This is a genomic window from Streptomyces millisiae (genome assembly GCF_031845425.1).
Lineage (GTDB): Bacteria > Actinomycetota > Actinomycetes > Streptomycetales > Streptomycetaceae > Streptomyces > Streptomyces millisiae.
This window is the reverse complement of the sequence record NZ_JAVREM010000016.1, coordinates 1-57,671: the sequence shown is the minus strand read 5'-3', so window position 1 is coordinate 57,671 and position 57,671 is coordinate 1. Positions and strand designations below refer to the sequence as shown.

Genomic DNA, 57,671 nt, shown 5'->3' with positions numbered 1-57,671 from the left:
GTTAGCCGCTCGGGCCGTCGCGCAGCGACCCCGCGCTAGCGACCCCGCTCCTGGTGCAGGTGTTCGGCCACCGGGCCGAGCGCCCGCAGCAGTGCGGCCAGGTCGTCGCCGGAGAGCAGGTCGAGGAAGTGCCGGCGGACTGACTCCACGTGGTGCGGGGCCACGTCGCGCATCGTCTCCCAGCCCTCCTCGGTGAGGACGGCGAAGAGGCCGCGCTTGTCCTCGTCGCAGTGCTCGCGCCGGACCAGGCCGGCCCGCTCCATCCGTGTGATCTGGTGCGAGAGGCGGCTCTTGGACTGGAGCGTGGCGGCCGCCAGGTCGCTCATCCGCATCCGGCGCTCGTCCGACTCCGAGAGGTTCACCAGGATCTCGTAGTCGTTCATGGTCAGCCCGAACGGCTGGAGATCGCGCTCCAGCCGGTGCGTCAGCAGCTTGGTCACGTCCAGGTGGGTGCGCCAGGCGCGCTGTTCCGCCTCGCTCAGCCAGCGGGTCTCGGCGGAAGCGGGGGCGGTCTCGGTGTCCATGTAACCGACTCTAACCAACGCCCCACCCCACCCCCGAGGGGTCGCGGTCGCCCCTGAGACAATGGCCGGTATGGACCTCAAGACCGCTAGCTCCCTGCGTCGGCTCCGGCTGGTGTCCGCCCCCGAGGCGGTCTCCTTCCTTGTGCTGCTGGTGGGCTCCGTGCTGCGCCGCACGACGGACATCGACATCGTCCCCGTCATGGGCATGATCCACGGCCTGCTCTTCGTCGGCTATGTGCTGTTCTGGCTGGACGCCTGGAACCGCACCAAGTGGCCGCTGAAGACCGCCGCCTGGTACTTCCTGATGTCCGTCCTGCCCACCGGCGGCTTCTTCGCCGAGCGCCGGCTGCGCCGGGCCCAGGACGACGCCGTGATCGCCGCCCGAGCCCGCCGCGAGGGCGTCGTCAACGCCTGACCCGAACGCCTGACCCACACGCCCGCACCAGAGCGGGTGGCCGAGCCCGCGGTCGCCCGCGGCCCGCCGCCCTCTACCACGGGTCCGGGACCCCCGGGGCGAACTCCCGGCGGTACCCCGGCAACGTCCCGGTGGCCCGACGACGGCACCTAACCAGCGGGTAGGGTCGCTGGCGTGTCGAAACCGCTCAGTCTTCCCTTCGACCCGATCGCCCGCGCCGACGAACTGTGGCGGCAGCGCTGGGGGGCCGTGCCGGCGATGTCCGCGATCACCTCGATCATGCGGGCCCACCAGATCCTGCTCGCCGAGGTGGACGCCGTGGTCAAGCCGTACGGGCTGACCTTCGCGCGTTACGAGGCGCTCGTGCTGCTCACCTTCAGCAAAAAGGGTGAACTGCCCATGTCCAAGATCGGCGAGCGGCTGATGGTGCACCCGACCTCCGTCACCAACACCATCGACCGCCTGGTCAGGTCGGGTCTCGTCACCAAGCGGCCCAACCCCAACGACGGCCGCGGCACCCTGGCCTCCATCACCGACGAGGGCCGGGCCGTCTGCGACGCGGCCACCCGCGACCTGATGGCGATGGACTTCGGCCTCGGCGTCTACGACGGCGAGGAGTGCGAGGAGATCTTCGCGCTGCTGCGCCCGCTGCGGGTGGCCGCCCAGGACTTCGCCGACCCCGACGCCCACCCCGACACCGACCCCGACGTTCACCCCGCCCCCGAGGGTGACCCCCGGGAAGATCGCCCCGAATGACCCGTTAGGCTCGGGGCCATGAAGCGGAGTGTGCTCACCCGGTACCGGACCATGGCGTATGTCACCGCGGTGATGCTGCTGGTCCTGTCCACCTGCATGGTCTTCAAGTACGGCTTCGACACCGGGGAGGACGTCACCCTGGTGGTGTCCCAGGTGCACGGGCTGCTGTACATCGTCTACCTGGTCTTCGCCTTCGACCTCGGGCAGAAGGCGCGCTGGCCGTTCGGCAAGCTGCTGTGGGTCCTGCTCTCCGGCACGATCCCGTTCGCCGCGTTCTTCGTCGAGCGGCGGATCTCGGCCGAGACGGAGCAGCTGCTCGCGGCCGAGGAGGCCGAGCAGGCGGAGCCCGTCCAGGCCTGACCGGTCCAGAAGGCGCCAGACGGCCCCCACCGACCCCCGGCATCCCCCGGGGGTCGACTGTTCGACATGTGGTTGGACGTCCAAGTAAATTGGTCGCATGGACGCTGACGCCATCGCGGCGGGTCGCTCACGCTGGCAGGCCCGCTTTGAGGCGTCCCGGATCCGGGACGCCGACTTCACCACGCTCTCCGGTGACCCCGTGGAGCCCGTCTACGGTCCTCGGCCTGGCGACACCTACCAGGGCTTCGAGCGCATCGGCTGGCCCGGCGAGTTCCCCTTCACGCGCGGCCTGTACGCCTCCGGCTACCGGGGCCGCGCCTGGACCATCCGCCAGTTCGCCGGCTTCGGCAACGCGGCGCAGACGAACGAGCGCTACCGCACCATCCTGGCCAACGGCGGCGGCGGGCTCTCCGTCGCCTTCGACATGCCCACCCTGATGGGGCGGGACTCGGACGACCCCCGCTCGCTCGGCGAGGTCGGCCACTGCGGCGTGGCCATCGACTCGGCCGCCGACATGGACATACTCTTCGGCGGCATCCCGCTGGGCGAGGTCACCACCTCCATGACGATCAGCGGCCCGGCCGTCCCCCTCTTCTGCATGTACCTGGTCGCCGCCGAGCGCCAGGGCGTGGACCCGTCGGTGCTCAACGGCACCCTGCAGACCGACATCTTCAAGGAGTACATCGCCCAGAAGGAGTGGCTCTTCGAGCCCGAGCCCCACCTGCGGCTCATCGGCGACCTCATGGAGTACTGCGTCCAGCACATTCCGGCCTACAAGCCGCTGTCCGTCTCCGGCTACCACATCCGGGAGGCCGGATCCACGGCCGCCCAGGAGCTCGCCTTCACCCTCGCCGACGGCTTCGGCTACGTCGAGCTCGGCCTCTCCCGGGGCCTGGACGTCAACACCTTCGCGCCCGGGCTCTCGTTCTTCTTCGACGCGCACCTCGACTTCTTCGAGGAGATCGCCAAGTTCCGCGCGGCACGCCGGATCTGGGCCCGCTGGATGCGCGACGTCTACGGCGCCACCAGCGAGCGCGCCCAGTGGCTGCGCTTCCACACCCAGACCGCGGGCGTCTCGCTCACCGCGCAGCAGCCCTACAACAACGTGGTGCGCACCGCCGTCGAGGCCCTCTCCGCCATCCTCGGCGGCACCAACTCGCTGCACACCAACGCGCTCGACGAGACCCTGGCCCTCCCCAGCGAGCAGGCCGCCGAGATCGCGCTGCGCACCCAGCAGGTGCTGATGGAGGAGACCGGCGTCGCCAACGTCGCCGACCCGCTGGGCGGCTCCTGGTACGTCGAGCAGCTGACCGACCGGATCGAGGCCGACGCCGAGAAGATCTTCGAGCGGATCAAGGAGCTCGGCGCCCGCGCCGTGCCCGACGGACAGCACCCGATCGGGCCCGTCACCTCGGGGCTGCTCCGCGGCATCGAGGAGGGCTGGTTCACCGGCCTCACCGCCGAGGCCGCCTTCCGCTACCAGCAGGCGTTGGAGAAGGGCGAGAAGAAGGTCGTCGGCGTCAACTGCCACACCGGCTCGGTCACCGGCGACCTGGAGATCCTGCGGGTCAGCCACGAGGTGGAGCGCGAACAGGTCCGCGTCCTCGCCGAACGCCGCGCCGGTCGCGACGACGCCGCCGTGCGCGCCGGCCTCGCGGCGTTGGTGGACGCGGCCAGGAGCGACCGCAACATGATCGAGCCCATGCTGGCCGCCGTCCGCGCGGAGGCCACCCTGGGCGAGATCTGCGACGCGCTGCGCGCGGAGTGGGGCGTCTACGTGGAGCCGGCCGGCTTCTGACGGTTTCCGACGCGGTATCCGACGCGGTTTCCGCGTCGAACCCGCGCGCGAGTCATTGCGCGCGGGTTTCCGTGGCCCCATATTGGGAGCGCTCCCAAGCCGCCTCCCGATGAAGGGAACCCCCATGGCAAGCAGGAGACAGTTACTCGCCGGCGCGTTCGCCCTGGCCGCCGCCCCCACCGCGATCGGCGCCACCACCGCCCACGCCGCCGCCCGGCCAGGGGCCGCCGCCGGAGTCCGGGTCATGCCCCTCGGCGACTCGATCACCGACGGCTTCAACGTGCCGGGCGGCTACCGCATCGGCCTGTGGGACAGGCTGGTGGCCGCCGGCACCACCGTCGACTTCGTGGGCTCGATGTCCAACGGCCCCAGCAGCCTCGGCGACCGCGACCACGAGGGCCACTCCGGCTGGACGATCGCGGGGATCGACGCCAACGTCTCCCGTTGGCTCAGCACCTACGCGCCGCAGACGATCCTGCTGCACATCGGCACCAACGACATCTACGGCTCGGACCCGGGCGGGGCGCCCAACCGGCTCGCCACCCTCGTCAACCGCATCACCACCCAACTCCCGCAGTCCTGGCTCTTCCTGGCCACCATCACCCCCCTCCCCGCCTGGGACCAGACCGTCCGGTCCTTCAACGCGACCATCCCCGGCATCGTCCAGAACCAGGTCAACGCCGGCCGCCGGGTACGTCTCGTCGACATGTACGCCGCGTTGACCAACGCCGACATCGCCGACGGCGTCCACCCCAACGCCACCGGCTACAACAAGATGGCCGCCGCCTGGTACACCGCCCTCCGCGCCGTCCCCGGCAGCACCGGCACGGCCGCGACGGCGCGCACGGCGTAACGCCAGCGGGTCACCAGGGGTGGCGCCCCGACGCGATGCCCGCGGCCGGTACGGGTGCGGAGTGCGACGTTCGGCCCGCGAAACCGCCAGGAAAACGGACCCTACGTCGCACTGTCGGGCACAGCTCGGCCGGACCCGGGTCGAGAGCCACTGTTTCTCCAGCACGTATGGCCGGAGTTGCCCGAGTGATGCCCGAGGAGAGGCCGCCCGGAAGACCGTCGGGTGGCCTCTCCTCGGGGTCGCCGGCGAGAGCTCCGGGGCGAGCGGCGGGCCGTCATCCGTGCCGGCGACGCCACCGCCGTGGCGGGTGCGTGTCGGATCGGTTCCGGAAGGGGGGAGACTGGTGCCATGCAGCCACGCAACATGTCCATGAGCGGAGCCGTCGACCTCTCCGCGGTGAAGGCGGCCGCTGAGGCCAAGCAGAAGGCCGAGCAGGCCCGGGCCCAGCGGGCGGCCCAACCGGCCGGGCAGCAGGCGGCTGCCGCCGTACAACTGGTCGTCGACGTCGACGAGGCCGGGTTCGAGCAGGAGGTGCTGCAGCGCAGCGCCGAGGTGCCGGTCGTCATCGACTTCTGGGCCGAGTGGTGCCAGCCGTGCAAGCAGCTCAGCCCGATCCTGGAGCGGCTGGCCGAGGAGTACGCCGGCCGCTTCGTGCTCGCCAAGATCGACGTCGACCAGAACCAGATGCTGTTCCAGCAGTTCGGGGTCCAGGGGATCCCCGCGGTGTTCGCGGTGATCGCCGGGCAGGCGCTGCCGCTCTTCCAGGGCGCGGCGCCCGAGCCCCAGGTGCGCCAGGTGCTCGACCAGCTGATCGAGGCCGCCGAGCAGCGGTTCGGGATCGTCGGGACGCCCGTCGACCCGGAGCAGGCGGCCGCCGCGCGCCAGCAGGCCGCGGCGCAGCCGCAGCCGCCGGCCAACCCGACGCTGGCCGCGGCGCACGCCGCGCTCGACGCCGGGGATCTGGGCGGCGCGATCCAGGCCTACGAGAACGTGCTCGCCGACGAGCCGGCCAATCTGGAGGCCAAACTGGGCCTCGGCCAGGCGCGGTTGCTCAAGCGGGTGCAGGGCGCGGACGCGGCGAAGGTGCGCAAGGCCGCGGCCGACAACCCGAGCGATGTCGCCGCCCAGCTCGCGGTCGCCGACCTGGACCTGGTCGGCGGTCATGTGGAGGACGCCTTCAGCCGGTTGATCTCGACGGTGCAGCGCACGGCGGGGGACGACCGGGACACGGCGCGGGTGCGACTGCTCGAACTGTTCGAGGTGGTGGGCCCCGACGACCCCCGGGTCGTGGCCGCGCGCGGGGCGCTCTCCCGCGTGCTCTTCTGAGTGGTTCGCCTCTTCTACACTCCATGGCGGCCGCTCTTTACCAAAACTTGGTAATCGCGGCCGCCATCACAAACGGTCACAAGGGCAGGGGGTTACCGGGGAGTTGTGCCCGGTTGGTGGGCGGCTGCGGCTTTCGGTGGGCCGCGCCTCCACATCTGCCGGCACATGATCACCACGTATTTGCCACATCGTTATTACCCGCAAGTAACGAACCCCTTGTGCCGTGACGTGAGATGCACCACGATCGGCCAAACCGATGGAGCCACGCATCGGTCTACGGAGCAGGGGGGTTCCCGCCGATCCGCAGGGGTTGGAGGGACCTGTTTCGCTGTCAGCCGCGTCCAACCGGCGGTCAGTGGCTGTCGCCGGGGTGCAAGCCCGGGGATACGTACTTCTCCTCTCCAGGGCCCCGGACGGCTTGGCAGACCACGGGCTTTGCGGAGTCCGTGGAGTTGTTCGTCCGAGAAGGAGGAAAGTCATGGAGTCACAGGCTCGCGGCGGCACGAGATGGAGGCGGTTCGGCCTCGTCATGGTGCCGAGCGTGGCCGCAACCGCTGCCATAGGTATCGCTCTCGCGCAAGGGGCGCTGGCCGCGTCATTCGCGGTGTCAGGTCAGCAGTTCAAGGTGAGCGTCGACCAACTCGACGGCGAGGGGTTCGTCCAGTACGGCACGTTCGTCACGCCTGCGGGCGGTTCACGCACACCCGTGGCCGTCTCGGGGTTCGATCACGCCACCATCACCAATCTCTGCCAGTCGGTGGTCATTCCGGTTCCGGTCTTCGGTGATGTCACGGTTCGGATCGGCGCCGGCTCCGACCCGAACAACCCGGTGGACGCGGACAACCTGTTCATCGACCTGGCTCAGCTGAACGCCGGTGACGCCACCTTCACCAACATCGACATCGGCGTCAGCGTGGACTCCGTCGGGACCAACCCCGACGGAGACCTCGGCGGGGTGCTGCCCGGCTCGTTCGCGCAGCGGTCCGACGGCGCGGTGTTGAACGACGTCGAGCAGGTTGCCTGGGCCACTTCCGCAGGCTCGTTCAGGCTGACCGACATGAGCCTGGGCCTGTCCAGGGGCACGAGCCAGGAGTGCTTCTGACGGCCTGATCCACGCCTGGGGCAGGGAGCGGAGACGCGCCTCTCTGCCCCAGGGCGCACCGCCGTATCGTGCATCCCGCCACCGAAACGCGCCACCAGGGGAGTACGTGCCGTGAGCACCAAGATCGAGGAATTGCCCAGAACCTCACTGTTCGCCCGGGGGCGTGTCGCGTTCCGGCACTTCCGGTGGCGGCGCCCGTTCTGGGCCGGGCTCTTCGTCCTCATAGGAGGACTGCCCATCGCCTACTTCCCGTATGCCCATCTGACGTTCGGTCAGCTCACCATCCGCATGGCCACCACGGCCGGCGCCGGCTCGCTGGTGATCGGTGTGCTGCTGGTCGTGCTGGGTCTGACCATATGGTTCCAACCGCATGTGCGGATATTCGCGGGCGTCGCCGCGATCCTGCTGGCACTGGTCTCCCTGGTGGTCTCCAACTTCGGTGGCTTCCTGGTGGGTTTCCTCTGCGGCATGGTCGGCGGGGCCATGAGCATCGCCTGGATGCCGGGCGATGCGCGGCCGGCCGCGGCTCGGGACGCCGCGGCGGCGGACCGGGAGCCGCCGGCCCATGTCCGGGGGACGGGCAGCGCGCTGGAGGCCTTCGAGGGAACCGCACCGGAGCGGGGGAAAGTTCCGGGGAAGGGGAACGAAGGTGCCGAGTGAAGAAATAGCCGCCTCGGACGACGAGGGGTCACGGCATGCCGCGCCGCGCAGACCCCTGCTGCGACGCCTCCACATGCCTGTGGGGAAGGCGATCGCCCTGGCGGCCATGCCGTCCGCCGCGTTGATGGGGATGGGCTTCAGCTCCCCCCTGGCTGCCAGAGCCGACCAGCAGCCGGAGAACCCGTTCCAGGACGCCCCCTGTGTCGAGATGCCGGACGAGGCGCCGACGGAGGAGGCGGGGGAGGCGGAGGACCCGGAGGAGACCGAGGAGCCGGCCGAGGAGCCGGCCGAGGAGCCGGACGCGCCGGAGGAGACCGAGGAGCCGGCCGAGGAGGAGACGGAGGAACCGGAGCCGCCCGCGGAGGAGCCGGCGGAGGAGCCCGAGCCCGAGCCGACGGAGGACGCCGCGGCCGACCAGCAGGCGCCGGCGGAGGAACCGGCTGAGGAGCCGGTGGCCGAGGGCGAGTCCGCCGAGGAGGAGCAGCCGGCGGAAGAGGAGGGGGCCGACCCCTGGGATCCGCTGGGACTCGGCGACAGCCTGGAGGAGTTGGGCGAGTCCATCGACGACTTCTTCAACCCCGGCCGCGACGAGCAGCCCGAGGAGCCGGTGACGCCCGAGGAGCCCGAGGAGTCGGAGGAGCCGGAGGAGCCGCAGGAACCGACGCAGCCCGAGGAGCCGGACGCGCCGGAGGAGACCGAGGAGCCGGAGGACGTCGCGCCGCCCGCCGAGGCGGACGAGACGCAGGCGCCGAGCGCCGAGGAGACGCCGGAGGCCGAGGAAGAGACCGAGCCCGCCGAGGAAGAGGAAGACGCCGAGAGCGAGGACGAGGAGAGCGAGGAGGCCGTCGAGGTCGAGACGGTCGACCCGTTCGCGCCCGACGCGCAGGGGCGGCTGCCGTTCCCCTGTCCCGAGGAGCTCCGCGTGCCCGGCACCGACGAGCAGACTCCGCTGATTCTGCCGGCCCAGCCCTGGTACCTGGACGCCTCCTACCTGACGCTGCGCGGCCTCGACTACCACGGCGTGGTCAACGTGACCACCGCCGACGGCACCGTCAAGCAGGTGCTGAAGTTCACCGCCGAGCTGATCGACATCGGCGACCTGCACCAGATCGTGGACGCCCCGGGCGGCGTGCGCTACCACGTCGGGACCGACCCGGGCTCCAACTCGACCTTCAGGGACGGCACGGTGACGATGTACACCGAGCGTCTGGAGGGCAATCTCTTCGGCATCATCCCGGTGGTCTTCGACCCCGAGCACCAGCCGCCGCTCGACCTGCCGATCGCCTACTTCACCGACGTCTTCATCACCCAGGCCGGCCAGTTCGGCGGCACCCTCACGATGCGGGGCATGAGGAGCTACACCACCAACGACGGGCCCACGGTGGTTGGTTGAACGGTGGGTTGATCCGGATTGCGTGACGCGGGGCGGCCGAAGGCCGCCCCGCACGCGTTACCGGGGAGAACCCGGAAGGGCGTCAGACGCCCTGCTGGCCGCCGATGTGGTGGACGCGGATCATGTTGGTGGTGCCGGGGACGCCGGGAGGCGAGCCGGCGGTGATGATCATCGTGTCGCCGGGCTGGTAGCGGTTGAGGCGGGACAGCTCGGTGTCGCAGAGCTCCACCATCTCGTCCGTGTGGTTGACGTGCGGCACCACGGTCGTCTCGACGCCCCAGCTCAGGGTGAGCTGGTTGCGGGTGGCCGGCTCGGAGGTGAAGGCCAGGATCGGCTGGGGGGCGCGGTAGCGCGAGAGGCGGCGGGCGGTGTCGCCGGACTTGGTGAAGGCGACCAGCCCCTTGGCGTCCAGGAAGTCCGCGATCTCGGTGGCCGCGCGGGCCACCGAACCGCCCTGGGTGCGGGGCTTCTTGCCGGGCACCAGCGGCTGGAGGCCGCGGGAGAGCAGCTCGGTCTCGGCGGCGACCACGATCTTGGACATGGTCTTGACCGTCTCGATCGGGTAGCGGCCGACCGAGGACTCCGCCGACAGCATCACCGCGTCCGCGCCGTCCAGGATGGCGTTGGCGACGTCGGAGGCCTCGGCGCGGGTGGGGCGGGAGTTGGTGATCATCGACTCCATCATCTGGGTCGCCACGATCACCGGCTTGGCGTTGCGGCGACACATCTCGATCAGCCGCTTCTGCACCATCGGGACCTTCTCCAGCGGGTACTCCACCGCCAGGTCGCCGCGGGCCACCATCACGCCGTCGAAGGCCAGGACGACCTCCTCCATGTTGTCGACCGCCTGCGGCTTCTCGACCTTGGCGATCACCGGGACCCGGCGGCCCACCCGGTCCATCACGCGGTGCACGTCCCGCACGTCCTCCGCGTTGCGGACGAAGGACAGCGCCACCATGTCGGCGCCCATCCGGAGCGCGAACTCCAGGTCCTCGACGTCCTTGTCGGAGAGCGCCGGCACGTTGACCGCGACGCCGGGCAGGTTGATCCCCTTGTGGTCGGAGATCACGCCGCCCTCGATCACGATGGTCCGCACCCGGGGGCCGTCCACCTCGGTGACCTGGAGCGAGACGTTGCCGTCGTTGATGAGGATCGTCTCGCCCTTGGCGACGTCACCCGGCAGCCCCTTGTAGGTGGTGCCGCAGATGGACCGGTCGCCCGGCACGTCCTCGGTGGTGATGGTGAACTCGTCGCCCCGCTGCAGCTCGACCGGCCCGTTGGCGAAGGTCTCGAGGCGGATCTTGGGGCCCTGGAGGTCCGCCAGCACGCCGATCGCGACGCCGGTCTCCTCGCTCGCCTTGCGGACCCGGTGGTACCGCTCCTCGTGCTCCTCGTGCGAGCCGTGGCTGAAGTTGAAGCGGGCCACGTTCATACCTGCGTCGATCAGCGCCTTCAGCTTCTCGAAGGAGTCGACGGCTGGGCCCAGGGTGCAGACGATTTTGGAACGGCGCATGCTGGCGATCCTACTCGTTTTGTTCCGTGCCGGAATAATGTGGTGTCTGGCCGGTGCCGACCAGGGCGAAAGCCTGGGTGGCGATCTCCAGTTCCTCGTCCGTGGGCACCACGGCGACCGCGACCCGAGCGTACTCCGGGGAGATGACCCTCGGCCCCCCGGCTCGCGCCGAGTTCAACCGCTCGTCGACCTCGATTCCGAGTCCCGAAAGCCCCGCGACGGCCGCCGCCCGCACCTCTGCCGAGTTCTCGCCCACGCCCGCCGTAAACGCGACGGCGTCCACCCGGCCGAGGACCGCGGTGTACGCGCCCAGGTACTTCCGCAGTCGGTGGGCGTAGATGTCGAACGCCAGCCGCGCCGCCGGGTCGTCGGCCGCCATCCGGCGCGAGATCTCCCGCATGTCGTTGTCCCCGCACAGGCCGAGCAGCCCGGACCGCTTGTTGAGCAGCGCGTCGATCTCGTCCACCGGCATGCCGGCCACCCGCGCCAGGTGGAAGACGACCGCGGGGTCGACGTCGCCGGAACGGGTGCCCATCACCAGGCCCTCCAGCGGGGTCAGGCCCATCGAGGTGTCGACGCAGCGGCCGCCGGCGACCGCCGAGGCCGAGGCGCCGTTGCCCAGGTGCAGCACGATCACGTTCACCTCGGACGGGTCCCGGCCGAGCAACGCGGCGGTGCGGCGCGCGACATAGGCGTGCGAGGTGCCGTGGAAGCCGTAGCGGCGGATCCGGTGCCGGTCGGCGGTCGCCACGTCGATGGCGTAACGGGCCGCGTGCTCCGGCATGGTGGTGTGGAAGGCGGTGTCGAACACGGCCACCTGCGGGACGGCCGGGTTGAGCGAGCGCGCGGTGCGGATGCCCGCCAGGTTGGCCGGGTTGTGCAGCGGGGCCAGCGGCACGAGGCGCTCGATCTCCGCGAGCACCGCGTCGTCGACCACCGTCGGCGCGGTGAACGACTGGCCGCCGTGCACCACCCGGTGGCCGATCGCCGCGAGTTCCGGGGAGTCGACGCCGTGCCCGTCGGCCGCCAGCTCCTCGGCCGCGAGCCGCAGCGCCGCGCCGTGGTCGGGCACCGGCAGTTCGCGCTCGCGGCGGGCGCCGCCGGCCGGGGTGTGCGCGAGCCGGCCCGCGCGCTCGCCGATCCGCTCGACGAGGCCGACGGCGAGCCGCGACTCGTCGCGCATGTCGAGCAGCTGGTACTTCACCGAGGAGGAGCCGGAGTTGAGCACCAGCACCCGGGTCGGCCCTGTCATGCCGCGGACTCCCTGTCGGTTCGGTCGTTTCGCGCCTGCTGGGCCTGGATGGCGGTGATCGCCACCGTGTTGACGATGTCCTGCACCAGCGCGCCGCGTGACAGGTCGTTGACCGGCTTGCGCAGCCCCTGGAGCACCGGGCCCACGGCCACCGCGCCCGCCGAACGCTGCACCGCCTTGTACGTGTTGTTGCCGGTGTTGAGGTCGGGGAAGACCAGCACCGTCGCCTTGCCGGCCACCGGCGAGCCCGGCAGCTTGGCCGCGGCCACCGTGGGCTCGACGGCCGCGTCGTACTGGATCGGCCCCTCCACCATGAGGTCGGGCCGCAGCCGCCGGACGAGCTCGGTGGCCTCCCGGACCTTGTCGACTCCCGAGCCCGAGCCGGAGGTGCCGGTCGAGTACGACAGCATCGCGATCCTCGGCTCGACCCCGAAGCCGGCCGCCGTGCCGGCCGACTGGATGGCTATGTCGGCCAACTGGGCCGCGTCCGGGTCCGGGTTGACCGCGCAGTCGCCGTAGACCAGCACCCGGTCGGCCAGGCACATGAAGAACACCGAGGAGACGATCGACGCGCCGGGACTGGTCTTGATCACCTCGAACGCCGGGCGGATGGTCGCCGCCGTCGAGTGCGCGGCGCCCGACACCATGCCGTCGGCCAGGCCCTCCTCGACCATCAGGGTGCCGAAGTACGACACGTCGGCCACCACGTCGTACGCCAGCTCGTAGCCGACGCCGCGGTGCGCGCGCAGCGCGGCGTAGCGCTCGGCGAACCGCTCGCGCAGCGGGGAGGTCTCGGGGTCGACGACGCGGGCGCTCGGCACCGGGTCCGCGGGGTCCAGCGCCTCGTCCGGGTCGAGCAGCCGCAGGTCGAGGCCGAGGTCGGCGACCGCCTTGCGCACCGCGGCCTGCGGGCCCAGCAGCGTCAGGTCGCACACGTTGCGGCGCAGCAGCACCTCGGCCGCGCGCAGCACCCGCTCCTCGGTGCCCTCGGGCAGCACCACGTGGCGGCGGTCGGCGCGGGAGCGCTCGATCAGCTCGTGCTCGAACATCATCGGCGTGACCCGGTCGCCCCTGGCCACCGCGAGGCGGCTGGTGAGGGCGGCCGTGTCCACCCGCGACTCGAACAGGCCGAGCGCGATCTCCGCCTTGCGCGGGGTGGCCGCCGTCAGCTTCCCCTCGAGACCGGAGAGCGCGGTCGCCGTGGAGAACGAGTCGCCCGGCACCGACAGCACCGGGATGCCGGGGGCGAGACGCTCGGCCAGCGCCATGGTGCGCGCGCCGGGGCGCTCGCCCAGGGTGAGCAGAAGCCCCGCGATCCGGGGCGCCCCGGTCGAGTGCGCGGCCAGCGCGCCGACCACCAGGTCCTCGCGGTCCCCGGGGGTGAGTACCAGGCAGCCCTCGGTGAGCGCGGCCAGGAACGTCGGCAGCATCGCCCCGCCGAAGACGAAGCCGCGCACGTCCCTGGCCATCCCGGTCGGGTCGCCGCGCAGCGGCTCGGCGCCGAGCGCGGCCGCCACCTGGGCCACGGTGGGCGCCGAGAGCGCCGGGTCCTCGGGCAGCACATAGACGGGGACCGGCAGCTGTCCCGTGCCGAGATCGCGGACGGCGCGCACCGCCTCGTCGTCCCGCACCCGGTTGGCGATCATGGCGAGTACGTCGCAGCCGAGCGAGGTGAAGGCGTGGTGGGCGTTGCGGACCTCGGCGACGACCGACTCGGCGCTCTGCCCGGTGCCGGCGACCACCGGCAGCACGGGCGCGCCGAACTCGTTGGCCAGGCGGGCGTTGAGCGCGAGCTCGGCGGGGAGCTGGGTGTCGGCGTAGTCGCTGCCCAGGACGAGCACGACCTCGTAGTCGCGGGCGACCTCGTGGAAGCGGTCGACCAGCCGGGTGACCAGCTCGTCCGTGCCGCGCTCGGCCTGGAGCGCGGCGGCCTCCCCGTACGTCAGGCCGCGCGCGTGCTCGGCCGTCTGGGAGAGCCGGTAGCGGCCCTTCAGCAACCCGAACACCGGGTCCGGCGCCTCGTGGTCGAGCGGCCGGAACACCCCGACGCGGTCGACGTGCCGGGTCAGCATCTCCATGATGCCGAGTTCGATCACCTGCCGGCCATCTCCCCGACCGATGCCGGTCACGTACACACTGCGGGTCACAGCAGCCGTCCCTGTCGCTTTGTATGGTCCCCCTCTGGCGCCGTCGCGGGGGGTGCGGGCAGCATGCCCGCGTGGGCCTTCATCCCGACCGTACCCGGGGGTGGTGAGGGGGCGCGCGCCGGGTAGGCGAGCACGGTAGGGAGGAGTTCCGGGCCCGTGAAAGAATTCCAATCGTCCGTGTCGCGCCCGAGTCGTCCCGATGCCATCGGGCCACGCACCAACGTCGAACCGAGCAGGAGAGCGCACCATCATGCGTATCGGAGTACTGACCGCGGGCGGTGACTGCCCCGGCCTCAACGCCGTGATCAGGTCGGTCGTGCATCGTGCAGTGGTGGACCGGGGGGACTCGGTGATCGGCTTCGAGGACGGGTTCAAGGGGCTGCTCGAGGGGCGCTACCGCGAGCTCGACATCGACTCGGTCAGCGGCATCCTGGCCCGCGGCGGCACCATCCTCGGCTCCAGCCGGCTGGAGCGCGCCCGGCTGCGCGAGGCGTGCGACAACGCGGAGGCGTTCCGCCGCAAGCTCAGCCTCGACGCGCTGATCCCGATCGGCGGCGAGGGCACGCTGACGGCCGCCCGGATGCTGGCGGACGCCGGGATCCCGGTGGTGGGCGTCCCCAAGACCATCGACAACGACATCTCGGCCACCGACCGCACCTTCGGCTTCGACACGGCGGTCGGCGTGGCCACCGAGGCCATCGACCGGCTGAAGACCACCGCCGAGTCCCACCAGCGGGTGATGGTGGTCGAGGTCATGGGCCGGCACGCGGGCTGGATCGCGCTGGAGGCCGGCATGGCCGGCGGCGCGCACGGCATCTGCATCCCGGAGCGGCCCTTCCAGGTCGACGACCTGTGCAAGATGGTCGAGGACCGGTTCGCGCGCGGCAAGAAGTTCGCGGTCATCTGCGTCGCCGAGGGCGCGCGCCCGGCCGAGGGCTCCATGCCGTACGAGCGCGGCGAGATCGACCCCTACGGCCACGAGCGGTTCGCCGGCATCGGCAACCGGCTGGCCGCCGAGCTGGAGAACCGCCTCGGCACGGAGGCCCGCCCGGTCATCCTCGGCCACGTCCAGCGCGGCGGCACGCCCACCGCGTACGACCGCGTCCTGGCCACCCGCTTCGGCTGGCACGCCGTCGAGGCCGCGCACCGCGGCGAGTTCGGCATGATGACGGCGCTGCGCGGCACCGAGATCGTGATGACCCCGCTGGCCAACGCGACGATGGAGCTCAAGCGGGTCCCGCAGGACCGGATGGACGAGACCGAGGCGGTGTTCTAGCCGAACGGGCTTTGGCCGACGGCGTTCTGGCCGAACCGACCATGGCCGACGCGGTTCTGGCGCCGAACCGGCCGGTCGCCTGCCAGCGCTGGGCGCAGCCGGTGCCCGGTCGGCGGCCCTCCCGGCCGGCGCGTCGGCCTAGCCGGCGGCCCGCCGGACCGGGCCCTGGTGCGCGGGCCGGCGCACGAGCCCGCCCGCAGGGCTGTACGCCCGGCGGCTCGGCCTGCCGGCCAGGCCCCCGCGTCATCGAATGCCCGCAACCTGCCGGTCGTCGGTGCCGGGTGGGTCGTCAGCTCGGTGTGCCACGCCGACGCGGCCGTCGGCGCGACAGCGCGGGCTTGGCGTGCCGACGCCCTGGCGGCCCCGGGCCGGGCCCCGGCGTACGAACTCGTCCGCAGCCGTCCGCCCGCCGCAGGCCGGTCCGGTGCCGCATGGGCCGAAGGCCCACGCGCGCACCGGTGTTGGTCGCCCCGCGCGTCCGCGGGCCGGCGCCTCCGGGAGGCCCCGGCAGGGTGGGGGTGGCCCCACCGGGAAGTCGGCGGTTGGCGCCAGTGAGGTGGCCGGTGCCGGCGGCCTAGCGTCGGCGCCATGCGAAAGAACATCTGGTTAAGGGCGGCCGCCGCGGCCTGCGCCCTCGCCGCACCGGCCACCGCCGCCGCCGCCGCCGAGCCGGCCGGCCAGGTGGCCGGCCTCGCCCGGTACCACGCGCAGGAGCTCGACTGGCACGGGTGCGCGCTCGGCCCCGAGGACGAGGTCGGGCGGGAGCTCGACGCGGCGGGGGCCGACTGCACGGAGCTGACCGTGCCGCTCGACTACGCGGAGCCGGGCGGCAAAACCATCACCATCGCGCTGTCCCGGCTCCCGGCCACCGACCAGGAGCACCGCGTCGGACCGCTGTTCCTCAACAACGGCGGCCCCGGCGGGGCCGGCCTCGACATGCCGCTCACCGTCGGCGCGGCCATGGGGGACGTCGCCGAGCGGTTCGACCTGATCGGGATGGACCCCCGGTTCGTCGGCCGCTCCACGCCGCTGGACTGCGGCTGGGACATCGGCACCGGCATCTACTCGGCGGGCCCCGACCGGGCCTCGTTCGCCGCCTCCGCCGCCCGCGCCCGCGAGCTGGCCGAGCGGTGCCGGCGGGCCGCCGGCGACCTGCTGCCGCACGTCAGCACCCGGAACACCGCCCGCGACATGGACGTGCTGCGCGGCGCGCTGGGCGAGGACCGGATCTCGTACCTCGGCTACTCCTACGGCAGCTACCTCGGCGAGGTCTACGCCGCGCTGTTCCCCGGCCGGACCGACCGGATGGTGCTGGACGGCGTCATCCACCCGGACCGGTACCGGCAGACGCTGCTCCAGGGCGCCGAGGCCGCCAACGAGAGCGCGCTGCGCGGCTGGGCCGACTGGGTCGCCGAGCGCGACGACGCCTACGGCCTCGGTGCCAGCCGGGACGCGGTGCTGGCCGCCGTGGACCGGATCCACCGGGCGGCGGCCGAAGAGCCGCTGCGGATCGGGGAGTTCAGGCTCGACGCGCACCTGTTGCCGATCGTGTTCTTCGGCGGTCTCGGCAGCGACCTCGACGAACGGCGGGCCGCGCTCGCCGAGTCGGCGGCCGTGCTGGCCCGCGCGGCCGCCGGGGAACAGGTCGAGCCCGGGCCCGGTCTCGCCGAGGAGCTCGCCTGGCTGACCACCGGCGCCGGCTCGCGGCAGGCGAGCGCGCAGACGGCCATCATCTGCGGGGACGTCGCCGAACGGCGCGGGCTGAGCGCCTACTGGCGGGACATCCAGGGGAGCCGGGCCGCGTACCCGTTCGCCGGACCGCTGGCGTCCAACGTGAACCCCTGCGAGTACTGGGGCCACCCGGCCGAGGCGCCGACCGCGCTGCCCGACGACGTGCCGGCGCTGCTGGTGGCCGCCACCGGCGACCCGCGCACCGTGTACGAGGGGACCACGGAGGTGCGTGCCGACTGGCCGTCGTCCCGGCTGGTCACCGTGGCCGGCGCCGCCCAGCACGGCCTGTTCGGCGAGTACGGCAACGCCTGCGTGGACGCGCGGGTCAACGCCTACCTGGCCGAAGGGAGGCTGCCGGCGCGCGACCTGACCTGCCGCCCGTAGCGCGTGCCCGCGCCCTGTCAGCCCGCTGTGCGCCGGCTGACAGGGCGCCCCGGCAGCCTGGCGTCGTCAGTGAACGACGAGACGACATGAGAGGAGTCCAGGTGAGCTACGCCTTCCGGGCCGAGGGCCTGGTCAAGCGCTTCGGCGACACCACCGCGCTGAACGGGGTGAACCTGGCGGCCGGGCCGGGAACCGTGCTCGGGGTGCTGGGGCCCAACGGCGCGGGCAAGACGACGGCGGTGCGGATCCTCGCGACGCTGCTGCGGCCCGACGCCGGCCGGGCGGAGGTCGCCGGGTTCGACGTGGTGCGGCAGCCGGACGAGGTGCGCCGCCGGATCGGGCTCACCGGGCAGTACGCCTCGGTGGACGAGGACCTGACCGGCCACGAGAACCTGGTGATGATCGGCAGGCTGCTCGACCTGTCCAGGGCAGAGGCCAGGGCCAGGGCGGCCCAGCTGCTTGACCGGTTCGACCTCACCGAGGCGGCCGGGCGCCGAGCCGGCACCTACTCGGGTGGCATGCGCCGCCGCCTCGACCTGGCCGTCAGCCTGGTGGCCAGGCCCGAGGTGGTGTACCTGGACGAGCCGACCACCGGGCTCGACCCGGGCAAGCGGGACGACGTGTGGACGCTGGTGCGGGAGCAGGTGGCGCGGGGCGCCACGGTGCTGCTGACCACCCAGTACCTGGAGGAGGCCGACGCGCTCGCCGACGAGATCGCCGTGATCGACCGGGGCGCCGTCATCGCGCACGGCACCCCGCACGAGCTGAAGGCCGTGGTCGGCGACCAGACCCTCCAGGTGCGGCCGCTCGACGAGGGGCGGCTGCCCGAGGTGGCCGAGCTGCTCGAACGGGTCGCCGGCCAGCGCCCCGACTCGCCGGGCCGGGGGGTGCTCAGCGTCCCGGTGGTCGGCGACGCGACGCTGCGGCCCCTGGTCGCCGAGCTCGCCGAGCGCGGCATAGTCGTCACCGAGCTGTCGCTGCGGCTGCCCAGCCTGGACGAGGTCTTCCACGCCCTCACAGGCGAGGCCGCGAAGCGGGTGGCGGCATGAGCGGCCCCCGTCTTCTCTCGCACAGCCTGACCCTGGCCCTGCGCAGCCTGCGCAAGATGTTCCGCACCCCCGAGCAGCTGTTCGACGTGACGGTGCAGCCGATCATCTTCGTGGTGATGTTCCTCTACCTGCTCGGCGGTGCCGTCTCGGGGTCGACCGGCGAGTACCTGTCGTTCCTGCTGCCCGCGATCATGGTGCAGACGGTGGTCTTCGCCTCAGTGCCCACCGGGATCAACCTCAACACCGACATCAGGAAGGGCGTCTTCGACCGCTTCCGCAGCCTGCCCATCGCGCGCTCGGCGCCCCTGCTGGGCGCGGTGCTCGGCGACATGGTCAGGTTCGTGGTGTGCGTCGTGGTGCTGCTCGGCTTCGGCTACGCGCTGGGCTTCCGGATCGGCACCGACCCGCTGTCCGCGCTCGCCGCCTGCCTGCTGATGATGGTGTTCGCGTTCTCGTTGGTCTGGGCCTCGGTGCTGCTCGGCGTGACCGCCAGGGACCCGGGCAGCGTGCAGGGGATCATGTTCCTGGCGATGTTTCCGCTCACCTTCGGCACCAACATGGTCACGCCCACCGCGACCATGCCCGGCTGGCTCCAGTGGTGGGTCGGGGTCAACCCGGTGACGGACGTGATGGAGGCGGCCCGCGGGCTGCTGACGTCAGGGCCGGTGGCGGGGCCCGTCACCAGCACCCTGCTGTGGTCGGCCGGCCTGTTCGCGGTGTTCTTCCCGCTCGCCGTCCGCGCCTACCAGCGCGGCACCGCGTAGCAGGTCGACGGCGGCGTCGCGGTGCCGGCCCGCGCCCCGCCGCAGCGCGGCGGCACCGGGCCCGGCGCCGAGCGCCGCCTCCAGCCGGGCGGTGAGCGCGGCGGTGTCCCGGCTGCCCAGGTCGGGCATGCCGCGCAGGGCCTGCGCGGCGCCCAGCGCCTCGGCCGCCAGGGCCGGCTCGCCCCGGCCCTCGCAGAGCAGGGCCACGGCGACGCCCACCCTGGCCACCACCGGCATGTCCCAGACGTCGATCGCCTCGTCGAGCGCCTGCCCGAGCAGGGTGCCGGCGGCGCGGGTGTCCCCCTCGGACAGCGCGACCAGCGCCAGCCCGGCCCGCACCAGCGCGTTCAGCTGGGGCTGGACGAAGGTACGGCGCTCGACGTGCCGCATCGCCGTCTCGTAGTGCTCCCTCGCCTCGGCCGGATCGCCCCTGCGGCGCGCCAGATCGCCGAGGGCGAGCCGCACGTGCGCCACCCGGTAGCCGGAGCCGTGCCGGTCGGCCGCCTCGGCCAGCGAGACCAACTCCTCGTGCACCGCGTCGAGTTCGCCCTGCTCGACCCGGACGACGGCCAGCAGGGCGCGCAGCTGGTCCAGGCCGGACTCCGAGCGCAGCTCGCCCATCAGTCCCAGTGCCTCGGTCAACGTGGCGCGGGCCTCGGCGAGTTCACCGCGCTGCCGGCACAGTTCACCGAGCGAGGTCAGCGCCATCCCGAGCCCCCACCGGTCCCCGGCCTCCCGGAACCCGGCCACCGCCGGCCGAAGCTCCGCCAACACCCCGTCGGGATCGCCCGCGTTCTCCAGGATCGCGGCCCGCATCAGGCGCAGCATCGCGCGGGTCCACGGGTCCGGATGGTCGACCGCCGCGGGGAGCCGCGCCCCCTCCGCCGGGGGGTCGGCGAACATCGCCAGGCCCTGTTCGAGCGCCCCGACCAGCGGTAGCGTCCGGGCGTCCACGCCGGGGCGCGCCAGCTCGGCGCGCAGCCGCTCGGCCTCCGGCACCGCCTCGGCCGGGCGGCCGGTCGCCGTGGCGTTGAGCACGAACAGGCCGCTGGCCACGGTGCGCGCCTCCCAGGGCGACGCGCCCGGCACGTCCAGCGCCAGCCGCAGCCAGTGGGTGGCCTCGTCGTGGTGGCCGCGCATCGTCCAGTACAGGCCGAGCGCCGCGACGAGGCGCACGGCGGTGTCCGCGTCCGCCACGGCCACCGCGTGGTGCAGGGCGGCCAGCAGGTTGTCCCGCTCGGCGGTCAGCGTGGCCAGCCAGGTGAGTTGGGCGGGCCCCCGCAGGTGCGGCGCGGCGGTCTCGGCCAGCCGCAGGAAGTACGCCGCGTGCGCGTCCCGCGCCGCGCGGGCAAGACCGGCCGCCGCGAGCCGCTCCCCGCCGTACTCGCGCAGCGTCTCCAACATCCGGAACCTCGGCCCAGAACCGCCGTCGCCTTCCGCGAGTTGGAGCAGCGACTTGTCGGCGAGCGAGGTCAGCGGCTCCAGGGCCTCGCCGGCCGGCAGCCCGGTGACCCCCTCGGCGCTCTCCGATGTGACCCCGCCCGCGAACACCGCGAGCCACTCGGCGAGCCGCCGCTCCTCGTCGGACAGCAGCTCCCAGCTCCACGCCACGACGGCGCGCAGCGTCTGGTGGCGTGGCAGCGCGGTGCGGCTGCCGCCGGTCAGCAGCCGGAACCGGTCGTCGAGGCGGGATGCCAGGTGGTCGGGGTCGAGGGTGCGAAGACGGGCCGCGGCCAGCTCGATGGCCAGCGGCAGCCCGTCGAGCCGGCGGCAGATCTCGCGCACCGCGGCGACGTTGCCGTCGTGCACCGTGAAGCCGGGCCGCACGGCCGCGGCTCGTTCCGCGAGCAGCCGCACGGCGGGGGAGGCCGCGGCCTCGGCGGCCGGCGCCCCCGGCGGCGGCAGCCGCAGCGGCGGCACGGGCGACAGCGCCTCGCCGAGGATGCCGAGCGGCTCCCGGCTGGTGGCCAGCACCCGCAGCCCCGGGCAGTCGCCCAGCAGCCGGTCGGCGATCCCGGCCGCCGCGTCCACCAGGTGCTCGCAGTTGTCGAGGACCAGCAGCGCGGGGGCGCCGGAGAGCGCGTCGACGAGCTGGTCGAGCGCGTCCCGGGGGGCGACGGACGGGGGGCGGGGCTCCAGGATGCCGCGCGCGTGGGCGCCCAGTGCGTCGAGCGCGGCGCGCGGCACGTCCTCCGGATCGCCGACCGAGGCCAACTCGACCAGCCAGACGCCGCCCGGGAAGCCGCCCGCCAGCTCGGCCGCCGCGGTGGTGGCCAGCCGCGTCTTGCCGGCGCCGCCCGGGCCGACCAGCGTCACCAGACGGGCCTCCGCCAGCCGCTCACCGACCAGCCGCAGCTCCTCCTCCCGGCCGACGAAGCTGGAGAGCGGGGCCCGCAGGTTCCCGGCCGGTGGCCGGGGCGCCGGGGCGAGCGCCGGGTCGGCGCGCAGCACCGCCAGGTGCAGCTCGCGCAGCTCAGGACCCGGCTCTGTGCCCAACTCCTCGGCCAGCAGCGACCGGTACTCCGCGTAGCCGGCCAGCGCCTCCGCCTGCCGGCCGGCCGCGTAGCGCGCCCTGATCAGCAGGGCCCGTGGCCGCTCGCGCAGCGGGTGCGCACCGACCAGCGCCTCGAGATCCGCCAGCACGGCCGCCGGCCGGCCGGCGGCCAACTCGGCCTCGGCCAGGTCCTCGACGGCCGTGTCCCGCAGCTCGGCGAGCCGGGCGGCGGCCGCCGCCACGTACGGCGCGTCCCCCGCGTCGGCCAGCGCGGGACCGCGCCACAGCGCCAGTGCCTCGCGCAGCGTCCCGGCCGCCGGGCCCGGCTCGCCACGGCCGAGCGCCCGCCGGCCGGCGCCGGCGAGGCGCTCGAACCTGGTGGCGTCCACGCACTCCGGCTCCGCGGCGAGCCGGTAGCCGCCGGGCTCGGAGACGACGAGCCCCGACTCGGGCAGCGCCCGGCGCAGCCGGGAGACGAGGGACTGCAGCGCGTTGGCCTGGTCGCCCGGCGGGGCGTCGCCCCACAGCGCCTCGGCCAGCGCCTCGCCGCTCACCCGCGCCCCGGCGTCCAGCGCGAGCCTGATCAGCAGCGCCCGCAGCCGCGCGCCGCCGACGCCGACGGGCTCGCCCTGCGCGGAGGTGACCTGAAGCGGCCCGAGGATACCGACCTGCACGGCGGCAAGTCTCTCACCGGCGGCGGAAACCGACTGGACAGGCGGGCGCCCGGCTCCCTACAGTCGGCGACCATGCGCAGCCCCGAGTCCGACAGAGCCTAGCCACCGGCGTCCGGTGGCTGTCCGCGCTCTCCACTCCGCCCCCGTCGTGGGGCGTCGCGCGCCCTGAACCCCTCCGCACGCCGGCGTGACCGTTCGACGTCATCCGCTCTCTGCCACGGCTGTGGGGTCTCGCTGTGCCTTTCGTGCTGTACGTACTCGCCCTGGCGATCTTTGCCCAGGGCACCTCGGAGTTCATGTTGGCCGGCCTGGTGCCGGACATCGCCGCCGACCTCGGGGTGTCGGTCGGCGCCGCCGGGGGGCTGACCTCGGCCTTCGCGGTCGGGATGATCGTGGGCGCGCCGCTGATGGCGGTGCTCGCGATGCGCTGGCCGCGCCGGCTCGCGCTGCTGGCCTTCCTGGTGGCCTTCCTGCTCACGCACGTCGTGGGCGCGGTGACCACCAGCTATCCGGTGCTGCTCGCCAGCCGGGTGGTGGCCGCGCTCGCCAACGCCGGCTTCCTCGCGGTGGCGTTGGCCGCCGCGACCGCCCTGGTGGCGGCCGACGCCAAGGGCCGCGCCACCTCCGTGCTGCTCGGTGGTGTCACCCTGGCCTGCGTCGCCGGGGTGCCGGGCGGCGCGCTGCTCGGTCAACTCTGGGGCTGGCGCTCGGCGTTCTGGGCGGTGGCGCTGGTCTCGGTGCCGGCGGTGGTGGCCGTGGTGCGGTCCGTGCCGGGCGGCGCGGCCGACTCGGCGGGCGCCGGGGGCGCGCGCGGCGAGCTGAGGGCGCTGCGCCGGCCACGTCTGCTGCTGATGCTGGCGCTCGGCGCGCTGGTCAACGGCGCGACGTTCTGCACCTTCACCTATCTCGCGCCGCTGGCCACCGAGGTGGCGGGGCTCGGCGACGGCTGGGTGCCGGCGCTGCTCGCGCTGTTCGGCCTCGGCTCGTTCCTCGGCGTCACGCTGGCCGGCCGGGTGGCCGACCGCCGGCCCACGCCGCTGCTGGTCGGCGGCGGCCTGGCGCTGCTCGCCGGCTGGACGACGCTGGCCCTGGCGGCCGGCACCCCGGCCGTCGTGGTGCCGCTGGCCCTCGTGCAGGGCGCGCTGTCCTTCGCGGTGGGCTCCACGTTGATCGCGCGCGCCCTCTACGAGGCGCCCGAGGCGCCCCGCCTCGGCGGCGGCTTCGCCACCGCGGCGCTCAACGTGGGCGCGGCGCTCGGCCCGTGGGCCGGCGGCCTCACCATCGACGCCGGCCACGGCTACCGCTCCGCTCCCGCGGTCAGCGCGACGCTGCTCGCCCTCGCCCTGGGCCTCACCGCGGCGGCACTCGCCGCGTCGCGGCCACGGCGGTCGACTGGCCGCGGCCCCAGCCCGGCACCGGCGACGACCGGCCGCGACTAGGCCGTGCGGCGCCCGGCCGCGCTCCCGCAGGCAGCCGGCACCGACGGCCCCGGCCGCGGCCCGGTGGCCCTGCCCTTCGGCGCTGCGGCGCTCGCCGCGTCCCGGCGCGCGGCCGGCCGGCTTAACGGCCTTGGTCCACCAGCGCTCAGCGCATGGCCTCGGCGAGCAGCGCCCGGGCCGCCGCGTGGACCGTGGCCGCCGCGTCGGTCTCGCCGACGATGGCGAAGCTGACGATCGCGCCCTCGTGCAGGCTCAGCAGCTGCACCGCGAGGCGGTCGGGGTCGGTGGCCCCGGCCGCCGTGAGCTCGTGGTGGAAGAGGTCGCGCAGCCACTTCTTCTCGGCGACGATCACCTGCCGGCCCGGGTGCTCGGGCTCCGGCAGCTCGGCGAAGGCGTTGATGAAGCTGCAGCCGCGGTCGGAGTCGCCGAGCCACTCGGGGAGCACCTCGAACGGCACGAGCACCCGGCGCGCCGCGTCGCCCTTCGCGGCGTCGAGGCGCTCGGCGATCAGGTCGCGCCAGCGCTGGTCGCGGGTCTCCAGGTAGGCGACCAGCAGGCCGTCCTTGGAGCCGAAGCGGTCGTAGAGGGTGCGCTTGGTGACGCCCGACTCGGCCGCGATGGTGTCGACCCCGACCGCGTGGATCCCGCGGCGGTAGAACAGCTCGGACGCGACGGCCAGGATCCGCCGGGCGCCCGGGGTCAGCTGGTCGGCGCGCGTGGCGCCGCCCGTCGCATGAGACATCGGATTCCCCCTTGACTTCACAGGTCTGTATACCTAGCCTCGACAGTACTACTTCACAGACCAGTGTAGTCGGAGGCAATCATGGAGCGAGTACTGCGACCGCTGGCCAGGTTCGTGCGCGACGTCGGCTACGGCGTCCACGCGGGGAACGCCATCCGCCACGGCCGGCCGCTCGACCCGACCACCCGCGAGGCCACCGGCACCACCGGGGCCGCGCCCACCGCGAGGACCCCCCGGGACCGGCGGCTCCTCGGCAGCTAGTCCACCAGCGAGCGGGGGTCGGTGTTGGCGCCGCACAGCACCACGCAGACCTCCTCGCCAGGCCCCGCCTCCGGCGCCCCGGCCAGGGCCGCGGCCGCCGCGTGTTCGACGGCGAGGCGGTGTTCCCGCCACAGCAGCCGCCTGGCCGCCACGATGGCCGCGTCGGAGACCAGCACCGAGCTGACGTGCGGCATCCCGGCCCAGCGCAGCGCCTCGGCCGAGACCCGGCGGGCCCCGAGCGAGTCGGCGGCCACCGAGTCCACCGGCACGTCCACTGGTTCGCCGGCGGCGAGCGCCGCGTTCAGGCACCGGCAGTTCTCCGGCTCCACGGCCACCACCCGGATCCCGTGCTCGGCGGCCGCGGCCGCCACGCCGGTGAAGAGGCCGCCGCCGCCCACCGCGACCACCACCGTGGTCACCGTTGGCCTGGCCGCCACGATCTCGTCCAGCAGCGTGCCGGCGCCGGCGGCGATCAGCGGGTGGTCGTAGGCGTGTGAGGCCAGCGCCCCGCTCTCGGCGGCGAACTCGGCGCAGGCCGCCGCCGCCTCCGCGTACTCGCGGCCCACCGGACGCACCTCGGCGCCCAACTCCCGCAGCCGGTCCAGCTTGACCGCCGGCGCCGTCTCCGGCACGAAGACGGTCGCCGGGATCCCGCGCTGCGTGGCCGCCCAGGCGCAGGCGAGGCCCGCGTTGCCGCCCGAGGCGATCGTGATGCCGGCCGCCGGCATGGCGCCGCTCTCCAGGGCGGCGGTGGTGAAGTTCAGCGCACCGCGTGCCTTGAAGGTGCCGGTGTGCTGGAGGTGTTCGAGCGCGAACGACCAGCCGTCCGCCACCCGCGCCACCGCCACCGGCCGCACCCGCCCCTCGATCCGCTCGCGCGCGGCCTTCACGTCGTCATAGCTGAACACCGCGCCAGCGTAGCCGGCCCCTAGGAGCGGCCAAGCAGGGTGTCGACATCGATTTCGACCTCGGCGCCGACGGACTCGGGCAGCATGAACGACTCCCCGGGACGGTAGACGGCTCGTCTCCGGTAGCTGCCCTCCAGCGGCTCGGTCAACAGCACGGCCTCACGCTGGGTCCGGTCTCCGATCAGGTAGACGGGTACGCCGGCGCCGGCGTAGGCCAGGGACTTGACCACGGTCTCGTAGGTCGGGTTGGCCGAGGTGATCTCCGCCACCATGCGGAAGGCGGACGCGGGGAGGCAGTTGTAGGTCACCTCGTGCTCTGTGAAGTCCTCGTCGACCACGGAGAGATCGGGCACGACATGGTCGTGTTCCCCGGTGGACAGCCAGAGGCCCAGGCCATGGACGGCGACGGCGCCACCCGTTTCGTGGGGCAGGGCGAGGAGCAGATCCGTGAGGCATCTCGCGTGTGTCGCGTCCGGGAGCGGGTTGACGACGAGAGTGCCGTTGATGATCTCCGCCCGACAGCCCGGCATGTGCTGGTACACGGTCTCTGCGAGATCCAGCATGGTGTGACGCACGCCGGGGACGTCGGGTTCGAACGGCGCGACAGGGGGATCGGGGGTGATCGTCATCTCACCCCTGATCCTAGGAGCGGGCAACGGTCACCAGAATCGATTCTGCCAGGTCAGCGGGGGTGAACGCAGGCTGATCCGGCCGTGAGATAGGTTCACTGGCCATGGATATAGCGATCAGATCGGGTCATGTCGTTCCCGTGGACGGGGATCCCATCGAGGGCGGGACCGTGCTCGTCATCGGCGGGAAGATCGCCGCCGTCAGGCCCGACGCGGAGGTCAGTGTGCCGGAGGGGGTGCCCACGGTCGACGCGGCCGGGAAGTGGGTGCTGCCCGGGTTCGTCGAGGCGCACGGGCACATCGGCGTCCACGAGGAGGCCGAGGGCTGGGCCGGCCAGGACACCAACGAGATGACCGACCCCAACGGCGCCAGGATGCGGGCGCTCGACGCGATCAACCCGGCGGACACCGGGTTCGCGGACGCGCTCGCCGGCGGCGTCACCAGCGCCGTGATCAAGCCGGGCTCGGGCAATCCGATAGGCGGCCAGACGGTGGCCGTGAAGTGCTGGGGGCGCAGCGTCGACGAGATGCTGGTCCGGCAGCCGGTGAGCGTCAAGAGCGCGCTGGGCGAGAACCCCAAGCGGGTCTACGGCGAGAAGAAGCAGCTGCCGTCGACCCGGCAGGGCGTGGCCGCCGTGATCAGGGACGCCTTCACCAGGGCGCAGGACTACCAGGCCAAGCGGGACCACGCCGCCGAGGAGGGGAAGCCGTTCGAGCGCGACCCCAGCCTCGAGGTGCTGGTGAAGGTGCTCGCCGGCGAACTGCCGTGGTGCCAGCACACCCACCGGGCCGACGACATCGCCACCGCGCTGCGGCTGGCGGACGAGTTCGGCTACCGGGTGGTCATCAACCACGCCACCGAGGCGCACCTGATCGCGGACGAGATCGCCCGCCGCGAGGTCCCGGTGATCAGCGGGCCGCTGTTCACCACCCGCAGCAAGGTCGAGCTGCGCCACCGCACCCTGGCCAACCCGGGCATCCTCGCCCGCGCCGGGGTCAAGGTGGCCATCACCACCGACCACCCCGTGGTGCCGATCAACTTCCTGGTGCACCAGGTGACGCTCTCCGTCAAGGAGGGCCTCGACCCGGCCGAGGGCCTGCGCACCATCACCGCCAACCCCGCCGAGATCATGGGGCTCGACGACCGCGTCGGCTCGCTGAAGCCGGGACTCGACGGCGACGTGGTGATCTGGTCCGGCGACCCGCTCGACGTGATGAGTCGGGCCCTGCGGGTCTTCATCGAGGGCCGCGAGGTCTACAGCTACGACGAGGAGAAGCGGGCGGGCCGGGTCGCCGACCCGTACTACCGCGAAGCGGCCTGACCCTCACGAGAGCGATCCCCCTGAACTTGCCGTGGCAGAAATTTTTCCGCCACGGCAAGTTTTGCTACGGTGGTCGGCATGACACCGGATGCCGACGCTCCCCTCGGCCTGCGGGAGCGCAAGAAGCGGGAGACCCGAGTCGCGCTGAGCCGCGCCACCATCCGGCTGTGCGTCGAGCGCGGCTGGGAGAACGTGACGGTGGAGGACATCGCAGCCGTCGCGAACGTCTCGGTCCGCACCTTCCGCAACTACTTCTCCGGCAAAGCCGAGGCCATCGCCGCCAGCCATGTGGAGCGCATGCTGCGGATCGCGGACGAACTGCGCGCCCGACCCGCGACCGAGCCGCTGTGGGACGCGATCACCGGCGTCGTGCTCGCCGAGTTCGGCGGGCCGGCCGAGCCGGCGGGCGCCGAGTCGCCGCAGGCCCGCCGCTGGCGCGACGGAGTCCGGCTGATGCTCGCCGAACCCGCCCTACAGGGCGAGATCGTCAAGGCGAACGCGGCGGCGCAGGGCGCCTTCGCCGAGGCCGTCGCCGAGCGCATCGGCAGCGACCCGGCGCACGACGTCTACCCCAAGCTGGTGGCCGCCGTCGTCGGCGCCGCCAGCTCGGTCGCCGTCGAGCACAGCCTGACGGCCGAGCCGCCGACCGCCGTCGGTCCGGTCCTCGCCGAGATGCTGGAGCGGCTGGCCGTGGGCCTCCGCGCACCGTCGTAGGCGCGTACCGCGCTTTTGTTCCCCGGGCGGTTCACCCTGCCGTTTTTGAATCGGGCATATCCCCCAGAGGGGTGCGTAACGCGTGATCGCCGATGTCGTCATAGCCGGCGGTGGCCCCAACGGGCTGATGCTCGCCTGCGAACTCAGCCTGGCCGGCATCCACCCCGTGGTGCTCGAACGCCTGCCGGAGCCCAGCGCGGAACCGAAGGCCAACGGCCTGCTCGGACAGGTGGTGCGGCTCGTCGACCACCGAGGGCTGCACGAGCGGCTCGGCGGCGGCCCGAACCCGCCCCAACCCAACACCGGTTACTTCATGTTCGCCGCGATGGGCCTCAACCTGGGCCTGCTGCCCGCCAGCCCGATCTACGGGCTGCCCGTGCCGCAGCGGGAGATCGTGCGGGTACTCGAAGCACGCGCCGCCGAACTCGGCGTCGAGATCCGGCGCGGACACCAACTCGTCGGCCTGGCCCAGGGCGAGGACGACGTCACCGCCGACGTGGCGGGGCCGGACGGTGAGTACCGGCTGCGGGCCCGCTACCTCGTCGGCGCCGACGGCGCGCACAGCGTCACCCGCAAGCTGTCAGGGATCGGCTTCCCCGGCGTCAGCTACGACCGCAGGACCAACCGCACGGCTCACGCCACGGTCCCGGCGGAGTGGGTGGACCCCGCCACGGGCGCCCTGACCGTGCCGGGCCACGGCACCATCCGGCCCTTCCTGCCGCTGCGCACCGAGCACGGCGGCTTCGCCTACGCGCCGTTCCCCGGGCACCCGCCGCTGATCAGCACCACCGAGTGGGACCAACCGGAGACCGAGGAGCCCATGAGCCTCGAAGAACTCCGGGCCTCCGCCCGCCGGGTGCTCGGCGCCGACCTGCCGCTCGGCCCGCCCGTCGGCGAGGAGCACCCCGTGCTGCGCCGGCTGACCGGCGGCAACACCCGGGTCGCCGAACGCTTCAGGGACGGCCACGTGTTCCTCGTCGGCGACGCCGCCCATGTCTACGCCGAAGGCGGTGGTCCGGGGCTCAACCTCGGCCTGCAGGACGCGGTCAACCTCGGTTGGAAGCTTGCCGCCGAGCTGCGCGGCGGCGCCCCGGCCGGGCTGCTCGACACCTACCAGACCGAGCGCCGGGGGGCCGCCGACCGCATGGTCATGAACGCGCAGGCGCAGTCCGCGCTGTCCGCCCCCGGCGGCGACATCACGGCGCTGCGGCAGCTGTTCGCCGAGCTGCTGGGCCAGCGGGACGTCGTCCAGCACCTGGCCGCCCTCATCGCCGGCGCCGACGTGCGGTACGACATGGGGGGCGCCGATCCTCACCCGGCGGTCGGCTGGTTCGCGCCCGAGCTGGCGATCGAGACGGCAAGCGGCACGGTCCGCCTCGCGGAACTCACCCGCGCCGCACGTCCGTTGCTGCTCGACCTGACGGAAGGCAGCTCGGCCGCCCGGGCGTTGGAGGATCGCAAGGACCAGCTGGACATCGTCACCGCGCGGCCAGGGACGCCAACCCCGGAGGTCACGGCCCTGCTGCTCCGCCCGGACTGTTACGTGGCCTGGGCGACGGCCTCACCGGACCCAAGCCCCGCCGAACGGGAATCGCTCCGCGCGGCGGCCCGCCGCTGGCACGGCGCGCCGTAACCGCCGGGTGATCAGCGGACGGTGGCGATGAACGCCGACCAGGCGCCGCGCGGGACGTCGAGGTGCGGGGCGGCCGGCTGCTTGGAGTCCCGGACGTGGACTATGGGCCCGGCCGCCACCTCGACGCATGCGCCGCCGCTGGAGTCGCTGTGGCTGGACCGGTGCCAGTCGTGGGCGATCTCCACGCAGGCGCCGCCGCTGTCGTCGCTGTAGCTGGACTTCAACCATCGCAAGGCGTCGCTCATTCCCACTCCTCTGCCAACTGCTCGATGAACGCCAGGGATTCGTCCTGGCTCAGGGCCTGCGCTCGGATCTTCGCATACCGCTGGGCGAACTCGGTCACCTTTCCCGGCTCGGAGAGCAGAATGCTCTCACCTCCGGTCTCCAGGTAGATCACGGTCTGGTGCTCGCTGGTCTCCAGGACCTTCATGGACCCTCGTAGGCCGGCGTGCTGGCCGGTGGCACCTCGCCGCAGGGGCAGCACCTGGAGGGTGACGTTGATCCGTTGAGCCTGTTCGATCAGGTAGTTGAGCTGGCGCCGCATCACCTCCGGTGTGCCGACCTGGCGACGAAGGGCGGACTCCTCCAGGATGAGCTCCAGCAGCGGCAGGGGCTTGCGGTCGAAGAGAGTCTTGCGGTCGATCCGGCCGCGCACCAAGGTGTCCGCCTCCTCTGGGTCGCGTGGTGGATAGCCGCACTCGATGACGGCGCGGGCGTATTCCTCGGTCTGGAAGAGGCCGTCGATCACCAGGGTTTCGTAGGAGCAGATGCTCAGTGCCGCCATCTCCAGTTTGGCGTAGTTCTTGAAGTGACGCGGATATCGGTCCATCCGCATGTACTCCTGGGCCGCCCGCAGCACTTTCTTGCCGCCGAACAGTGCCTCGTCCAGCTTGGCGAGCTTCACCTCGCTCGGCGGCTGGGCGCAGCGCTCAAGTGCACTGATCGCCGAACCCGTGTAGCCGGTTTCCGATCCCAGCTCGTCCTGTGTCCACCCGTTGGCCTCCCGCAGCGTGCGCACCAGGAGTGCGACGAACTGGTAGGTCGGTGAGGCGTCCCCGTACTCGTTCACCCAGGCCGACATGTGCAACTCCCCTTCGCTCGATGTCGTTCAACACGCTCAACGTCCGTTCGACCAGCCTCGCCAGTCCCACGGTCATCGAGAGTGACCTCCTACACACACTACGTTCCAGCACTGACAGTGGTGCCGTGAACGCACAAAGCGATGTCGTCGCGGCAGACGACGATGACTTCGAGCTGCCCTGGCTGCCGGACCGGTGGACCGGGTTGCGGCTGGCCGGGGTGCACTTCGACGCGATCCGGATCGACGGGCCCCGGGGGAGGGTGGTCGCCGACCAGTTGGCGTCCATCACCACGGGCGGCCCGGGGCCGGTGATCCTGGCCTACGGCGGGAAGCGGGCCACGTACTTCCTGGTGCCGGTCGGCAGTACCGGGCATCGCGCCTGGCCGCCGGGCGTCGCCCGGCTCACCGGTCCGGTGGCGTGCGAGCGCCGCCGCTACTTCATCGGCGTCCCGGCGTTGCGCGGCTCCACGTGGCCGCTGACCTGGCACTCCCGCCCGACGCCTGACGGACGCCTGGTGAACGTGTCGCTGCTGCACGCGGTGGTGCGGGCGGTGTGGGCGGCATCCGAGTAGCGCCGGGGGTCAGGCCGGCCGTAGCCACACCGTGGCGAGCGGCGGCAGGGTCAGGCGGATGCCGTCGTCGTGGTGCTTGATCGGCTCGGAGTGGACGAGGCCCGTGCCGCCGTACCGCTCCGCGTCGGTGGTGAGGAGCTCGGTCCAGGCCGGGATCGCCGGCGGCGCGGGGACGGGGTAGTCCTCGCGGACGACGGGGCAGAAGTTGCTGATCGCGAGCAGCGGCGGGCCGGCCTTCGGGTGGCGGAGGAAGGCCACGACGTTGTCGTCGGCCCGGTCGGCGGCCAGCCACGCGAAGCCGGCCGGGTCGTGGTCGAGCTCCCAGAGGGCGGGCGTGGCACGGTAGGTGTGGTTGAGGTCGGCGACCAGACGCTGGACGCCGCGGTGGTCCTCGGCGGCCGGCCAGTCGTCGTCGAGCACCCACCACTGCGGGCCCGCGACGTCGGACCACTCGGTGCCCTGGGCGAACTCCTGCCCCATGAAGAGCAGTTGCTTGCCGGGGTGGGCCCACATGAAGGCGAGGTAGGCGCGGTGGGTGGCCCGGCGCCGCCACCAGTCGCCCGGCATCTTGGCGACCAGCGGGCGCTTGCCGTGGACGACCTCGTCGTGCGAGACGGGCAGCACGTATCTCTCCGACCAGGCGTAGCTCAGCGAGAACGTGATCTCCTCGTGGTGGAACCGGCGGTGCACCGGGTCGCGCGACAGGTAGCGCAGCGAGTCGTGCATCCAGCCCATGTTCCACTTGAGGTCGAAGCCGAGGCCGCCGGCGGCCACCGGCCGGGTGACGCCGTCCCAGGCGGTGGACTCCTCGGCGATGGTGAGCACGCCGGGGCAGCGGGCGTGCACCGTGGCGTTGAGCTCGCGGAGGAAGGAGACCGCCTCCAGGTTCTCCCGGCCGCCCTCGGCGTTGGGGCTCCACTGGCCCTCGCCGCGCGAGTAGTCCAGGTAGAGCATCGAGGCGACGGCGTCCACCCGCAGCCCGTCCAGGTGGTACTCCTCGCACCAGTAGACGGCGTTGGAGATCAGGAAGTTGCGCACCTCGGGGCGGCCGTAGTCGAACTCCAGGGTGCCCCAGTCGGGGTGCTCGGCGCGGCGCGGGTCCGGATGCTCGTAGCAGGGGGTGCCGTCGAGGCGGGCGAGCGCCCAGTCGTCCTTCGGGAAGTGGGCGGGGACCCAGTCCATGATCACGCCGATGTCGGCCCGGTGCAGGGCGTCGATCAGGTACTTGAGGTCGTCCGGGGTGCCGAGGCGGGAGGTGGGGGCGTAATAGCCGGTGACCTGGTACCCCCACGAACCCCCGTACGGGTGCTCGGCGACGGGCATCAGCTCGACGTGCGTGAAGCCCAACTCGTTCAGGTAGGGCGGTAGTTCGGTGGCCAGCTCGCGGTAGCCGAGGCCCGGGCGCCAGGATCCGGCGTGGAGTTCGTAGACCGCCAGCGGGGCGCGGAGCTGGTCGCGGTGGCGGCGCGCCGCCAGCCAGGCCGCGTCCCGCCAGCGGTGGCGGGAGGCGTGCACGACCGACGCGGTGCCCGGCGGCCGCTCGGTGCGGCGGGCCATCGGGTCGGCGCGCAGCGAACGGGTGCCGTCCGCGCCCACGATGTCGAACCGGTAGCGCGCCCCGGCGTCGAGCCCCGGCGCGAACCCCTCCCAGACGCCGGAGTCCCCCAGCGGGCGCAGCGGGCAGCCCGCGCCGTCCCACCCCGCGTGCTCGGTGGCGAGGCCGACCGAACGGGCGCCCGGGGCCCAGAGCGCCACATGGCTGCCGCGTACGCCCCGGTGGCGCGTCGGATGGGCGCCCAGGACGTCCCACAGACGCGGGTGGCGGCCCAGGGCGATCAGCCGGAGGTCCGACGGGGTGAGGGGCACGGCGGATTCTCCTGGTCAGTCGGGGGTGCTGGCCGCGAGGCGGCGGATGGCGGTCATCGGGACGTGCAGCCAGTGCGGGCGGTGCCTGGCCTCGTACAGCACCTCGTAGACGGCCTTCTCCGTCTCGTAGGCGCGCACCAGCTCCAACTGGTGCATCGGGTCGATCCCGGAGGCGTCCGCGTAACCGCGGCAGTAGGCGGCCCGGTTGGCGCGCGACCAGGACTCGGCCCAGGAGCCGCCGGTGCCGTGCTGGCAGGCCGCGTAGTCGAACGACCGCAGCATGCCGGCGACGTCGCGCACCGGCGGGCCCGGGCGGCGGCGGTCGGTGAGCGGGCGGGCCGGCTCGCCCTCGAAGTCGATCAGCGACCAGCCGCCGTCGGCGGTGCGCAGCACCTGGCCGAGGTGCAGGTCGCCGTGGAGCCGCTGCACCCGGCACTCGCCGCCGCGCTCCGCGTACTCGGCCAGCGCCCGGTACGTGCGGCGCAGACCGGCCTGGTAGGGGCGGAGCGCCGGCACCGCGGCGGCCGCCTCGGCCAGCCGCTCGGTCATGCCGGCCGCGGCCTCCTCCAGCTCCGGGCGGCCCAGCGTCCCGGTGGGCAGCGCGGCGGCCAGCGCGGTGTGCACCTCGGCGGTGGCCCGGCCGAGGGCGCGCGCGGCGCCGGTGAAGTCGGTGCGCTGGGTGAGCGAGGCGAGGGCCAGCTGCCAGCCGTCGGCCGAGCCGGCCAGATAGGGGGCGAGCACGCCGAGGGTCAGCGGCTCGGTGGCCTGGCCGAGGACGGCGGCGCCCGGGAAGGACGCCTCGAACCAGGCGGCCGGCGCCGGCACCCGGGCGCACCCGGCCTCGGCCAGCGCCAGCGGCAGTTCGAGGTCGGGGTTGACGCCGGGACTGACCCGGCGGAACAGCTTGAGGATGTGCGCCTCGCCGTAGACCACCGAGGAGTTGGTCTGCTCGCCGGTGAGCAGCCGGGCGGTGGGGCCGGCGGGGATCGCGGTGCCCGGGGCCCGGCCGAAGCTGAGGGTGCCGTGCCGCCCCGGGGCGCGCAGCCGCTCCAGCATCAGGGCGGCGAGCCGGGTGTCGTGCAGCGCCTCGTAGACGACCCGGCCGCGCAGCGGGCCCTCGGTGGGGCGGCCGACGAGGGCGGGGGAGAGGGTGGGCGGCAGCACCGGGCGGACGCCGAGCAGCAACTGGTAGCAGTCGTCCGGGGTGGTGTCGCGGGCGCCGCCGTGGCGGGCGCGGACCAGCAGGTGCAGCAGCCCGGGGCCCGAGCCGGCGCCGGAGCAGGGCAGCAACTCGGTGGCGGAGACCAGGGTGAGGGAGCTGAGCGGCCGGCCCTTGCCGGCGAACCAGCGTTGCCTGGGCAGCCAGCGCGCCAGCGGGCCCGTCAGGGAGCGCAACAGGGCGCTGCCGTGCGGGACGGACAGCTGGGGGAGGCGAGCGTGCACCGTTCGGGGCGAGGAGCTCTCCGTCATGGCGTCCTTTCCCCGGGTGAGAAATATGCCCCGAAGTGTCCCGGATGATGGGCCGGGTTGTCCGGCGGTGCGGGACGTGTCGTGCAGGAACGGCCGTGCGGGTGAGCGTGGAACCGCCCGGATGGCGGCGCGACGCCTGGGCATTCTGGAGAACCCGGGGCCGGGGCGCCATGGCAGGGCCGAGGGCCGCCGCCGGAGGTGGCCGCGGCCCGCGGTGTGTTGGGTCGGTCAGGACTGGGGCGCCGGGTCCCGGCGGCCGGGTTCCGGCTTGCGCAGCCGGAACCAGTAGAAGCCGTGCCCCGCCAGCGTGAGCAGGTACGGCAGTTCGCCGATGGGCGGGAACCGGACGCCGCCGATCAGCTCCACCGGGACGCGGCCGACCCAGGAACGCAGGTCGAGCTCGGTGGGTTGGGAGAAGCGGGAGAAGTTGTTGACGCACATCACCAGGTCGTCCCCGTGCTCGCGCAGGAACGCCAGCACGGCGGGGTTGGAGGAGGGCAGCTCGCAGTAGGAGCCGAGCCCGAACGCCGGGTTCTGCTTGCGGATCTCGATCATCCGGCGGGTCCAGTGCAGCAGCGAGGCGGGCGAGGACATCGACGCCTCGACGTTGGTGACCTGGTAGCCGTAGATCGGGTCCATGATGGTCGGCAGGGACAGCCGGCCCGGATCGCAGGAGGAGAACCCCGCGTTGCGGTCAGGCGTCCACTGCATCGGGGTGCGCACCGCGTCCCGGTCGCCGAGCCAGATGTTGTCGCCCATGCCGATCTCGTCCCCGTAATAGAGGATCGGCGATCCCGGCAGCGACAGCAGCAGCGCCGTGAACAGCTCGATCTGGTTGCGGTCGTTGTCCAGCAGCGGGGCGAGCCGGCGGCGGATGCCGATGTTGGCGCGCATCCTCGGGTCCTTGGCGTACTCCGAGTACATGTAGTCGCGCTCCTCGTCGGTGACCATCTCCAGGGTCAGCTCGTCGTGGTTGCGCAGGAAGATCCCCCACTGGCAGTGGGCGGGGATCTGCGGGGTCTTGGCCAGGATCTCGGAGACCGGGTAGCGGGACTCGCGGCGCACCGCCATGAAGATGCGCGGCATCACCGGGAAGTGGAACGCCATGTGGCATTCGTCGCCGCCCTTGTCGTAGTCGCCGAAGTAGTCGACGACGTCCTCCGGCCACTGGTTGGCCTCGGCCAGCAGCACGGTGTCGGGGTAGTGGGTGTCGATCTCCTTGCGCACCCGGCGCAGGAAGGCATGGGTGGCAGGAAGGTTTTCGCAGTTGGTGCCCTCCTGCGCGAACAGGTAGGGCACGGCGTCGAGGCGGAAGCCGTCGATGCCCAGGTCGAGCCAGAAGCGGAGGGCGGAGAGGATCTCCTCCTGCACGGCCGGGTTCTCGTAGTTGAGGTCCGGCTGGTGGGAGAAGAAGCGGTGGAAGTAGTACTGCTTGCGGACCGGGTCGAAGGCCCAGTTGGAGGTCTCGGTGTCGACGAAGATGATCCGGGCGTCCCCGTACTGCTTGTCGTCGTCGGCCCACATGTAGTAGTCGCCGTAGGGGCCCTCCGGGTCCCGCCGCGACTCCTGGAACCAGCGGTGCTGGTCGCTGGTGTGGTTCATGACGAAGTCGATGATGACCCGCATGCCGCGCTGGTGGGCGGCGTCCACGAACTCGACGAAGTCGGCCAGGTCGCCGAACTCCGGCAGGACGTCGTTGTAGTCCGAGACGTCGTAGCCGCCGTCACGCAGCGGCGACTTGAAGAACGGCGGCAGCCACAGGCAGTCGACGCCGAGCCACTGGAGGTAGTCGAGTCTGGCCGTGATCCCCTTCAGATCGCCGACCCCGTCACCGTTGCTGTCCTGGAAGGAACGGACCAGGACCTCGTAGAAGACCGCGCGCTTGAACCACTCGGGGTCCCGCTCGCGGGCTGGCGTGTCCTCGAAGGTGTCGAGGACCGGCTCATTGACGCTCATGGTTGGGTGACCCTCCGGTCTGTGAGGACGGTCGCAGGGCCATGATGTGGGCGGACGAGGCGTACGCACCGCTACGGCCCGGCTCAAGCCGCACATAGTTGTCCCTGCCCCAGTAGTAGGTCGCACCGGTGAGCTCGTCGCACACCGGGAAGGGTTCGGCGCCACCCGCCTGCGCGGGCGTGAGACCTACCCCTTCGAGTTGCGCCAAGTCCAACGAGATCGTCGCTTCGTGGGTGTGGTGCGGATCGAGGTTGACCACGATCAGCACGCAGTCGGCGTGCGGTGTCCGGGTGCGCTTGGAGTAGGCCAGGATGTGCTCGTTGTTGGTCCGGTGAAAGTGCAGGTCGCGCAGGCGGCGCAGCGCCGGGTGGCGGCGGCGCAGGGTGTTGAGCGTGGTGATGAGGGGGGTGAGGGAGCGCCCCTCCGCGTCCGCCTTGTCCCAGTCCCTGGGGCGGAGCTGGTACTTCTCGGACTCCGCGTACTCCTCGCTGCCGGGCTCGGCCGGGTCCGCCTCGCACAGCTCGTAGCCGGCATACATGCCCCAGCTCGGGGAGAGCGTGGCGGCGAGGACGGCGCGCGTCTCGAAGGCCGCGCGCCCGCCGCGCTGGAGGTAGGCGTGCAGGATGTCCGGTGTGTTGACGAAGAAGTTGGGGCGCATGTAGGCGCTCGCGGGGCCGCTGAGCTCGGTGAGGTACTCGGTGAGCTCCTGCTTGGTGTTGCGCCAGGTGAAGTAGGTGTACGACTGCTGGAAGCCGATCTGGGCCAGGGTGTGCATCATCGCGGGTCTGGTGAAGGCCTCGGCGAGGAAGATGACGTCCGGGTCGGTGCGGTTGATCTCGGCGATCACCTTCTCCCAGAACACCACGGGCTTGGTGTGCGGGTTGTCGACGCGGAAGATCCGCACCCCGCGCGCCATCCAGAACCGCAACAGCCGCAGCGTCTCGTTGACCAGGCCGCGGAAGTCCTGGTCGAACGAGATCGGCACGATGTCCTGGTACTTCTTCGGCGGGTTCTCGGCGTGCGCGATGGTGCCGTCGGCGCGTCGGCGGAACCACTCGGGGCGCTCCTTGAGCCACGGGTGGTCGGGGCTGCACTGGAGGGCGAAGTCCAGCGCCACCTCGAGTCCGAGGCCGACGGCCGAGGCGACGAAGTGGTCGAAGTCCTCGATGGTGCCGAGGTCCGGGTGGACGGAGTCGTGGCCGCCGGCCGGCGAGCCGATGGCCCAGGGCGAGCCGACGTCGTCGGGCCCGGCTTCCAGGGAGCCGCCCGGGCCCTTGCGGAAGGAGGTGCCGATGGGGTGCACCGGCGGCAGGTAGACGACGTCGAAGCCCATCCGCGCGATCGCGGACAGCCGCTCGGCCGCCGTGCGCAGCGTGCCGGAGACGGGTGGCGAGCCCCGGCGCACCACGGCGCCCTCGGAGCGCGGGAACATCTCGTACCAGGAGCCGAACAGCGCGCGCTCGCGCTCCACGACCAGGGGCATCGGGCGCGAGCTGGTGACGAGTTCGCGCAGCGGGTGGCGGGTGAGGGCCTCGACCACCTCGGGCGCGCAGGCGGCGGCGAGCCGGTCGGCGTCCGGGCGGCCGGCGTCGCCCAGCGCCGCGGCGGCGGCCAGCACGGCGTCCCGGCCCGCGGCCCGCGGGACCTGGGCGGCGGCCTGGCGCAGCAGCGCCGCGCCCTCGGCGAAGGTGAGCTCGGTGTCGGTGCCGGCCGGGATCTTGATCAGGGCCTGCTCGCGCCAGGTGGTGACCGGGTCGCCCCAGGCCTCCACCGCGTAGGTCCAGCGGCCCTCGCTGTTGGGGGTGACGTCGGCGCCCCAGCGGTCGGTGCCCGGCGCGAGCTCACGCATCGGAGTCCAGGGCCCGCCGCGGCCGTTGGGGTCGCGGAGCACCACGTTGGCGCCGACCGCTTCCGCGCCCTCGCGGAAGACGGTGGCGGTCACCTGGAACGTCTCGCCGGGCACGGCCTTGACGGGGCGTCTGCCGCAGTCGATGCGGGGCTGGACGTCGAGGACGGGGATGCGACCGATCATCTGAGTATCACCTGAAGAAGCTTGGGGATTGTGGCCTTTGTCCTTTGTATCGGTTTCGTCCTTCGGGATCGGCGAGTGGGCGCCCTCGGGCGGTGGCGTGTCCACGCGAAGGGGCCCGGACCGAGGTCGGTCCAGGCCCCCTCGCCGCGTGGCGCGCGGCTTACCGCGCGTCGTCCACGCCGAAGATCTCCGCCATGTCGTCGAGCACCTGGTTGGCGCCCTGCAGGGACACGGAGGTCATCCAGATCTCGTCCCGGACCTCGTACGCGTGCCCGTTCTGCACGGCGGTAAGGCGCTCCCAGAGGGGATTGGCGAGGAATCTCTCCCGCCGCTCCTCGCCGCCCGAGTAGGAGGTGTAGAAGAGGACGTCGGCGTCGGCCTGTTCGATCTGCTCCTCGCTGATCTCGATGTTGAACTCCTCGGGGTCGCGCTGGTTCTCGGGGCGCGCCAGACCCATGTCGGCGAGGATGATGCCGCTGAAGGTCGCGGGCAGGTAGATGCGGGTGGGGCCGTCGAGGAAGCGGACGACGGAGACGGTCGGGTCGCCGAGCTCCTCGTTGACGGCCTCGCCGATCGCGGCCGCCCGGGTCTCGTAGGCGGCGATCTGCTCGGCCGCGCTGTCCTCCTCGGCCAGCGCCTCGGCGAGCAGCTCGATGTTCTCCTTCCAGGACGGGCCCGTGGTCGCCACGAAGACGGTCGGCGCGATCGCGGAGAGCTGGTCGTAGAGGTCGTCGTGGCGGACGGTCGCGGAGACGATCAGGTCCGGCTGGAGGCTGGCGATCAGCTCCAGGTTCGGGCTCTCCAGCGGGCCGACCTCCTCCGTCTCGGCCACCGTGTCGCCCAGGTACTCGGGGAACCCGCCGAGGTCGCGGTAGGAGGAGATGCCGCCGACCAGGTTGCCGTCGAGCGCGACCACGGCCTCGACCAGGCTGTTGTCCAGCGCGACGATCCGCTCGGGCCTGGCCTCGAGGACCGTCTCGCCCTTGTCGTGGGTGATGGTGCGGGGGTAGGCGGCGTCCGAGGCGCCCGCCGGGGCCGCGGGGTCGTCCGCCGTCCCGTCGTCCTCGGATCCGCCGCAGGCGGTCAGGGCGCCGGCCAGGGCCAACGGCAGCAGCAGGGCCGCGAGTCGGCCGCGCAGGCGGCCGCCCCGGTTGAGGGTGCTGATCAAGGATCTCTCCAGCGGGTACTTAGGCAAGCCTAACCTTCACAAAATCCGTGTGAGAATACCCCTTGGTCCGAGTCCCGCACCATATGGGGTGAGGGGCGGGTCAAGTTAGGTTTCCCTTACCGTGTCCTGGTGCACCTGAAGCCCGCACCCGTCCCCGTGGCCGCGAAGCCGCCACCCTCCTCCCCGCCGGGACCGCCGCGCGCCCGGCGCGCGCTGGCGCTCCCGGTCCTGTTTCTCGCGCTCCTCGTCGTCTGCTGCGCCTCCCTGGCCATCGGCACCAAGTCGGTACCGCTCTCCGACGTGTTGGCCGCCCTCACCGGCAGCGAGGAGGGCGACGCGGTGGTGGTCGCCGAACTCCGCGTGCCGCGCACCCTGCTCGGGCTGCTCGCCGGGCTCGCGCTGGGCGCGGCGGGCGCCGTCGCCCAGGACATCACCCGCAACCCGCTCGGCGACCCCGGGCTCATCGGGGTCAGCGCGGGCGCCTCGTTCGCCGTCGCCGCCGGCATCGGGCTGCTCGGCCTCACCCACTCCTACCAGTACATCTGGTTCGCCTTCCTGGGCGGCGCCCTGGCCGGCGTCCTCGCCTACACCATCGGTGGCACCGGCTACGGCGGCGCCACCCCCGCCAAACTGGCGCTGGCCGGCGCGGCGGTCACCGTGCTGCTCGACGCCTTCACCAACGCGCTGGTGCTGCTCGACGTCCGCACCCTCGACCAGTACCGCGCCTGGGCCGTCGGCTCGTTGGCCGGCCGCGACCCCGACCTCGCCCCGCAGCTCGCCGCGTTCGTGCTCGTCGGCCTGCTGCTCGCCGTCGCGCTCAGCGGCCGGCTCAACGCCCTGGCCCTCGGCGACGACCTGGCCACCACGCTGGGCACCCGCGTCAGGACCACGCGGGCGCTGGGCGCCGTCGCCGTCATCGTGCTCACCGGCGCCGCCGTGGCCGCCTGCGGACCCGTCACCTTCGTCGGGCTCGTCGTGCCGCACGTCGTGCGCGCCTTCACCGGGCCCGACGCCCGCTGGCTGGTGCCGTGCTCCGCGCTCGGTGGCGCGGTGCTGCTGCTCGGCGCCGACGTCATCGGCCGCGTCGTCGCCCGCCCCGCCGAACTGGAGGCCGGCGTGGTCACCGCGCTCGTCGGCGCCCCCTTCCTCGCGCTGCTGGTCAAGCGCGGCAAGCTGCGGGAGCACACCCGATGAGCGCCACACGCGAACTGCGCCTGACCGTCGGCCCCGTCGGCGCCCGCCTGCGGGCACGGGTGGCGCTCACCGTCGGCCTGCTGGTGGCCACCGGCTTCGTCGGCCTTGTCGCCTCGGTCTCCTTCGGCACCTTCGCCATCCCGGTCGGCGACGTGCTCGGCGCGCTCTTCGGCGGTGGTCCCGCCGACGCCCGGCTGATCGTCCACGACCTGCGGCTGCCGCGCGCGCTGACCGCGGTGCTCGCCGGCGCCGCGTTCGGCCTGGCCGGCGCGGTCTACCAGGCCGTCACCCGCAACCCGCTGGCCAGCCCCGACCTGATCGGCGTCTCGGCGGGCGCCGGCGCGGGCGCCGTCCTCACCATCATGTTCGGCGGCGTCACGGCGGCCGGCGCCGCCAGCTTCGGCGCCGTCCCCTTCGGCGCCCTGGCCGGCGCGCTGGCCGCCGCCACGCTCATCTACCTGCTCGCCTACCGGGGCGGCACCGTCACCGGCTACCGCTTCGTGCTCGTCGGCATCGCGGTCAACGGGGCGCTGGCCGCGCTCACCCGCTGGATGCTGGCCCGCGCCGACATCGACCAGGCCGCCCGCGCCATGGTCTGGCTCACCGGCAGCCTCAACGGCCGCGGCTACGAACACGTCCGCTGGGCCGGGCTCGCGCTGCTGCTCCTCGTCCCGCTCACGCTGGCGCTGATCCGGCCCTACCAACTGCTCCAGTTCGACGACGACACCGCGCGCGGCCTCGGCATGCCGCTCGCCCGCGCCCGGATCGCGCTGCTGGTGCTCGCCACCTGCCTCGCGGCGCTCGCCACCTCGGCGGCCGGACCGGTCGCCTTCGTCGCCCTCGGCGCGCCACACATCGCCCGCCGCCTCGCCGGCACGGCCGGCATCCCCCTGATCACCAGCGGCCTCACCGGCGCGGCGCTCCTGGTCCTCGCCGACCTGGCCGCACGGCTCGTCCTCGACCCGATCGAACTCCCGGTCGGCATCATCACCGGCGCCGTCGGCGCCCCCTACCTGCTACTGCTCCTGGCCCGCGCCAACCGGGCCGGAAGGGGAGGCTGACGTGTCACTACCGTTGGGTGAAGCGGCGTCCAACCACATCCCGCCACCGGGCGACGCCGATGGCGCCGTTGGCGCCATCGAGGCGGCGGCCGGCGCTGCTGGCCGGGCGTCGGGTGTCGTCGCGCCGGATGGTGAGCCCGGCTCGGTGCCGGCGCCTGTCGGCGCCGGCGAAGCCGGGTCCGACGTGGCCGGCCCGCCGCCCGGTGCCGCCGGCTCGCCTGGCGGCGAGCCAGGCTCGGCGCCCACGCCTGCCGGATCCGGCTCGGCCGGCCCTTCGGCCGGCGTGGCTGCGCCCGCCGGCGAGGTGGGGTCCGGCTCTGCCGGGTCGGCGGTCCGGCCGCAGGCCGGGGCGGCCGGCTCGGACCGCCTCGGCCGCACGCCCGCACCGGTCGGCTCGCCCGGCGCCAACGGCGGCGTTGGCGCCGCGCTCGCAGGGGAGCGGCTGCGGCTCGGGTACGGGGAGCGGGTGGTTGCCGAGGGGCTCGACCTGGAGATCCCCGGTGGGGTCGTCACCGCGTTGGTGGGGCCCAACGCCTGTGGGAAGTCGACCGCGCTGCGCGCGCTGGCGCGGCTGCTCAGGCCGTCGGCCGGCGCCGTCCACCTGGACGGCGCCGACATCGCGCGCCTCCCGGCGCGCGAACTCGCGCAGCGGCTCGCGCTGTTGCCGCAGAGCCCGGCCGCGCCCGACGGGATCACCGTGCGGGACCTGGTGGCGCGCGGCCGCACCCCGCACCAGCGGTGGTGGCGGCAGTGGTCGCGCGAGGACGAGGCCGTGGTGGACGCCGCCCTCGCGGCGACCGGCAGCGCCGAGCTCGCCGAGCGGTCCATCGACGAGCTGTCGGGGGGCCAGCGCCAGCGCGTGTGGATCGCCATGGCGCTGGCCCAGGACACCGGCGTGCTGCTGCTCGACGAGCCGACCACCTACCTCGACCTCGCGCACCAGGTCGACGTCCTCGAACTCGTCGCGGGCCTGAACCGGGACGACGGCAGGACGGTCGTCATGGTGCTGCACGAGCTGAACCTCGCCTGCCGCTACGCCGACCACCTGATCGCGATGCGCGACGGACGCGTGGTGGCCGCCGGGTCGCCGGGGGAGATCGTCACGCCCGAGCTCGTGGCGGACGTGTTCGGCCTGCGGGCCGCGGTGATCGCCTGCCCGGTCGCCGGGACCCCGCTGGTGATCCCGGAGGGCGGCCGTCGCGCGGGCCTCGGTCAGCGGTAGGTGATGTCCGAGGCCGAGTAGCGGCAGTAGGTGCCGTCCGCGTCGGCGCCCGACTCGTCGGGTTCGTCGCCGTCGTCGTTGCCGATGTACCTCTGGCAGGGCACGACGTCCCGGCCCGAGTCGCCGACGATCGTGACGTTCCGCAGGGTGGCGGTGTCCCCGTAGTTCTCGTTGATGCCGACGAGGCGGTCGGCGGGCACCGTCACCTCGACGCCGTCCAGCACGATGTCGCGCTGGTACTGCGTCGAGCAGTTGCCGCACGAGCGGACCAGGGTCGCGAAGTCCTCGGCCACGAAGTTCCGCACCGTCAGCGTGCCGCCGCCGTTGTGCTGGAACACCTTGTCGTCGCCGGCCACCGCCGCGCCGCCGGCGACCGTGAACTGCGAGCCGTCGCCGCCCCTGAAGGTGGCGGCGTCCTCGCCGATGTTCTCCCACCAGACGTTGGTCAGCGTGCAGCTGTCGTAGCAGTGCACGCCGTCCACGCCTGGCGAGCCGATGATGACGTTGGACAGCGAGCCGCCGTCCTCGACGCGGAAGACCGGCAGCTGGTCCTCGTCCTGGTCGCCCGCGCCCAACTCGGGGCCGGGCACGTAGCGGACGTTCCCGCCGTCGAACGGCTCGTCGACCAGGATGGTCTCGTGGACGACGATCTCGTCGGTCGGGGTGGGGAAGTCGGCGGCCAGCGGCCGTTCCAGGGCGGGGGCCGCGGCGGCCGGCTCCTCGGCGCCGGCACCGCCGGCCAGCGTGGTGAGACCGGTGGCGGCGAGCAGCGCGGCGAGTCCGATCGACAGCAGCGACCGGACGCCTCGGGTACCGAGGTGGCGATGTGGGGATGACACGTGACGCTCCAATAGCTCTCGTGGGGGTGGATTGTCACCGTGGTGTTGCCGCCGGATGGTCCTGAGGTTGCCGAGACAGAAGAATTCCCGTGAAACTCCGGAACCGAAGCGGAAACAAACGGAATTGTCCGCCTTTTGACGGCAAGATCTCAGCTCGGTATCGCCGTTCTACGCGCGGTTCCCTGGTATGTACTAGAGCAGTAATGTGCCGTCCACCGGAACGTCTTACCACCGCCAACCCACTGAGGTGGACGATGCGCACAGCAAGACCCAAGGCCGCCGCACGGGCATTCGCGGCCGTTCTCGCGATCGGCCTGATAGCGGCCGGCTGCGCCAGTGAGCGCGACGACGACGATGGCCCGTCAGGAGGCTCCGAGACCTTCGTCTTCGGCGCCGCGGGCGATCCCGCCGCCCTCGATCCCGCCCTGGGCAGCGACGGCGAGACCTTCCGGGTCACCCGCCAGGTCTTCGAGACCCTGATCGAACACGAGCCCGGCGGCACCGAGATGGTCCCCGGCCTCGCGGAGAGCTGGGAGAGCAACGAGGCCGGCACCGAGTGGACGTTCCAGCTGCGGGACGGGGTCACCTTCCACGACGGCGACGAGCTGACCGGTGAGGTCGTCTGCCAGAACTTCGACCGCTGGTACAACTGGAGCGGCACCTACCAGAACACCACCCTGTCCTACTACTGGCAGACGGTGTTCGGCGGATTCGCCGAGAACGAGAGCGACGAGACCCCGCCCCCCAACTACGTGGGCTGCACCGCCCCCGACGAGCTGACCGCCGTCATCGAGGTCGCCGAGCCCTCGGCGAACTACCCGGGCGGATTCTCGCTCCAGTCCTTCGCCATCCAGTCCCCGACCGCCATCGAGGCCATGGCCGAGGACAACCCGAGCGGCGAGGGCGAGAACATCACCTTCCCGAACTACAGCCAGGAGGCCGGGATCGTCTCCGGCACCGGTCCGTTCCGGGTCTCCGAGTGGAACAAGAGCAACGGCGAGATCACCCTGGAGCGGTTCGACGACTACTGGGGTGAGGCGGCCGGCGTCGAGGAGCTGGTGTTCCGCACCATCCCCGAGGAGGACGCGCGGCGCCAGGCGCTCCAGGCCGGCGACATCCACGGCTACGACCTGGTGGCCCCGGCCGACGTCGAGACGCTGGAGGCGGACGGCTTCCAGGTTCCGGTCCGCGGCGTGTTCAACATCCTCTACCTCGGCATCACCCAGGAGAACAACCCCGCCCTGGAGCAGCTCGAGGTGCGGCAGGCCATCGCCCACGCCATGGACCGCGAGAACATCGTCAACACCCAGCTGCCCGAGGGCGGCGTGGTGGCCACCCAGTTCGTGCCGGACACGATCGACGGCTACTCCGAGAACGTGACCACGTACGAACACGACCCCGAGCTGGCGCGGCAGCTGCTCGCCGACGCCGGGGCCGAGGACCTGACCGTCGACTTCTGCTACCCGACCGAGGTCACCCGCCCGTACATGCCGGCCCCCGCCGACATCTACGAGCTGCTGCGCGCCGACCTGGAGGCCGTGGGCATCACCGTCAACCCGGTCGCGCTCAAGTGGAACCCGGACTACCAGGAGACCACCCGCGACGGCGGCTGTGGCATCTACCTGCTGGGCTGGACCGGCGACTTCAACGACGCCTACAACTTCCTCGGCACCTGGTTCGCCGACTACTCACGCGAGTGGGGCTTCGAGAACCAGGAGCTCTTCGACCTGCTGGCCGAGGCGTCCACCGAGCCCGACGTCGACACCCGGGTCGGCCTCTACCAGGAGGCCAACGAGTACATCATGGACTACCTGCCCGGCGTGCCGATCTCCAGCTCGCCGCCGTCCATAGCCTTCTCGCCCGACGTCAACCCGCCGACGGTGTCCCCGCTGACCCAGGAGAACTTCGCGGAGGTCTCCTTCAAGTAGCCAGGTAGCCAAGCCAACAGACCAAGGCTCACAGACCAAGGCTCAAGGTAAGCCCGCCCGGCCGCGGCACCCCGTGGCCGGGCGGCTCTCTGTCAGGGAAGGGGGAGCCCTTCGGTGCTCCGTCTCATCGTCCGCAGGCTCCTCCAGGTGGTACCCACGCTGTTGGGCCTGTCGGTTCTGCTCTTTCTGTGGCTGCACCGCCTGCCGGGCGGCCCGGCCTCCGCGCTCCTCGGCGAGCGCGCCACCGAGGCCAGCCGGCGGCAGATCGAGGAGGCGCTCGGCCTCAACGACCCCGTCTGGGTGCAGTACGCCCACTGGATGGAACGCCTCGTCCAGTTCGACTTCGGCGCCTCGGTGCGCACCGGCCGGCCGGTCCTGGAGGAGTTCACCCAGCGCTTCCCCGCCACCGTCGAACTCGCCCTGTCCGCGATGCTGATCGCCGTCGTCGTCGGCATCCCGCTGGGCTACTTCGCCGCCCGCCGGCGCGGCAGCTGGCTCGACGTCGGCGCCGTCTCCGGGTCGCTGATCGGCATCTGCATCCCGGTCTTCTTCCTCGGCTTCATCCTGCGCGCCGTCTTCGCGGTCAACCTCGGCTGGCTGCCCAGCTTCGGCCGCCAGTCCACCGGCATCAACGCCACCGAGGTCACCGGCTTCTACGTGCTCGACGGGCTGTTGACCGGCGAGTGGGACGCGTCCTGGGACGCCGTCGAACACCTGATACTGCCGGCCCTCGCGCTCTCCTCCATCCCGCTCGCCGTCATCGTCCGCATCACCCGCGCCAGCGTGCTCGAGGTGCTGGGTGAGGACTACGTGCGCACCGCGGAGTCCAAGGGCATCGCCCGGCGCGTCGTGCGCGGCCGGCACGTGCTGCGCAACGCGCTGCTGCCCGTCGTCACCACGGTCGGCCTGCTCACCGGCTCGCTGCTGTCCGGCGCCGTGCTGACCGAGTCCGTCTTCGCCTTCGGCGGCATCGGCTCCTTCATCAGGGACGCCATCGACGCCCGCGACTACCCGGTGCTGATGGGCTTCATCCTCTTCATCGCGCTGCTGTACGTGGCCATCAACCTGCTGGTCGACCTGGCCTACAGCCTGATCGACCCGAGAGTGCGGGTGAACTGATGAGCACCACGACCCCGAATCCCAGGAAGGTCGACAAGATCGACCGGCTCGCCGAGCTGACCGCCAACACCGAGACGGCCAGCGGCGCCAGCCTGTGGGTGGAGGCGCTGCGCCGGCTGCGGCGCAGCAAGATGGCGATGATCGGCGGCGGCATCATGGCCGTCTTCGTCGTGCTCGCCATCGTCGGGCCCTGGATCGCCCCCTACAGCCCCACCGCCCAGACGTGGCGGGACGAGGTCTTCGTCAACCGCGGCGAGTTCGTCGGGCCGCGCGGCGACAACTGGCTCGGCCTCGACCACCTCGGCCGCGACCTGTTCTCCCGACTGCTGGAAGGCACCCGGCAGACGCTGCTGGTCGGCGTCGTCTCCACGGTGCTCGCCTTCGCCGCCGGAGCCCTCGTGGGCGGCGTCTCCGGAGCCGCGCTCGCCTTCGGCGGCCGGCTCGGGCAGCGGATCGACACCGTGCTGATGCGGCTGATCGACATGATGCTGGCGCTGCCCTCGCTGCTGCTCGCGGTGTCGATCGCCGCCATCCTGGGCCAGTCCCTGACCACGGTGATGATCGCCGTCGGCGTGGCACAGATCCCGATCTTCGCCCGGCTGCTGCGGGGCTCGATGCTCGCCCAGGCCAACGCCGACTACGTGCTGGCGGCCCGCGCGCTCGGCGTGCGCCGGCGGCGCATCGTGCTGGCCCACGTGCTGCCCAACTCGCTCGGCCCGCTGATCGTCCAGTCCACGCTGGCGCTCGCCACCGCCATCATCGAGGCGGCGGCCCTCTCCTACCTGGGCCTCGGCAACCCGGACGCCGCGCAACCCGAGTGGGGCGTGATGCTCGCCCAGGCGCAGCGGTTCTTCGACCAGGAGCCGATGATGGCCGTCTACCCGGCGCTCGGCATCATCATCACCGCCCTCGGCTTCACCCTGCTCGGGGAGGCCATGCGCGAGGCGCTCGACCCGAGACTGCGGAGCTGATGCGGCATGTCCCTGCTTGATGTGGACGAACTGACGGTGACCTTCGCCGGCCGCGGCGGGTCCGGCACCCAGGCGGTGGCCGGGGTGTCCTTCGCCGTGGACCAGGGCGAGGTGGTCGGCCTGGTCGGCGAGTCCGGCTGCGGCAAGAGCGTCACCTCGCTGGCCCTGATGGGCCTGCTGCCCGGCCGGGGCGTGACGATCGGCGGCCGGGCCGTCTTCGACGGCACCGACCTGCTGTCGCTGCGGCCCGCCGCGATGCGCGACCTGCGCGGCAGCCAGCTGGCGATGATCTTCCAGGACCCGCTGTCCTCGCTGAACCCGGTGGTGCCCATCGGCGTCCAGGTCACCGAGATCCTCCAGCGGCACCGCGGGCTGCGCGGCGCCGCGGCCCGCAAGGAGGCCGCCAACCTCCTGGACCGGGTCGGCATCCCCGACCCCACGCGGCGCCTCAAGGAGTACCCGCACCAGCTGTCCGGCGGCATGCGGCAGCGCGCGCTGATCGCCATGGCGGTGGCCTGCGCCCCCCGGCTGCTGATCGCGGACGAGCCGACCACCGCGCTCGACGTCACCATCCAGGCGCAGATCCTGGAGCTGCTCAAGGAACTGGTCGACCAGCAGGGCACCGCGCTGCTGATGATCACTCACGACCTGGGCGTGGTCGCGGGCCTGTGCGACCGGGTCAACGTGCTGTACGCCGGCAAGGTGGTGGAGGCCGCGGACCGCCGCCCGCTGTTCGCCGCCCCCGCCCACCCGTACGCGCACGGCCTGCTCGGCTCCATCCCGCGCCTCGACGCGCCGCGCGGCGACCGGCTCAACCCCATCCGGGGCTCCATCAACGACCGGATCGACTGGGCGGACGGCTGCGCCTTCGCGCCGCGCTGCGACTTCTACACGCTCGAATGCCTCCAGGGCACCCCCGGGCTCTCCCCGCTCGGCGGCGCCCCGGACGCCGGTAACCCCGGCCACGAGGTGCGCTGCGTCAACCCGGTGACCACCACGACCGAGGCGACGGAGGCCGCGGTATGAGCCTGCTCGAACTGGACGACGTGAAGGTGTACTTCCCCGTACGGCGGGGCGTGCTCTTCGACCGCGTCGTCGGCCACGTCCAAGCCGTCGACGGCGTCTCGCTCACCATCGAGGCCGGCCAGACCTACGGCCTGGTCGGCGAGTCCGGCTGCGGCAAGACGACGCTCGGCCGCGCCGTGCTGCGGCTGAACGACATCACCTCGGGGCGCGTCGTCTTCGACGGCACCGACCTGGCCGCGCTGCCCGACGAGGAGATGCGCCGCACCAGGCACCGGCTGCAGATGGTCTTCCAGGACCCGCTCGGCAGCCTCAACCCCCGGCAGAACATCGAGTCCATCCTGGCCGAGGGCATGGCGGCGCACGGCATCGGCGCCACCCGCGAGGAGCGCCGGAAGAAGATCGTCGAGATCCTCCGCCGGGTCGGCCTGCCCGCCGGGGCGCTCTCCCGCTACCCGCACGAGTTCTCCGGCGGCCAGCGGCAGCGCATCGGCATCGCCAGGGCGCTGGTGCTCGAACCCGACCTGATCATCTGCGACGAGCCGGTGTCCGCGCTCGACGTCTCCATCCAGGCGCAGGTGCTCAACCTGCTGGAGGAGCTCCAGGACGCGCTCGGCCTGACCTACCTGGTCATCGCCCACGACCTGGCCGTGGTCCGGCACATCTCGGACCGCATCGGCGTGATGTACCTGGGCTCGCTCGTCGAGGAGGCGCCCAGCGACACGCTCTACGCCGAGCCGCGCCACCCGTACACGCGGGCGCTGATGTCGGCGGTGCCGGTCCCCGACCCGGACGTCGAGGACAGCAGGGAGCGCATCCTGCTCCGCGGCGACCTGCCGTCCCCGGCCAACCCGCCTGCCGGCTGCCGCTTCCACACCCGCTGCCCGTGGCGGCAGCCGGAGCGCTGCGACACCGAGCGGCCTTCGCTGACCGACCTGGGCGGCGGGCACCGGGTGGCCTGCCACTACGCGGCCGAGATCGCCGACGGCACCATCCAGCCGACCAGGGACCTCGCGCCCCCGGTGCTGAAGGAGGTGCCGGCCGGCGTCCCGGGCCAGGCCGGTGGGGGAGAGGAGCCGGTGGCGACCACGTCCTGATGGTCCCCGGGGGTGGTTTACGGGTGGATTCCGACCGCTTGGGCCGGGATCCACCGTGACCGCCCGCTTCGTCCCGCTACGGTCGTGCGCTGTGAAGGCCATCCGTCGCTTCTCCGTACGCCCCGTCCTCCCCGAACCCCTCCGACCCCTGCACGAACTGGCGTTCAACCTGCGCTGGTCCTGGCACCCCGACACCCGTGAACTGCTGCGCTCCGTCGACCCGGCCGGCTGGCAGGCCGCCGGCGAGGACCCGGTGCGGCTGCTCGGCTCCGTCGACGCCGACCGGCTCGCCGAGCTCGCCACCGACCGCGGCTTCCTGCGCCGCCTCGACCTGGCCGCCGGCGACCTCGGCGACTACCTGACGGAACCCCGCTGGTACCAAGCGGCCGACGCCCAGAGCGGCGGCGAACTCCCGCGCGCCATCGCCTACTTCTCACCCGAGTTCGGCATCACCGCCGCGCTGCCCCAGTACTCGGGCGGCCTCGGCATCCTCGCCGGCGACCACCTCAAGGCCGCCAGCGACCTCGGCGCCCCCGTCATCGGCGTCGGCCTCCTCTACCGGCACGGCTACTTCCGGCAGAGCCTCTCGCCCGACGGCTGGCAGCAGGAGCACTACCCCGTCGTCGACCCGCACGAGCTGCCCCTCACGCCGCTGCGTGAACCGGACGGCGGCCCCGCCCTGGTGCGGCTCGCGCTGCCCGGCGGCCGCACCCTCACCGCCCGGATCTGGCAGGTACGGGTCGGCCGCGTCCCACTGCTGCTGCTCGACTCCACCCTCGCCGAGAACGGCCCCGCCGAACGCGACGTCACCGACCGGCTCTACGGCGGCGGCGGCGAACACCGGCTCCTCCAGGAGATGCTCCTCGGCATCGGCGGCGTCCGCGCGGTCCGCGCGTTCTGCCGGATCACCGGCCACGCCGAGCCCGAGGTCTTCCACATGAACGAGGGTCACGCCGGCTTCCTCGGCCCCGAGCGCATCCGCGAACTCGGCGAGTACGGCGTCGACTTCGACGCCGCCCTGCACGCCGTGCGGGCCGGCACCGTCTTCACCACCCACACCCCCGTGCCGGCCGGCATCGACCGCTTCTCCGAGGACCTGGTGGCCCGCCACTTCGGCGAGGGAGCCGAACTCGCCACCATCGACCAGCAGGCGCTCCTCGGCCTCGGCCGCGAACCGGCGGCCATCGCCGGCACCGACGTCACCGACCCCGGCCTCGCGGGCCCCCCGCAGTTCAACATGGCCGTGCTCGGGCTGCGCACCGCCCAGCGCGCCAACGGCGTCTCGCTGCTGCACGGCAGCGTCAGCCGCGCCATGTTCGCCGGCCTGTGGCCCGGCTTCGACCCCGAGGAGGTGCCGATCGGCTCCGTCACCAACGGGGTGCACGCGCCCACCTGGACCGCCGACGCCATGCAGCGCGCCCACCACGCCGACCTCGGCGACGCCGAACTGTGGGAACTCCGCCGCACCCTGCGCGAACAACTCGTGCACGAGGTACGCGCCAGACTGCGCGCCGCCTGGCGGCAGCGCGGCGCGGGACAGGCCGAACTGGGCTGGGTGGACGGCGTCCTCGACCCCGATGTCCTCACCCTCGGCTTCGCCCGCCGCGTCCCCTCCTACAAGCGGCTCACCCTGATGCTGCACGACCGCGACCGGCTGCGGTCGCTGCTGCTGCACCCGGAACGCCCCGTCCAGATCGTGGTCGCCGGCAAGGCCCACCCCGCCGACGACGGCGGTAAGCGGCTCATCCAGGAACTCGTCAGGTTCGCCGACGACCCCGAGGTGCGGCACCGCATCGTCTTCCTCCCCGACTACGGCATGGCCATGGCCCGCTCGCTCTACGCCGGCTGCGACGTCTGGCTCAACAACCCGCTGCGCCCGCTCGAGGCGTGCGGCACCTCGGGCATGAAGTCCGCGCTCAACGGCGGCCTCAACCTCTCGGTGCGCGACGGCTGGTGGGACGAGTGGTTCGACCCCGACTTCGGCTGGGAGATCCCCACCGCCGACGGGCTGGCCGCCACCGAACCGGAACGGCGCGACGCGCTGGAGGCCGCGGCGCTCTACCGGCTGCTCGCCGAGCAGGTCACCCCCTGCTTCTACGACCGGGGCCTGGGCGGCGGAGGCGTGCCGACCCGCTGGATCGAGATGGTGCGCGCCACCCTCGACCGGCTCGGCCCGCTGGTGCCGGCCGAACGGATGCTGCGGGAGTACATCTCCGACTACTACGCGCCGGCGGCGCGCGCCCACCGGGCGCTGACCGCCGAGGCGGCCGGCGAACTCGCCGCCTACGCGGCGCGGATGCGGCGCGAGTGGCCGCGGGTGGCCGTCGACCACGTCGAACCGGGCGCCGAACCGCCGACGCTCGGCGGCACGGTGTCCCTGCGGGTGCGGGTGGCCCTCGGCGACCTGGAGCCCTCGGCCGTCGAGGTCCAGGCCGTGACGGGGCGGGTCAACGGGGACGACACGCTGGCCGATCCGGTCTATGTCTCCCTCAAGCCGGAGGGCGGCCCCGACCTGTCGGGACGCTGGACCTACACCGGCGAACTCCCCCTCCACCGGACCGGCCCCTTCGGCTACACGGTCCGCGTCCTCCCCACGCACCCGCTGCTGGCCGCCCGCCCCGAACTGGGCCTGACGCGCCTCCCAGACGGCGAGAACGCGCTCCTGGCGGAATCCTGAACGGACGCGCTTCCGCTGGCCGCTTGGCCGGCGGCCATGCCGCGCCCACCCACCCGCCCTCCCGCGCGGAGCGCGAAAGAGGGCGGGTGGGTGGGGGAACTCCGTCCGTGGCCAAGCGGGCCGCGCCTAGGCCAGGCTGTCGCGCCAGGCGCGGTGGAGGGACGAGAACTGGCCCTCGCCGGCGATCAGTTCGTCAGGGGGGCCGTCCTCCACGATGCGGCCGGCGTCCATGACCAGGACCCGGTCCGCGATCACCACCGTGGAGAGCCGGTGCGCGATCACCATCGCCGTCCGGCCCTGGAGGACCGTCACCATCGCGTCCTGCACCGCCTTCTCGCCCGGGATGTCCAGCGAGGACGTCGCCTCGTCGAGGATCACCACCGACGGGTCGGCCAGCACCACCCGCGCGAACGCCACCAGCTGCCGCTGGCCGGCCGAGATGCGGCCGCCCCGCTTGCGGACGTCCGTGTCGTAGCCCTCCGGCAGCGAGCTGATGAAGTCGTGCGCGCCGATCGCCTTCGCGGCCCGCTCGATCTCGTCCCTGGTCGCGTCCGGCTTGCCGAGCGCGATGTTCTCCGCGACCGTCCCGGAGAACAGGAACGCCTCCTGGGTCACCATCACCACCCCGCGCCGCAGCTCCGGCATGCTCAGGTCCCGCAGGTCCGTGCCGTCGAGCAGCACCCGGCCCTCGGTCGGGTCGTAGAACCTGGCGAGCAGCTTGGCCAGCGTCGACTTGCCCGCGCCCGTGGCGCCCACCAGCGCCGTGGTCTGGCCGGCCGGCACCGTCAGCGAGAACCTCGGCAGCACCTCGCCGCCCGTCCGGTAGGCGAAGCGGACGTCGTCGAAGACCACCTCGCGGCCCGGCTGCCCCGCCGCGCGGGCCGGCAGCTCGACCGGCCGCTCCGGCTCGGGGACGTCGGGCCGCTGGGCCAGCAGCCCGGCGATCTTGTCCAGCGAGGCCACCGCCGACTGGTAGTTGTTGAGGATCATCGCGAAGCGGTCCAGCGGGTCGTAGAGCCGCCGGATGTAGAGCGCGCCGGCGGCCAGCGCGCCCAGCTCCAGGTCGCCGGAGGCCACCCGCTGCGCGCCCCACAGCACGATCCCCGCCACCGCGACCGCCGCGATCAGCCGGGAGAGCACCACGAACCTGGCCATCTCCAGGATCGTGTCGCCGTTGACCCGCTCGTGCGTGCGGTTGAGCCGCTCGAAGTCCTCGTCGTTGGCCTGCTCACGGCGGAACGCCTTGACCGGCCGTATCCCGTTGAGCGTCTCGGAGAACTTGACGATCACCGCCGCGATCGCCGTCGACCGGCGCAGGAAGCGCTCGGCCGAGCGCTTCCTGAAGCTGCGCACCAGCAGGTAGAGCGGGACGAACGAGAGCAGCGCCGCCCCGCCGAGGCCCAGGTCCAGGTAGAGCAGCAGGCCGCCGATGTAGACGATGGACACCAGGATGTTGAGCATCTCCTGGAGGCCCTCGTTCAGCAGCTCGCGCAGCGACTGGACGTCGCTGGTGGAGCGGGAGATCAGCCGGCCCGAGGTGTAGCGGTCGTGGAAGTCGAGGCTGAGCGCCTGGGCGTGCCGGTAGATGCGGCCGCGCAGTTCGAGCAGCACGTTCTGGTTGATCCGGGCCGAGATCCGGATGAACACGGCCTGCAGCACGCCGGCGCCCAGGGCGCACAGCAGGTAGGCCACGGCGACGGCGATCAGCGGGCCGTTGTCGTCCTCGCGCAGCGCGGGCACGCCGCTGTCGATCGCGTAGGCGACCAGCAGCGGCACGGCCTGCACCGCCGCCTGCTGGGTGAGCAGCAGCACGGCGGCGAGCACGACCCGGCCCCGGTAGGGCCGCAGCAGCGAGCCGAGGAGGCGGCGCGAGGCGCCCTTGGGCGACGGGAGGGTGTCCTGGGCCAGCGGGTCGGACTCGGCCGCCGGCCGCTCGTCCCGCTGCTTCTCGTCCGGGGTGTCCAGGGTGGTGGTCATCGCGCGGCGACCTCGCTGTAGGCGTCGTGTTCCTCGGCGCGCTCACCGGTCATCAGGTACCGGTACTCCGCGTTGCCGTGCAGCAGCTCGGTGTGGGTGCCGACGGCGGCGATCCTGCCGCCGGACAGCAGCGCGACCCGGTCGGCCAGCTGCACCGTGGACGGCCGGTGGGCGACCACCAGCGCCGTGGTGGTGGCCAGGACCTCGCGCAGGGCGGCCTCGACCCGGGCCTCGGTGTGCACGTCGAGCGCGGAGAGCGGGTCGTCGAGCACCAGGAAGCCGGGCTGGCCGATGACGGCGCGGGCCAGCGCCAGGCGCTGCCGCTGGCCGCCGGAGAGGCTGAGCCCCTGCTCGCCGACCTGCGTCTCGCCGCCGGCCGGCAGCGCGCCGACGAAGCCGTCCGCCTGGCTGACCCGCAGCGCGCGCGCCAGGTCCTCGTCGCCGGACTCCGGGCTGCCCATCCGCACGTTCTCCGCGACGGACGCGGAGAACAGCGTCGGCTCCTCGAACGCGACGGCGACCCGCCGCCGCACCTCGTCCCGCGACAGGCCCGCGATGTCGACGCCGTCGAGGGTGATGCGGCCCTCGGTGACCTCGTGCAGCCGGGGGACCAGGGCGATCAGCGTGGTCTTGCCGCTGCCGGTGCCGCCGACCAGGGCCATGGTCTCGCCCGGTCTGATGTGCAGGTCGATGCCGTCCAGCACGGGTGGGCTGTCGGGCGGCGCGTCCGGGTAGCGGAAGACGACGTTCTCGAAGCGGAGGCCGTCCCGCCGCTCACCCACGGCGGGCGCGCCGGACGACGGCGCCGCGTCGGCCGGAATCTCGACGTCCATCACCTCGAAGAAGCGGTCGGTCGCGGTGGCCGCCTCGTTGCACAGCGCCAGCAGGAAGCCGATGGACTCCACCGGCCAGCGCAGCGCCATGGCGGTGGTCATGAACGCCACCAGGGTGCCGGCGGTCAGCGCGCCGTCGGAGACCTGCACGACGCCGATCACCAGCGCGATGCCGAGGAACAGCTCGGGCAGGCTGAGGATGACCAGCCAGATCGCCGCGAGCAGCCGGGCCTTGTGCAGCTCGGTGTCCATCAGCTGGCGGGACAGCTCCCGGAAGGCACGGGCCTGGCTGCGGTGGCGGCCGAAGCCCTTGATGACCCGGATGCCGAGGATGGACTCCTCGACCACCGTGGTCAGGTCCCCCACCTGGTCCTGCGCACGGCGCGCGACCACCGAGAACCGCTGCTCGAAGAGCCAGCAGACGACGATCAACGGCACGACGGGCGCGATCAGCACCAGCCCGAGGCCCCAGTCCTGGGCGAGCAGGACGCCGAAGCCGATGAGGATGGTGGCGCTGTTGACGATGAGGAAGGTGAGGCCGAAGGCCAGGAACATCCGCAGCAGCTGCAGGTCCCCGGTGCCGCGCGAGAGCAGCTGTCCGGTGGGCCAGCGGTCGTGGAAGGAGACCGGCAGCCGCTGCACGTGCCGGTAGAGCGCGGAACGCATGTCCGCCTCGACGCGGGTGAGCGGGCGGGCCACCAGCCAGCGACGCAACCCGAAGAGCGCGGCCTCGACCAGGCCGACCACCAGCAGCACCAGGCCGCCCAGCCACACGCCGGCGCTGTCGCCGTCGCTCACCGGACCGTCCACGATCCACTTGAGCACCAGCGGCATCACCAGGCCCATGCTGGCGGCCACGATGGCCACCCCGGCGGCGGTGAAGACCCGCGCCCTGACCGGGCGCACATACGGCCACAGCCGCAACAGGGATCGGACGACGGAACGTTTTCGGGCTGGGGAATCGGCTGTGGCAGACATCGCTATCGAGCCTACGGACCGGCACTGACAGTTCCCACGGGTTTTCGCCCTAGGTCGGATGGCGGAGCAGCCTTAGACCCGCGGGCCGGGCGACTGTCGGTGCGGGTGCTTAGGGTGTGCGACATGAGTCAGCTGACACGGATGCGGGAGCTTCGGGACCTCCAGGCGGCGCTGCGGACGGCGTCCGACATCGCCTTCGACCAGGAGGCGCCGGCGGGGGAGCAGGCCGAGGTGCTGGTGGACGCGTTGCGGCGGGCCCTGACGGCGGCGCAGTCGCTCAGCGAAGGACCGGGCGAGACGGGCTGCCGGGAGCATCCGCGGGGTGCGGTCGATCCGCTGTACGGCGACAAGGACGACCCGCTGCCGCCCGGCTGGGGCCGCTGCCTCCTCTGCAACGACCGCCGCCGCCGCGCGACCCGCGCGGCGAGGCGCGCCTAGCGCGGATCGCGCTGCGTGGGCGGCTGGTGCACCGTGGTTGAGGTTTCCCC

46 protein-coding genes and 1 pseudogene are annotated in these 57,671 nt (G+C 72.8%); 29 read left to right on the top strand and 18 right to left on the bottom strand.

Features of this window, described 5'->3' with window-relative positions; translation table 11 throughout:
* Nucleotides 1–35: 35 nt before the first annotated feature.
* Nucleotides 36–524: a MarR family winged helix-turn-helix transcriptional regulator gene (locus RNC47_RS15310; RefSeq protein ID WP_311599146.1), complete on the bottom strand. Its 489-nt coding sequence runs from the start codon at nt 522–524 to the stop codon at nt 36–38.
* Between the two features lie 70 nt (nt 525–594).
* Between RNC47_RS15310 and RNC47_RS15305 the strand changes: the two genes are divergently transcribed.
* From RNC47_RS15305 to RNC47_RS15265, 9 genes and pseudogenes are all read left to right on the top strand, one after another.
* Nucleotides 595–939 (top strand): DUF3817 domain-containing protein, encoded by a 345-nt coding sequence (locus RNC47_RS15305; protein WP_311599145.1) that lies wholly within the window; start codon nt 595–597, stop codon nt 937–939.
* 174 nt (nt 940–1,113) lie between these two features.
* Nucleotides 1,114–1,620, top strand: a pseudogene (locus RNC47_RS15300) (MarR family winged helix-turn-helix transcriptional regulator); the annotation flags it as partial.
* 93 nt (nt 1,621–1,713) lie between these two features.
* A complete protein-coding gene (locus RNC47_RS15295; RefSeq protein WP_311599144.1) occupies nt 1,714–2,055 on the top strand; it encodes a DUF3817 domain-containing protein in 342 nt (113 codons plus the stop codon).
* Between the two features lie 97 nt (nt 2,056–2,152).
* Nucleotides 2,153–3,853: an acyl-CoA mutase large subunit family protein gene (locus RNC47_RS15290; RefSeq protein ID WP_311599142.1), complete on the top strand. Its 1,701-nt coding sequence runs from the start codon at nt 2,153–2,155 to the stop codon at nt 3,851–3,853.
* Nucleotides 3,854–3,977: 124 nt separating this feature from the next.
* Nucleotides 3,978–4,706, top strand: coding sequence for an SGNH/GDSL hydrolase family protein (locus RNC47_RS15285; RefSeq protein ID WP_311599140.1), 729 nt, complete (start codon nt 3,978–3,980; stop codon nt 4,704–4,706).
* A 348-nt stretch (nt 4,707–5,054) separates the two neighbouring features.
* Nucleotides 5,055–6,032 carry a tetratricopeptide repeat protein gene (locus RNC47_RS15280; RefSeq protein WP_311599139.1) on the top strand — a complete coding sequence of 326 codons (978 nt, stop codon included), beginning with the start codon at nt 5,055–5,057 and terminating at the stop codon, nt 6,030–6,032.
* A gap of 478 nt (nt 6,033–6,510) precedes the next feature.
* Nucleotides 6,511–7,134 carry a DUF6230 family protein gene (locus tag RNC47_RS15275; RefSeq protein WP_311599138.1) on the top strand — a complete coding sequence of 208 codons (624 nt, stop codon included), beginning with the start codon at nt 6,511–6,513 and terminating at the stop codon, nt 7,132–7,134.
* A 111-nt stretch (nt 7,135–7,245) separates the two neighbouring features.
* Nucleotides 7,246–7,794 (top strand): DUF6114 domain-containing protein, encoded by a 549-nt coding sequence (locus tag RNC47_RS15270; RefSeq protein ID WP_311599137.1) that lies wholly within the window; start codon nt 7,246–7,248, stop codon nt 7,792–7,794.
* 73 nt (nt 7,795–7,867) lie between these two features.
* Nucleotides 7,868–9,187 (top strand): hypothetical protein, encoded by a 1,320-nt coding sequence (locus tag RNC47_RS15265; RefSeq protein ID WP_311599136.1) that lies wholly within the window; start codon nt 7,868–7,870, stop codon nt 9,185–9,187.
* 82 nt (nt 9,188–9,269) lie between these two features.
* Here the strand turns inward: RNC47_RS15265 and pyk are convergent, their stop codons facing one another.
* Genes pyk through pta form a run of 3 tightly spaced genes read right to left on the bottom strand, consistent with a single transcriptional unit; the run spans nt 9,270 to nt 14,099 of the window.
* Complete coding sequence (pyk, locus tag RNC47_RS15260; protein ID WP_311599135.1) at nt 9,270–10,700, bottom strand: pyruvate kinase; 1,431 nt, start codon at nt 10,698–10,700, stop codon at nt 9,270–9,272.
* Between the two features lie 10 nt (nt 10,701–10,710).
* Nucleotides 10,711–11,952: an acetate kinase gene (locus tag RNC47_RS15255; RefSeq protein ID WP_311599134.1), complete on the bottom strand. Its 1,242-nt coding sequence runs from the start codon at nt 11,950–11,952 to the stop codon at nt 10,711–10,713.
* Entirely contained in the window at nt 11,949–14,099 is a 2,151-nt protein-coding gene (gene pta, locus RNC47_RS15250) for a phosphate acetyltransferase (protein ID WP_311599133.1), read from the bottom strand. Before pta ends, RNC47_RS15255 begins: the two co-directional genes overlap by 4 nt.
* 250 nt (nt 14,100–14,349) lie before the next feature.
* On the opposite strand from pta, the gene RNC47_RS15245 reads away from it, so the two are divergent.
* The 4 genes from RNC47_RS15245 to RNC47_RS15230 all read left to right on the top strand — a co-directional run bounded on the left by RNC47_RS15245 (nt 14,350) and on the right by RNC47_RS15230 (nt 19,303).
* Complete coding sequence (locus RNC47_RS15245; RefSeq protein ID WP_132928608.1) at nt 14,350–15,375, top strand: ATP-dependent 6-phosphofructokinase; 1,026 nt, start codon at nt 14,350–14,352, stop codon at nt 15,373–15,375.
* A 588-nt stretch (nt 15,376–15,963) separates the two neighbouring features.
* On the top strand, nt 15,964–17,490 hold the full coding sequence (locus RNC47_RS15240) for an alpha/beta hydrolase (RefSeq protein ID WP_311599130.1): 1,527 nt from the start codon (nt 15,964–15,966) through the stop codon (nt 17,488–17,490).
* Nucleotides 17,491–17,591: 101 nt separating this feature from the next.
* Nucleotides 17,592–18,539 (top strand): ATP-binding cassette domain-containing protein, encoded by a 948-nt coding sequence (locus RNC47_RS15235; protein WP_311599128.1) that lies wholly within the window; start codon nt 17,592–17,594, stop codon nt 18,537–18,539.
* Nucleotides 18,536–19,303, top strand: coding sequence for an ABC transporter permease (locus RNC47_RS15230; protein ID WP_311599126.1), 768 nt, complete (start codon nt 18,536–18,538; stop codon nt 19,301–19,303). The genes RNC47_RS15235 and RNC47_RS15230 overlap by 4 nt, the downstream gene beginning before the upstream one ends.
* On the opposite strand, the gene RNC47_RS15225 is transcribed toward RNC47_RS15230, so the two are convergent.
* Nucleotides 19,196–22,471 carry a BTAD domain-containing putative transcriptional regulator gene (locus RNC47_RS15225; protein ID WP_311599125.1) on the bottom strand — a complete coding sequence of 1,092 codons (3,276 nt, stop codon included), beginning with the start codon at nt 22,469–22,471 and terminating at the stop codon, nt 19,196–19,198. The two genes, RNC47_RS15230 and RNC47_RS15225, sit on opposite strands and share 108 nt — an antisense overlap.
* A gap of 236 nt (nt 22,472–22,707) precedes the next feature.
* On the opposite strand from RNC47_RS15225, the gene RNC47_RS15220 reads away from it, so the two are divergent.
* Nucleotides 22,708–23,910: a Cmx/CmrA family chloramphenicol efflux MFS transporter gene (locus RNC47_RS15220; protein ID WP_311599124.1), complete on the top strand. Its 1,203-nt coding sequence runs from the start codon at nt 22,708–22,710 to the stop codon at nt 23,908–23,910.
* A 145-nt stretch (nt 23,911–24,055) separates the two neighbouring features.
* On the opposite strand, the gene RNC47_RS15215 is transcribed toward RNC47_RS15220, so the two are convergent.
* On the bottom strand, nt 24,056–24,652 hold the full coding sequence (locus tag RNC47_RS15215; protein ID WP_311599123.1) for a TetR/AcrR family transcriptional regulator: 597 nt from the start codon (nt 24,650–24,652) through the stop codon (nt 24,056–24,058).
* Between the two features lie 81 nt (nt 24,653–24,733).
* On the opposite strand from RNC47_RS15215, the gene RNC47_RS15210 reads away from it, so the two are divergent.
* The gene (locus RNC47_RS15210; protein ID WP_311599121.1) at nt 24,734–24,913 is read left to right on the top strand and encodes a hypothetical protein; all 180 of its coding nucleotides are present in this window, start codon (nt 24,734–24,736) and stop codon (nt 24,911–24,913) included.
* Here RNC47_RS15210 and RNC47_RS15205 read toward each other — a convergent pair.
* Both RNC47_RS15205 and RNC47_RS15200 read right to left on the bottom strand, forming a co-directional pair.
* The gene (locus tag RNC47_RS15205) at nt 24,910–25,821 is read right to left on the bottom strand and encodes a serine/threonine dehydratase (RefSeq protein ID WP_311599119.1); all 912 of its coding nucleotides are present in this window, start codon (nt 25,819–25,821) and stop codon (nt 24,910–24,912) included. The two genes, RNC47_RS15210 and RNC47_RS15205, sit on opposite strands and share 4 nt — an antisense overlap.
* A 20-nt stretch (nt 25,822–25,841) precedes the next feature.
* Entirely contained in the window at nt 25,842–26,450 is a 609-nt protein-coding gene (locus RNC47_RS15200; protein WP_311599118.1) for a Uma2 family endonuclease, read from the bottom strand.
* Nucleotides 26,451–26,590: 140 nt separating this feature from the next.
* Between RNC47_RS15200 and RNC47_RS15195 the strand changes: the two genes are divergently transcribed.
* The 3 genes from RNC47_RS15195 to RNC47_RS15185 all read left to right on the top strand — a co-directional run bounded on the left by RNC47_RS15195 (nt 26,591) and on the right by RNC47_RS15185 (nt 30,119).
* A complete protein-coding gene (locus tag RNC47_RS15195) occupies nt 26,591–27,772 on the top strand; it encodes an amidohydrolase (protein WP_311599117.1) in 1,182 nt (393 codons plus the stop codon).
* A 78-nt stretch (nt 27,773–27,850) separates the two neighbouring features.
* On the top strand, nt 27,851–28,486 hold the full coding sequence (locus RNC47_RS15190; RefSeq protein WP_311599116.1) for a TetR/AcrR family transcriptional regulator: 636 nt from the start codon (nt 27,851–27,853) through the stop codon (nt 28,484–28,486).
* A gap of 82 nt (nt 28,487–28,568) precedes the next feature.
* Nucleotides 28,569–30,119, top strand: coding sequence for an FAD-dependent monooxygenase (locus RNC47_RS15185; protein WP_311599115.1), 1,551 nt, complete (start codon nt 28,569–28,571; stop codon nt 30,117–30,119).
* A gap of 11 nt (nt 30,120–30,130) precedes the next feature.
* Here RNC47_RS15185 and RNC47_RS15180 read toward each other — a convergent pair whose 3' ends face one another.
* Nucleotides 30,131–30,364: a DUF397 domain-containing protein gene (locus RNC47_RS15180; protein WP_311599113.1), complete on the bottom strand. Its 234-nt coding sequence runs from the start codon at nt 30,362–30,364 to the stop codon at nt 30,131–30,133.
* Nucleotides 30,361–31,200: a helix-turn-helix domain-containing protein gene (locus RNC47_RS15175; RefSeq protein WP_311599111.1), complete on the bottom strand. Its 840-nt coding sequence runs from the start codon at nt 31,198–31,200 to the stop codon at nt 30,361–30,363. Before RNC47_RS15175 ends, RNC47_RS15180 begins: the two co-directional genes overlap by 4 nt.
* A gap of 125 nt (nt 31,201–31,325) precedes the next feature.
* On the opposite strand from RNC47_RS15175, the gene RNC47_RS15170 reads away from it, so the two are divergent.
* A complete protein-coding gene (locus RNC47_RS15170; protein WP_311599109.1) occupies nt 31,326–31,772 on the top strand; it encodes a hypothetical protein in 447 nt (148 codons plus the stop codon).
* A 9-nt stretch (nt 31,773–31,781) separates the two neighbouring features.
* Here RNC47_RS15170 and glgB read toward each other — a convergent pair whose 3' ends face one another.
* The 5 genes from glgB to RNC47_RS15145 form a co-directional block, all read right to left on the bottom strand.
* Complete coding sequence (gene glgB / locus RNC47_RS15165) at nt 31,782–33,638, bottom strand: 1,4-alpha-glucan branching protein GlgB (RefSeq protein WP_311599108.1); 1,857 nt, start codon at nt 33,636–33,638, stop codon at nt 31,782–31,784.
* Nucleotides 33,639–33,653: 15 nt separating this feature from the next.
* On the bottom strand, nt 33,654–35,108 hold the full coding sequence (locus tag RNC47_RS15160; RefSeq protein ID WP_311599107.1) for a maltokinase N-terminal cap-like domain-containing protein: 1,455 nt from the start codon (nt 35,106–35,108) through the stop codon (nt 33,654–33,656).
* 228 nt (nt 35,109–35,336) lie between these two features.
* A complete protein-coding gene (treS, locus tag RNC47_RS15155; RefSeq protein ID WP_311599106.1) occupies nt 35,337–37,064 on the bottom strand; it encodes a maltose alpha-D-glucosyltransferase in 1,728 nt (575 codons plus the stop codon).
* Entirely contained in the window at nt 37,051–39,096 is a 2,046-nt protein-coding gene (locus tag RNC47_RS15150) for an alpha-1,4-glucan--maltose-1-phosphate maltosyltransferase (protein WP_311599105.1), read from the bottom strand. The genes treS and RNC47_RS15150 overlap by 14 nt, the downstream gene beginning before the upstream one ends.
* Nucleotides 39,097–39,256: 160 nt before the next feature.
* The gene (locus RNC47_RS15145) at nt 39,257–40,264 is read right to left on the bottom strand and encodes an ABC transporter substrate-binding protein (RefSeq protein WP_311599103.1); all 1,008 of its coding nucleotides are present in this window, start codon (nt 40,262–40,264) and stop codon (nt 39,257–39,259) included.
* 129 nt (nt 40,265–40,393) lie between these two features.
* Between RNC47_RS15145 and RNC47_RS15140 the strand changes: the two genes are divergently transcribed.
* The 3 genes from RNC47_RS15140 to RNC47_RS15130 all read left to right on the top strand — a co-directional run bounded on the left by RNC47_RS15140 (nt 40,394) and on the right by RNC47_RS15130 (nt 43,741).
* Nucleotides 40,394–41,458 carry a FecCD family ABC transporter permease gene (locus tag RNC47_RS15140; protein ID WP_311599101.1) on the top strand — a complete coding sequence of 355 codons (1,065 nt, stop codon included), beginning with the start codon at nt 40,394–40,396 and terminating at the stop codon, nt 41,456–41,458.
* Nucleotides 41,455–42,519 carry a FecCD family ABC transporter permease gene (locus RNC47_RS15135; RefSeq protein WP_311599099.1) on the top strand — a complete coding sequence of 355 codons (1,065 nt, stop codon included), beginning with the start codon at nt 41,455–41,457 and terminating at the stop codon, nt 42,517–42,519. Before RNC47_RS15140 ends, RNC47_RS15135 begins: the two co-directional genes overlap by 4 nt.
* Before the next feature lie 442 nt (nt 42,520–42,961).
* Nucleotides 42,962–43,741 (top strand): ABC transporter ATP-binding protein, encoded by a 780-nt coding sequence (locus RNC47_RS15130; protein WP_311599232.1) that lies wholly within the window; start codon nt 42,962–42,964, stop codon nt 43,739–43,741.
* Here RNC47_RS15130 and RNC47_RS15125 read toward each other — a convergent pair.
* Complete coding sequence (locus RNC47_RS15125; protein WP_311599097.1) at nt 43,732–44,580, bottom strand: pectate lyase; 849 nt, start codon at nt 44,578–44,580, stop codon at nt 43,732–43,734. The genes RNC47_RS15130 and RNC47_RS15125 overlap by 10 nt on opposite strands.
* A gap of 254 nt (nt 44,581–44,834) precedes the next feature.
* Between RNC47_RS15125 and RNC47_RS15120 the strand changes: the two genes are divergently transcribed.
* The 6 genes from RNC47_RS15120 (at nt 44,835) to glgP (ending at nt 53,395) form a co-directional block, all read left to right on the top strand.
* On the top strand, nt 44,835–46,508 hold the full coding sequence (locus RNC47_RS15120) for an ABC transporter substrate-binding protein (protein WP_311599096.1): 1,674 nt from the start codon (nt 44,835–44,837) through the stop codon (nt 46,506–46,508).
* Nucleotides 46,509–46,622: 114 nt separating this feature from the next.
* A complete protein-coding gene (locus RNC47_RS15115; protein WP_311599095.1) occupies nt 46,623–47,627 on the top strand; it encodes an ABC transporter permease in 1,005 nt (334 codons plus the stop codon).
* Nucleotides 47,627–48,598, top strand: coding sequence for an ABC transporter permease (locus tag RNC47_RS15110; RefSeq protein WP_311599094.1), 972 nt, complete (start codon nt 47,627–47,629; stop codon nt 48,596–48,598). Before RNC47_RS15115 ends, RNC47_RS15110 begins: the two co-directional genes overlap by 1 nt.
* Nucleotides 48,599–48,604: 6 nt before the next feature.
* Nucleotides 48,605–49,624: an ABC transporter ATP-binding protein gene (locus RNC47_RS15105; protein WP_311599093.1), complete on the top strand. Its 1,020-nt coding sequence runs from the start codon at nt 48,605–48,607 to the stop codon at nt 49,622–49,624.
* Nucleotides 49,621–50,718 (top strand): ABC transporter ATP-binding protein, encoded by a 1,098-nt coding sequence (locus RNC47_RS15100; protein ID WP_311599092.1) that lies wholly within the window; start codon nt 49,621–49,623, stop codon nt 50,716–50,718. The genes RNC47_RS15105 and RNC47_RS15100 overlap by 4 nt, the downstream gene beginning before the upstream one ends.
* A gap of 91 nt (nt 50,719–50,809) precedes the next feature.
* Complete coding sequence (gene glgP / locus RNC47_RS15095) at nt 50,810–53,395, top strand: alpha-glucan family phosphorylase (protein ID WP_311599091.1); 2,586 nt, start codon at nt 50,810–50,812, stop codon at nt 53,393–53,395.
* 126 nt (nt 53,396–53,521) lie between these two features.
* Here the strand turns inward: glgP and RNC47_RS15090 are convergent, their stop codons facing one another.
* Entirely contained in the window at nt 53,522–55,372 is a 1,851-nt protein-coding gene (locus RNC47_RS15090; protein ID WP_311599090.1) for an ABC transporter ATP-binding protein, read from the bottom strand.
* The gene (locus RNC47_RS15085; protein WP_311599089.1) at nt 55,369–57,183 is read right to left on the bottom strand and encodes an ABC transporter ATP-binding protein; all 1,815 of its coding nucleotides are present in this window, start codon (nt 57,181–57,183) and stop codon (nt 55,369–55,371) included. The genes RNC47_RS15090 and RNC47_RS15085 overlap by 4 nt, the downstream gene beginning before the upstream one ends.
* 123 nt (nt 57,184–57,306) lie before the next feature.
* Here RNC47_RS15085 and RNC47_RS15080 point away from each other — a divergent pair, with 123 nt between their 5' ends.
* Entirely contained in the window at nt 57,307–57,621 is a 315-nt protein-coding gene (locus tag RNC47_RS15080) for a hypothetical protein (RefSeq protein ID WP_311599088.1), read from the top strand.
* Nucleotides 57,622–57,671: the final 50 nt, after the last annotated feature.

Coding starts and splice junctions, on each gene's coding strand:
- RNC47_RS15310 (WP_311599146.1), bottom strand. CDS start 524: ATGGACACCGAGACCGCCCCCGCTTCCGCCGAGACCCGCTGGCTGAGC.
- RNC47_RS15305 (WP_311599145.1), top strand. CDS start 595: ATGGACCTCAAGACCGCTAGCTCCCTGCGTCGGCTCCGGCTGGTGTCC.
- RNC47_RS15295 (WP_311599144.1), top strand. CDS start 1,714: ATGAAGCGGAGTGTGCTCACCCGGTACCGGACCATGGCGTATGTCACC.
- RNC47_RS15290 (WP_311599142.1), top strand. CDS start 2,153: ATGGACGCTGACGCCATCGCGGCGGGTCGCTCACGCTGGCAGGCCCGC.
- RNC47_RS15285 (WP_311599140.1), top strand. CDS start 3,978: ATGGCAAGCAGGAGACAGTTACTCGCCGGCGCGTTCGCCCTGGCCGCC.
- RNC47_RS15280 (WP_311599139.1), top strand. CDS start 5,055: ATGCAGCCACGCAACATGTCCATGAGCGGAGCCGTCGACCTCTCCGCG.
- RNC47_RS15275 (WP_311599138.1), top strand. CDS start 6,511: ATGGAGTCACAGGCTCGCGGCGGCACGAGATGGAGGCGGTTCGGCCTC.
- RNC47_RS15265 (WP_311599136.1), top strand. CDS start 7,868: ATGCCTGTGGGGAAGGCGATCGCCCTGGCGGCCATGCCGTCCGCCGCG.
- pyk (WP_311599135.1), bottom strand. CDS start 10,700: ATGCGCCGTTCCAAAATCGTCTGCACCCTGGGCCCAGCCGTCGACTCC.
- RNC47_RS15255 (WP_311599134.1), bottom strand. CDS start 11,952: ATGACAGGGCCGACCCGGGTGCTGGTGCTCAACTCCGGCTCCTCCTCG.
- RNC47_RS15245 (WP_132928608.1), top strand. CDS start 14,350: ATGCGTATCGGAGTACTGACCGCGGGCGGTGACTGCCCCGGCCTCAAC.
- RNC47_RS15240 (WP_311599130.1), top strand. CDS start 15,964: ATGCGAAAGAACATCTGGTTAAGGGCGGCCGCCGCGGCCTGCGCCCTC.
- RNC47_RS15230 (WP_311599126.1), top strand. CDS start 18,536: ATGAGCGGCCCCCGTCTTCTCTCGCACAGCCTGACCCTGGCCCTGCGC.
- RNC47_RS15215 (WP_311599123.1), bottom strand. CDS start 24,652: ATGTCTCATGCGACGGGCGGCGCCACGCGCGCCGACCAGCTGACCCCG.
- RNC47_RS15210 (WP_311599121.1), top strand. CDS start 24,734: ATGGAGCGAGTACTGCGACCGCTGGCCAGGTTCGTGCGCGACGTCGGC.
- RNC47_RS15200 (WP_311599118.1), bottom strand. CDS start 26,450: ATGACGATCACCCCCGATCCCCCTGTCGCGCCGTTCGAACCCGACGTC.
- RNC47_RS15190 (WP_311599116.1), top strand. CDS start 27,851: ATGACACCGGATGCCGACGCTCCCCTCGGCCTGCGGGAGCGCAAGAAG.
- RNC47_RS15180 (WP_311599113.1), bottom strand. CDS start 30,364: ATGAGCGACGCCTTGCGATGGTTGAAGTCCAGCTACAGCGACGACAGC.
- RNC47_RS15175 (WP_311599111.1), bottom strand. CDS start 31,200: ATGTCGGCCTGGGTGAACGAGTACGGGGACGCCTCACCGACCTACCAG.
- RNC47_RS15160 (WP_311599107.1), bottom strand. CDS start 35,108: ATGACGGAGAGCTCCTCGCCCCGAACGGTGCACGCTCGCCTCCCCCAG.
- treS (WP_311599106.1), bottom strand. CDS start 37,064: ATGAGCGTCAATGAGCCGGTCCTCGACACCTTCGAGGACACGCCAGCC.
- RNC47_RS15150 (WP_311599105.1), bottom strand. CDS start 39,096: ATGATCGGTCGCATCCCCGTCCTCGACGTCCAGCCCCGCATCGACTGC.
- RNC47_RS15135 (WP_311599099.1), top strand. CDS start 41,455: ATGAGCGCCACACGCGAACTGCGCCTGACCGTCGGCCCCGTCGGCGCC.
- RNC47_RS15120 (WP_311599096.1), top strand. CDS start 44,835: ATGCGCACAGCAAGACCCAAGGCCGCCGCACGGGCATTCGCGGCCGTT.
- RNC47_RS15110 (WP_311599094.1), top strand. CDS start 47,627: ATGAGCACCACGACCCCGAATCCCAGGAAGGTCGACAAGATCGACCGG.
- RNC47_RS15105 (WP_311599093.1), top strand. CDS start 48,605: ATGTCCCTGCTTGATGTGGACGAACTGACGGTGACCTTCGCCGGCCGC.
- RNC47_RS15100 (WP_311599092.1), top strand. CDS start 49,621: ATGAGCCTGCTCGAACTGGACGACGTGAAGGTGTACTTCCCCGTACGG.
- RNC47_RS15090 (WP_311599090.1), bottom strand. CDS start 55,372: ATGACCACCACCCTGGACACCCCGGACGAGAAGCAGCGGGACGAGCGG.
- RNC47_RS15085 (WP_311599089.1), bottom strand. CDS start 57,183: ATGTCTGCCACAGCCGATTCCCCAGCCCGAAAACGTTCCGTCGTCCGA.
- RNC47_RS15080 (WP_311599088.1), top strand. CDS start 57,307: ATGAGTCAGCTGACACGGATGCGGGAGCTTCGGGACCTCCAGGCGGCG.